Genomic DNA, 57,671 nt, shown 5'->3' with positions numbered 1-57,671 from the left:
CGCGTTACAGATACCTGCATACCGGAAGAAGAAGCTTTCCGCCGCATACAGGCACATATTTACAAAATATGGAAAGATGCGGAAACCAAAGGTGAACGTTACTTCCCGCATGAATACATGTACAAGCTGCTGCTGAGCGGTGTAATGAAAGAGCATTACGAGATTGATCCCAAACATAGCTGGATGCTGGCCGCCGCAGAAAAGAATATTCCCATTGTAGTACCGGGCTGGGAAGATAGTACCATGGGTAACATCTTTGCCTCTTACTGCATTAAGGGCGAGCTGAAAGCCGCTACCATGAAAAGCGGTATAGAGTACATGGTGTGGCTGTCTGACTGGTACCGTAATAACTCTGCCGGTAAAGGCGTGGGCTTTTTCCAGATCGGTGGCGGTATTGCGGGCGACTTCCCCATTTGCGTAGTGCCCATGATGTACCAGGATCTGGAATGGCATGATGTTCCTTTCTGGAGCTACTTCTGCCAGATCTCTGATTCCACTACCTCTTATGGTTCTTACTCCGGCGCCGTGCCGAATGAAAAGATCACCTGGGGTAAGCTGGACATCAATACGCCTAAATTTATTGTTGAATCAGATGCTACCATCGTAGCGCCGTTAATATTTGCCTACCTGCTGGGCTGGTAAGTTTAAGGTGCAGATGTGCTAATATGTAAATGTGCAAATGGAGTTAATCCATTTGCACATTTTTGCTTTTTGAAAAAGCGCTTGCCATCATTTGCACATTTACTCATCCGCATATCTTCGACGATCCCCTGATCTCCAGCGTTCCTTCCAGCACCAGCTCCTCTGTTTCCGTGAACTTTTCTTCAATATGGCGGATCAGCATTTTCAGCGCTTCCTTGCCTACCTCATAGCCCGGTTGTACAATAGTGCTCAGGGCCGGTTCTACTACTTCTGCCACCGGGTCGCCGTTAAAGCCTACTACGGCAATATCCTGCGGTACACGGTATCCCAGGCTTTGCAGGTATTTAATGGCAATTACGCCGGAAGGATCGTTAACGGTAAAAATGCCATCAGGCTGTAAGTGCATTACTTCCTTTACTGCTTCCAGCGCATTCAGCTGGAATTTTTCGCAATGCACAATATGTTGGGGGCTGTACTGCAGGCCATGTTGTTGCATGGCATCTTCATAACCCCGCAACCGCTCGTCCGATACAGATAATCCTTTGGGGCCGGCCAGGTGCGCAATGTTGCGGCATCCCTGCTGTATCATATGCTCTACTGCCTTGAATGCGGTTTTGTACTGCTCCACCTTTACGCGGGAAGCGTTTACATGCGGCAGATCGCGGTCAAAGAATATAAAGGGAATGCCTTTCTGGCGCAGCTTCAGGAAGGGCTCCGCATCCTGTGTTTCTTTGGATACTGATATCAGTAACCCATCTATACGGCAGCTGGCCAGCTGCTGTATAGCGTCAGCCTCCTGGTGCGCGCATTCGTTGCTCTGGCAAAACATCAGGTGATAGCCATGCTGATTGGCTACCTCGTTCATACCGCTAAGGGCATGTGAAAAGAAGTGCGTAGCAATAAGGGGCACAATCACCCCTATGGTACGGGTTTGTTTATTAATAAGGCTTTGAGCAATGTAGTTAGGCTCATAGTTCAACCCCTCCGCCAGCTCCAGCACTTTGCGCCTGGTATCTTCATTAATGTCGGGCAGGTTACGTAATGCCCTGGATACGGTAGACACAGAGAGGCGCAGCTTCCTCGCCAGGTCTTTGATGGTTACCTGCTTGTTCTTCATGCTCCTAGTTGGATAGTTATATTCAGTGATCGGTACCGGTTATACACGGGTTTTTCTATATGGATACATGGCCGGCGTTTTAAACAGCCTGTCAATTGTTTCCGTTCGTCCTAAAAAATCGGAGCTCCCCCAGTTATACTCCACAAATAAAACAAAAACCGGTTAAGTACGTGCATCGTATTTCACAAACGGTACAGCAACAGGGATGAACTGCAAAAACAGGGCTTTTTTAGCCTAAACACATATTTTTTTTATTAATGCAAACGTTACCGGTAACGTTATTTTCCGGTGCCCCATGTTTATCTGATCTGCAGCTTATATTTTGCAACCAATACTACACGTGCATTACCACTCCAAAAGCGTAATGCAATTTTAATGGATAAAGGCCAAAATTACGGCCGGGAAAATCATTTCCCGGCTTTTTTATATCCGGAATATATTTCACACATTAAACGTATATTGGACCCTTATAAATTACTGCGATTATGAAACGTATACTTCCACTGCTAACGGTAGCCACGGCCCTCAGTATGGGCGCCTGCCAGCAATCCGGTACTAACACAAATAATAATTCTGTTGATAGTATGAGTACAAATCATGACAGCATCACTAGCGTTGAAAGCCTGATTCCCGCCACAAATTTCGACACCACTATCGATGGGAACCAGGTGAAATTGTTTTATCTGAAAAGCAAAGGCGGCGTACAAATGGCCGTTACCAACTACGGTGCAAAAGTAGTAGCCCTGCTGGCGCCGGACAAAGAAGGTAAGCTGGAAGATGTGGAGCTGGGATACGATAAGATAAGCCAGTATGTAAGCACCAAAGACCGTTATTATGGCGGCATTGTAGGCCGTTACGGCAACCGTATTGCCAAAGGCAAGTTTAAGCTGGATGGTAAGGAATACAAGCTGGCGGTGAATAATAACGCCAACCACCTGCATGGCGGTTTAAAAGGGTTTAATGATGTGGTTTGGGAAGCCAAACAACCCAATGAGCATACGCTGGAATTCCACTACCTGTCTAAAGACGGAGAAGAAGGATACCCCGGCAACCTGGATGTTACGCTTACCTACGAGCTTACAGACAGCAATGAATTTAAGATCAGCTATAAAGCCACTACCGATAAACCAACGATCGTGAACTTAACGCACCACTCCTTCTGGAACCTGCATGGCGCCGGCAATGGAGATATTAATGATCATGTGTTAATGCTGAATGCCGATAAATTTACACCGGTAGATAGCAGCCTGATACCCTTTGGCAAGCTGGAACCTGTAAAAGGCACTCCCATGGACTTCACTACTCCTACGCCTATAGGTGAAAGAGTAGGGGCTGATTTTGAGCAGCTCAAATTTGGTAAAGGTTATGATCATAACTGGGTGCTGAATAAAAAAGGAAATGAGCTGTCATTAGCCGCTACTGTGCTGGAACCTAAGAGCGGCCGCTATATGGAGGTATGGACCACAGAGCCGGGCGTACAATTCTACGGCGGCAACTTTATGGGAGCCGATACCGGTAAAGGCGGTAAAGCTTATGTACACCGTGGCGCACTTGCCCTGGAAACACAGCACTACCCGGATTCTCCGAACCAGCCTGCTTTTCCTTCCGTGGTGTTAAAGCCCGGGCAAACTTACCAGCAAACCTGCGTGTATAAGTTTGGTGTGAAATAAACTTTTCCAGCTCTAAATATTACGAAACGAATTATGCGATTGCACTATGCTTCGTGTAATTCGTTTTGTAATTTGTACTCCTAACATTATTGATCCACGTTATAAATTATCACTCATGGTGCGGAACCTACTTACACTTTGCTGTGCAGTACTTGTAGCTAACATGCTGTATGCACAACAGCAGCAGCCTTTTAACGGGCTTAATATGAACATGGGTAACCTGTTCCAGCTCTCCAACGCAAAAACAAGAAGTATCAGCCCGGAAAATTTTACCGGTGAAAAAGGTAAGGCCGGTATGGCTACACTGGAGCAGGGCCAGGCCCGTGAGGCCGCGCGTGACCTGGGACAGGGTTGGAAAGTGAGCCCCTTCATTCACATAGAAGCCGGCAAAACCATTACCCTGGCGGAAATTGAAGGCCCCGGCGCTATTCAGCATATTTGGATGACGCCCACCGGTAACTGGCGTTTTTCTATTATCCGTTTTTATTGGGATGATGAAACCACACCATCAGTAGAGGTGCCCGTAGGTGATTTCTTTGGCATGGGCTGGGGGCAATATGCGCAGCTGACCTCTTTGCCCATTTGCGTGAATCCCGGCAGCGCCTTTAACTGTTACTGGGCCATGCCTTTCCGCAAAAAGTGTAAGATCACTATGGAGAATATTAATACAGAACGTATGACGCTGTATTACCAGGTGGACTATACGTTAACAGAAGTACCTTCCGATGCCGGTTATTTTCATGCACAGTTCCGCCGCAATAACCCTACTAAAGGCGGTAGCTATACGCTGGTAGATGGTATTAAGGGTAAAGGCCAGTACGTGGGCACTTACCTGGCCTGGGGCGTGAATAATAATGGCTGGTGGGGCGAAGGGGAGATCAAGTTCTTTATGGATGGCGATACTAAGTTCCCCACCATCTGCGGCACCGGTACAGAAGATTATTTTTGCGGATCTTATAACTTTGAGAACCGCAACACCCGTCAATACCAGGAGTTTTGTACGCCTTACACCGGCTTGCCGCAGGTAATACGGCCTAATGGTGTGTATGATTCACAGCAGCGTTTTGGCCTGTACCGCTGGCATATTATGGATCCGGTACGTTTTGATAAAGATCTGAAAGTTACCATCCAGGATCTGGGCTGGCGCAGCGGCGGCCGTTATTTGCAGCAGCAGTCAGATATCAGCTCTGTAGTGTACTGGTACCAGGCAGAGCCTCATACCGCTTTCCCGGCCCTCCCATCTAAAAACGACTTAGAGGTGAACTGATGATCGTAAATCAGTTTATAATCCTTTAAACAGGGCCTCCATGGCATCAGCGACATTGCGTTGCAGGCGGGCGGGTTTATCCGGCACCACGCCTTCCACCACCCCCCGCCATACCAGCTTATTCTGGGCACGGTCTACCAGGTGAACGGTAACCGTGCCCTCGTTATAATGCTGCCCTTTTTCCAACCGCTCACTTTCCCAGGTATAACGCCGCTGCCCCATATAACGCGGATCTTCTGACTCCGTTTTGTGGGTATGCACTTTTCCCCTGATCACAATACCAATATTCACCAGCAGGTCGGGATCATGCTCCCCCGGCTGCAGGCCGCGTTTTTGCAGCTGTTGCGTGATTTCTGTTTTCAGCGCATCAAGGCCGGTGTAGTACGTACGGCTGTTTACGGGGTTACCGCTGGCGTCTATCTCATAAAAGTTAAACGTACGGTAGTTGTTAAGCGCAAAGTTTTCTACATTTTCCTGGTCCAGCACCTGTATGGGGCTGCAGGCATAAGGAAGCAAAAAGAGGGTAAGTAAAAGGAGTAGATAGGGCTTCATTGACTAACATATTTACGTTAATTGAAGATACCTGTTTTCAAGCTTTACTTTAACATGAATATCTGTATTCCCTCCCACAATAAGTTAATCCCAGGTTAAGCTGGGATTAATAATTTATGAGCTTCCCAACAAACTAACTTTGACCTTCCCAACAAACCTGTGCGCGTATGGATTATAGACCTTTGTAAAAAATAAAACACTATGGCAAATGTTTGGTTTATAACAGGAAGCAGCAGGGGCTTAGGCCGCAGCTTAACCGCCGCCCTGCTGGAAAAAGGAGAATTCGTAGCTGCAACGGCCCGCAAACCCGAACAGCTGGATGACCTGGTAGCACAATACCCGGATCAGATCTATCCCATAAAGCTGGATGTATCAGATGAAGCAGCGGTGAACAGCGCGGTAAAAGACGCAGTGGCACGCTTTGGAAAAATAGATGTAGTGGTGAACAATGCCGGTTTTGGTATTACCGGCGCAGCAGAAGCTTACACACATGAGCAGATCAGCAGCCAGATCAACACAAACCTGTACGGGCCTATTTATGTAACCCGTGCGGTACTGCCCTATATGCGTAAACAACGTTCCGGACACATTTTGCAGATCAGCTCTTTAGGCGGCCGTATGGGCACACCAGGTCTTTCTATTTACCAGGCTACCAAGTTTGCGCTGGCCGGTTTTTCAGAAGCAGTATCCAAAGAAATAGCGCCGCTGGGCATTAAGCTCACCATTATTGAGCCCGGAGGTTTCCGTACCAATTGGGCCGGCGATTCTATGGGCTTTGCAAAGGATATACCTGATTACGAGCAAACAGTAGGCGTGCGCGTTAAACGGTTTAAAGATCCTACCCAGCAAATGACAGGCGATCCGGATAAGGCAGCGCAGGTGATGATAGCGGTGGTGGCCCACCCGGAACCGCCACTGCACCTGATCCTGGGCAGTGATGCTGCAGGCATCTTAAAACAGGTAGAAGCAGGCCGGCAGGCGGAGTTTGAGAAATGGCTGCCCGTGAGTTTGTCCACTGATCATGAGGATGCAGAGAATTTCCTGGAATCAGATCTCGGCAGGCTCATTGTTGGTAACAAATAAGCATAAGAACGTTGAGTAAACATATTCAACTAGCAACGTAATGCGTCCGGCATGGGAAACAGACCCTCATGCCGGACGCTTCCTATCCTGGTATCTGAGTAGCTTATTAGACAAAGTGTATTTGCAAATGATTAAACATATAAGCGTTACCGTTAGTGCGGATTAACTACCGTAATCGTGTGCGGGGCATCTCCCGCCTGTGCACAGCTTCCTGCTCCGCCATCATCAGCTCGCCATTACCCTACACAAACAATCCCGCCGCAATCCCATCTGCAAACAGCTTGCCCTCCGGCGTAAGCACCAGCGTATCCTGCTGCAGCACCATTTTGCCGGCCAGTATAAATTCCCGGCTGGCGGTTTCCAGCTGCCGGCGTTTACCGGCCCCAAACCGCTCTTCTACCAGGTACAGGTGGCAGCCTTCTGAAGTGCGCAGGGAGGTCATAATATATTCATTCAGCATCATCTCCGGCGTCAGGTTTTCTAGTTCAAAAGGCACTTTTCCTTCCTTAATAGCGTTTATATAGCTGCTGTTATTAGCCACATTCCACTGGCGGGAGTGCCCGTTAAAAGAATGGGCGGATGGACCCAGCCCCAGGTAGGCCTGGCCCTGCCAGTAGCTGCTGTTATGGCAGGAGCGGCAGCCGGGCAGTGCAAAGTTGCTGATCTCGTAGTGCTCATACCCGGCAGCAGCCAGCCACTGTACCAGCATTTCAAAATGCCGGGCAGCTTTGTCAGGGTCCACAGCAGCTACTTTATGCTGTTTAATGAAGTGGTCCAGCGCGGTGCCTGGTTCCACCGTAAGCGCATAACACGAAAGGTGTGGTATTTGTAATGCAATGGCCTGCTGTACGTTCTGCGCCCAGCCCTCATCACTCAGGGTAGGGCCGCCGTAAATAAGGTCAATGCTCAGGTTATGAAAGCCCGCCGCCTGTGCGTCCTGTATGCATTGTAAGGCCTGGGTGCTGTTATGGGCACGGTTCATCCAGCGCAGGTCTTCCTCGTGAAAAGATTGTACGCCTATGCTTAGCCGGTTTACGCCAATAGCCTTCAGGGCCTGTAGCTTTTCCGGCTGCAGGTCGTCCGGGTTGGCCTCAAGGGTAATTTCAGCCTGGCCGGAGATGGGAAACAGCTGGCGCAGTTTTTCCATGATCCGCTGCAGGTCTGCATCATCCAGCAGGCTGGGGGTGCCGCCGCCAAAATAAACGGTATCTACCTGCTGCCCTTGCAGGTAAGGCTGCTGTAGCATCATTTCCTGTAAAAGACTATCCACCAGCGCATCTTTTTGCCCCAGGGAGGTAGAAAAATGAAAGTTGCAGTAGTAACAGGCACGCCTGCAAAAGGGAATATGTAAATAGATACCGGCCATAATTTTTTCAGGTCAACAGTCCGTGAACCGTCGTCAAAAAGATCATATGAACATCAGGCAACCCTTGTTCTGTGAGCAGTAGACTGTGGACAATTATATTATATTTGCAAATATAAAAATATGCTGGTGCGAAACGGGTTATTCTTACTTTGGTTATTCATATTCAGTAGTTTAGGGTTATATGCGCAGGACAGTACAAATAACAGCGCACCAAAAGTTAGTAGTGTACAACAGGACACCGCAAAACGCCGCCCTGCAACCCCTAAGAAAAAGCCGGTAGCTGATACCGGCAGGGTAGCCGTAAAACCACGGGTGGATAATCGCGCGCTGACCACCACTGCCGCTGCTCCCAAACCTGCAGACACGGCTAAAACCGCTGCAACTGACACCCTGTTGCAGCAACCCAAAGTACCTTTGCACCAGGAAACAGCCTACGATATTTTTATGCGTAACCTGGCAGCCAAAAATAGGTACCTGCACCCGGGAAAGCCGCGTTATTTTGACCTGAACGTAGTGCGGCCCTTTAAGGACCTGGACTGGCTGGTGTACCTTATAGGCGGGGTAGTAATGTTGCTGGGAGTAATACGCCTGGCCTATCTCAAATATTTTTCAGACCTGTTCCGCGCATTCCTGAACCCTACCCTTAGCCAGCGCCAGTTAAAAGACCAGTTATCCCAGTCACCCTTTCCCAACTTTTTACTGAATGTTTTTTTTGCCGTAAGCCTGGGCGTGTACCTGTACCTGCTTATGTACCGGCAGCAATATATTTTTAATGCAGATGCCTGGCTGCTGATACCCGGCCTTATACTGCTGGTAGCCCTGATCTATGGTATTAAACATGTGGTATTACGTTTTTGCGGATGGCTGTTTGGCAATAACGACCTGGCAGATGCCTACATTTTTATCCTGAACCTGATCAACAAAGTGCTGGGTATACTGCTGGTGCCTTTTCTGGTGATTTTGGCCTTTTGCCAGCCGGAAATAGCCCGCGCTTTCCTATATATATCATTATTTTTTATCGTTTTATTGATTGGGTACAGATACGTTAGGTCTTATTCCGTGATAAAGCAGTATCTATCTTTCAGTAGATTGCATTTTTTTCTTTACCTTTGCGCATTCGAAGTAGCGCCTGTGTTGCTTTTAACAAAGGTGCTGCTGATTTGGTTAACGGGTAATTAACTAAAATTACTTTACTGCAATTGTTAACACAAGAGCAAATTTAAGTATGATAAAAGGCGGGCAAAAAACAGATTTGCAAGTAAAACATCACGTACAGTCGATCCTCATTTCCCAGCCAAAGCCTGAAACTGAGAAGTCCCCTTATTTTGACCTGGCTAAGAAATTCAATGTAAAATTGGATTTTTATCCGTTTATAAGGGTTGAAGGCTTATCTGCAAAGGACTTTAGGAAACAGAAGATCGATATCCTGAACTTTACAGCCGTGATCTTTACCAGCCGTAACTCGGTGGATCACTTTTTCAGGATCTGTGAAGAGATGAAGATCAAGGTGTCGCAGGATTGCAAATACTTTTGCATCACAGAAGCCGTAGCGCTCTATCTGCAGAAATTTATCCTGTACCGGAAAAGAAAGGTGTTCTATGGGGCGGATGGCTCTACTAAAAGCCTGCTGGAAGTAATGAACAAACACCGGGACAATGAAAAGTTTCTGTTCCCCAGCTCCGATAGTCAGAAGAAAGACATTGAAGAATGGCTGAAAACCAATAAGTGCGAGTATGCCACCGCTACCTTGTACAAAACGGTGTCAAACGATGTGAAGGAGATCCTGTCCGGTAAAGAGTATGACATGATCGTTTTCTTCAGCCCCTCCGGTGTAAGATCCTTGTTTGAAAACTTACCGGAGTTTCAGCAGAACGGTACCCGCATAGGTGCATTTGGCCCTACTACCTCCGCAGCAGTGGAAGAAGCAGGCTTACGGCTGGATGTAAAGGCTCCGGCGCCCCAGGCACCCTCTATGGTGGCAGCGCTGGAACAATACCTTTCTGAGCTGAACAAAAAATAATCTCCAAAGAGTAAAAAAATAACTTACTTGCAAGGACGGCGAAAGCCGTCCTTTTTTTTGCCTGGAAATTAACCGTTTGTGTGATAGGAGATGTAAGATTATTCGCTATTTTAGCTATATTAGAAGAAGCCAACAGCATCATTTAACAAACCATAACCTGTGTGAACATGAATGAACCATGCTTTCATGCGCACCGCCGAAATTAAGTTGTGAATAAATTAGCCGGGGAGACAAGTCCTTATCTGTTACAACACGCACATAATCCCGTGGATTGGTATCCCTGGGGGGAGGAGGCTTTGCAACGCGCGTTGCAGGAAAATAAGCCTATCCTGGTAAGCATTGGTTATGCTGCCTGTCACTGGCGCCATGTAATGGAGCGGGAAAGCTTTGAGGATGCCAGCACCGCCGGCATCATGAATAAACACTTCATTAACATTAAGATAGACCGGGAAGAACGCCCGGACCTGGATCATATTTATATGGATGCCGTGCAGGCTATGACCGGCGCAGGTGGCTGGCCCCTGAACGTTTTTTTAACGCCTGATAAAAGGCCTTTTTACGGCGGCACTTATTTTCCCCCTGTAAAAGCCTTTAACCGGCCCTCCTGGAAAGATGTGCTGCTGTCACTGGCCCAGGCATTTAAAGAGCGCCGGGAAGACATTGAGCAGCAGGCCAATACGCTTACAACACACCTGGCACAGGCCAACCAGTTTGGCACCCAAACAGAACTACTACCGGGTATTGCCAAAGAAGAGCTGTTTACCCGGGAGCAATGCGATATTATTTTCAACAACATACTTACCCAGGCGGATAAAACCTGGGGTGGTTTTGGCCGGGCGCCCAAGTTCCCCGGCACCTTTACCATTCAATACCTGCTGCGCTACCACTTTAGCTTTCAGGCACCGGCAGCGCTGGAGCAGGCCCTTCTTTCGCTGGACAAAATGTTGCAGGGCGGCATTTACGACCAGCCGGGCGGCGGTTTTGCGCGTTACAGTACCGATGAAAAGTGGCTGGCCCCGCATTTTGAGAAAATGCTGTATGACAATGCCTTACTGATAGATACCCTTTGTGAAGCCTACCAGCTTACCCGCAATAAAACATATGCAAACACCATTACCCATACCCTGGAATTTATAGAAAGGGAGATGACAGATGCGCAGGGCGGCTTCTATGCGGCCCTGGATGCAGATTCAGAAGGGGTGGAAGGCAAGTTTTATGTATGGAGTAAGGCGGAGATAGAAAGCATCCTGGGGGAAAAAGCCCCCCTGTTCTGCGAATTTTATGACGTAACGGAAGAAGGTAACTGGGAAGAGCAGAATATTTTATGGATCCGCCAGCCCCTGGCCGCTTTTGCAGCAGAAAAGGGTATGGAGGAGGCGGCCTTGCAGGCCTCACTGGCAGAAAGCCGCCGGCAATTAATGGCGGTACGTGACCGCAGGATCCGTCCCGGGCTGGACGATAAGGTGCTGCTGGGATGGAATGCGCTCATGATCAACGCTTATTGTAAAGCCTATGCCACCTTAGGCAATGCTCATTACCTGGAAGTGGCTACCCGGGCGGTGGATTTTTTGTGGAAAAATATGCGCCAACCGGATCATGATACGGCATTTTACCATACCTATAAAGCCGGTACGGCCAAATATCCTGCTTTCCTGGACGATTATGCCTGCCTTATAAGGGCGCTCATCGCCTTACAGGAGGTAAGCGGTAACCTGGAATGGCTGAACCGCGCGCGGCAGCTAACGGAATTTGTGATCGCACATTTTTCAGATGAAACCGGCACTTATTTTTACTATACCATTCAGGATCAGCAGGATGTGATTGTGCGTAAGAAGGAGATCTACGACGGGGCAGTGCCCAGCGGCAATGCCCTGATGGCTGCCAACCTGCGCTACCTGGCCCTGGTATTTGACCACCGGGACTGGACCAACCGGGCAGTGGATATGCTGGGCCGCCTGGCGCAAACCGTGGTACGCTACCCCACTTCTTTTGGAATTTGGGCATCGGAGTTATTACAGTGGGTAAAAGGCACCAAAGAGCTGGCAATTGTAGGCCCGGAATTCAGGGCCAGAATGCAGGAGGTACATGAGCATTATATTCCGTTCAAAGTGTTGCTGGGCGCGGAAAGTAACCAGCCGGGCATGCCCCTGTTACAGGAGCGGGAACAGCCGGGTAAAACGCTGGTGTATTTGTGTGAAGATTATCATTGCATTAAACCCGTGTTTTATATAAAAGAAATCATTAATTTAATAAAATAATTAATTAACTTGCAGTACAATTAAAACATAAGGGGTGAACAATTGAAGAAATGGTGGCGAGTTCATATAATAAAATGTTAAAAATTGCGTTTAATGTAAGTGCCGTAGGCTTGTATGTAGAATTGAAAAAGTTGTGCGAAAAGTAACTACGGATTAAAAATAATTATTACATTTGCTATCTTGCACCAATTTCGGATGTGGAAAACTATATGTCAATAAGTTTTTTTAGAGATATATAGGCGACCGTCTGACCCTGGAAAAAATTGAATTAATTACCGGATGAAACGAGCATATTTTGTTGAATTTACAAGAGGAGAACGCCGCGAGTTCCATCTTACCTTTGAAAAAGACCTAAATGTTTCAGATGAAAGCTACCCTTATGAAGCTTAATTATTCAAGTGGTCTGTTCGCTGTATTGCTGGTAAGCCTGCTGGCGGCCAGCTGTGGTGGTAGTAAAACCCCCAAGAATGCACAAGGGCAACTCATTGGAGTTAGCCCCAGACCGAGGTATTTTCCTCCTGTACCTTATGGAATGGTGTATGTACCTTCCGGAACCTTTCACATGGGACCCAGTGACGAGGATGTGAACTACGCGTTCACAGCCCGTAACAAGTCTATATCCGTTTCAGGGTTCTATATGGATGCTACGGAAATCACGAATAACGAATATCGCCAGTTTGTGAACTGGGTGCGTGACTCTATAGCCCATATACTCATGGGACATGTGAAAAAAGATGGCGACCAGGATATTATCGACTGGAAACAGAAGATCAACTGGAAGGATAAGGCAACCTATGAAAAGATAGATGCCATGATCTACTCTCCGGAAGACCGCCTGTATAACAAAAAGGAGATTGACGTGTACAAGCTCCTTTATCACCAGGAATCCTTTAACTGGGATGCCGCCAAGCTGCGCGAGAACAAGGGTAAGCCCCGTTCTACGTTCATTGTAAAGAAAGATGTTCAGATCTATCCCGACACATTGTGCTGGATCAGGGACTTCTCTTACGCTTACAATGAGCCCATGACGCGTATGTACTTCTGGCATCCTGCCTTTGACAACTACCCGGTAGTAGGCGTAACCTGGCACCAGGCCAGCGCATTCTGCGAATGGCGTAGTAAGTTCTGGGATGACTACCGTAGCTCTAAGAACCTGTTCACGGAAGATAAGTTCCAGCTGCCTTCAGAAGCCCAATGGGAATATGCAGCGCGCGGCGGCAGGGAACAAACACCGTACCCCTGGGGTGGTTATTATATCCGCAATAAAAAAGGCTGTTTGCTGGCTAACTTTAAGCCGGGCCGCGGTAACTATCCGGAAGACGGTGGTTTCTACACAGTGCGTGCAGATGCTTACTGGCCTAATGACTACGGTCTGTACAACATGGCAGGTAACGTAGCAGAATGGACACAGGACATTTTTTACGAGAACTCATATTCTTTCACCTCTGATATGAACCCTTACCTCAGAATGGACGTGCCGGATGATGCCGCACCCAAAATGAAGCGTAAGTCAGTAAGAGGTGGTTCCTGGAAAGATATCGGTTATTTCCTGCAAACAGGTACCCGCTCTTTCGAATACCAGGACAGTGCTAAGTCTTATATTGGTTTCAGGTGTACCATAGCATTCCTGAGCCGTTCTAAGAATGACTTCAATAAGAAGAAGTAAAATTATTAGCCATGTATAGATTGAGAGACCTGACGATGATGTACACAGAAAGCAAATCTTTGAGCAATAACTATTCCTTAACAACTTTAACCTTTAACCAGATTAAATTTTAACCTATGGCTATGAATCCTAACAAGGCGAAATGGTTGAACTTTTTTGTATGTATTGCAGCCTCCGTGGTGATCATTGGAGCATTATTTAAGCTGCAACACTGGAAGGGCGCCGATATAGCCCTGATCATGGGATTGAGTGTAGAAGCACTGATCTTCTTTGTGTATGCTTTTGTACCGGACAGCTCTGCGTCTCACGCACCTGCTGAAGGAATGGCTTATGCTGGTCATCCCGCAGTATCCGGATTAGACAAGATGTTACAGGAGGCCGACATTACGCCTGCTAACCTGCAACGCCTGAGTGAGAATTTCCAGAAACTGGGAACCACTGTGGACAAGATGAGAGATATCAGCGACGTGGTAGCAGCCACCGGTGATTACACTCAGAAAACAAGAGAAGCTGCCAGCGCAATTGGTAGTGTAGCTGTTGCTTACACCACCGCTGCATCTGCAGTATCTTCCTTCAACAGCGCATCTGAATCCACCAGGCATTTCCATGAGCAAATGCAGGGCATGACCAAAAACCTGGCTTCCCTGAATGCTATCTACGAACTGGAACTGCAGGATACCAATAACCACCTGAAGGCCATGAACAATTTCTACAGAAATCTGTTAACGACTTCTCAGGCTATGAGCGCCAGCGTTGATGATGCTAAGAAAACACAGGAACAGATCACTCTGTTAGCTAAAAATCTGAGCAACCTCAATACCATCTATGGTAACATGTTGAGCGCAATGCATGGAAGATAAGGTAGACCATAATTAGTTTTCACACACAATCTAAGACAATCATTAAATCGAAAACGAGCTATGTCACTACCAAAAGATCCAAGGCAGAAGATGATCAACTTCATGTACCTGGTCTTAACAGCCATGCTAGCATTGAACGTTTCTGCTGAAATATTAAACGCATTCAATATCGTAAATAACTCTATCAACACCTCCAATAAATCAATCACTGATAAGAACAATATTACTTACGACCAGTTTGAAAAGCAAATGGCGGAGAATGCTGCAAAAGTAGGCCCGCTGCGTGCTAAAGCACAAGAAGTAAAGAAGCTTTCCAGTGATATGTTTACGTATATCGAGACTTTGAAAGAAACGATTATACGGGAAAGTGGTGGACGTGATGAAGAAGGGAATATCAAAGCAAAAGATAACCTGGACGCACCCACCCGTGTGATGGATAATCAGAAGAAAGGTCCTGAAATGGAAAAAGCGCTGAAAGAGCTGCGCGAGAAGTTCCTGACCTTCGTGGATCCTAAGCTTAAAGCCCAGTTTGAAAAAACTTTGCCTTTAAGAATAGAAGTAGGTAAATCATCCGGCGGACATGACGCTGGTGTACCTAAAACCTGGACCACTTACCACTTTAACATGGTGCCTACCATTGCGGCAGTAACCATCCTGGGTAAGTTCCAGAACGATGTGAAGAACTCTGAGTCTCTGATCATCGACGACCTGTTCCGCCAGATAGACGCACAGAACTTTAAATTTGATAAAGTACGTCCGTTCATCTCTCTGAACTCTAAGAACCTGATGGAAGGCCAGACACTGACTGCACAAATCGCCGTAGGCGCTTACAGCAGCACTGTAAATCCTACCATCGTGGTAAATGGTCAAACCATAACCGCTTCTGAAGGCCTGGGTACTTTTACTATGCCGGTATCCGGCATCGGTGAAAAAACAATCGCCGGTACTATTACCCTGCCTAAACCGAACGGTGAACTGGAATCTTATAACTTTAATGAGACCTATAATGTAGGAGCTTCTACTACTTCAATTTCTGCTGATAAAATGAACGTGCTGTATATAGGGTTACCGAATCCTATATCCATCTCTGCCGCCGGTGTACCTGCTGAAAGCGTAAATGCTTCCATCAATGTAGGTAACATCCGCAAACAGGGTGCAGGTAATTATATCGTAACAGTAGCCAACCCCGGCCGCGCCATCATCAATGTGATAGCTAACGTGGATGGTAAATCCAAAAGCCTGGGCAGCAAAGAGTTCCGTGTAAAAATGATCCCTGATCCGGTATTGAAGGTAGGGGTGAATAAAAGCGGTATCATGAAAGCAGCCGACTTTAAAGTACAGGGCGGTTTAAGAGCTGACCTGGAGAACTTTGAATTTGAAGGTGTGAAGTATGATGTAGTGAGCTACCGTGTGGGTATTGAGGCCCGTGGCCGCGACTATGTAGAAGGTGAAGCTAACTCTGCTTACTTCCCCAGCAACGTAGTAAGTGCAGTACGTACCTTACGCGCCGGTGACCAGGTTTACTTTGATAACGTAAAAGTAAAAGGTCCGGATGGTATTGTACGAAACATGGGTAACACTTCGTTTAAATTAAACTAGACATAATTTTAGATTTACGATTTACGATCCTAGATTTAATGGAAGAGCGGTGCACAACCGGCTTTATTGAAATCTAAGATCGTAAATTCAGGATCACAAGTCCCTCCTGGAAATCTAAAATCGTAAATCTGAGATCGTAAATTTTAATTGCTTATGCGAGCAGTAATATTTAAAAGAATAACCTGGTGTGCCTTGTTAATGGTTATTATAGGTACAGAAGCGCAAGCGCAGCGCAGAGGTGGCAGCACCCGTCGCCGCACAGCTACTGATGCCTCCCAGCCAGCAACCACCACCCCTGACCCTAATGCAGTAGTGAACCCCGCTACCGGCAATTCAGTTGCACCGCCTGCAGCTCCGGCTACATCCGATGCAACACCTTTACGCCCGGATGGTGTGGGTAGCCCGGTGGTAGATACCCCGCGCAAATCACTGCGTGTGGATGGTGTAACTGCCAAAAACTCTGTAAGGGACCGTACGCCTATTGCTTATGACAACATCCGTGAGGATGATAAGTTCTGGGAAAAACGTATCTGGCAGGTGATCGACATCCGTGAAAAGATGAACCTTCCCTTCCAGTATAATGTGGAAGATGAGCAGGGTGTAAACCAGTTGTTCATTAACATATTACTGAACTCAATTAAGAATAACGAAGTACAGGCCTTTAACCCGATCGATGACCGCTTTAGCACACTGATGACTTACGCTGAAATTCAAACAAAAACCAGCGGTGAGGAAAGAACGGTGCGTAGCATAGACCCGGTTACCGGCGAAGAGAAAATGGTAACTACCCGCGATGAATTTGATCCGCGTACTATTGTACAGTACAAGGTCAAAGAAGTATGGGTGTTCGATAAGGAAGCCTCTGCTTTAAAGGTACGTATCCTGGGTATTGCACCGATGGTATCCCGTATCAATGAAGATGGCTCCCTGCGCGCTTCTATACCGCTGTTCTGGGTGTACTACCCGGATCTGCGCCCGGTGCTGGCAAAGTATGATGTGTATAACCAGAATAACGATGCCGCATCCATGAGCTGGGAAGACCTGTTTGAAATGCGCTTTTTCACCAGCTTTGTTATAAAAGAGAACAACGCGTACAACCGCGAGATCAAAGATTATATCAAAGACGGTACCATGCGCCTGCTGGAAGGACAAGCTGTTAAAGACAAGATCTTTAACAAGGAACAAGACCTCTGGCAATATTAATAGCATAGCCTACATCATTATAAAAGACTGCAAAGGTCGCAAGGGTTGATAACACAGACCTTGTGACCTTTGCAATTTTAAACCTGTATATTTGCCGCATAAACCCCAAATTTCCTCAACATGCCAGCCATATTTAACAGTACGGAGCTGCTGGATCAATTGCAGTTTAAGGTAAGCCGGTTATTAACACAGGTAGCAGAAGATCTGGCGCATTTACCAGCACCCGTTTTACAATTACCGCCCGACCAGCATAAATGGAGCGCCATTCAATGCCTGGAACACCTTAACATCTATAGCCGTTATTACCTGCCACAGCTGGCCAAAGCCATGGAAACCGCACAATTGCACCAGCAGGCAGCTACCCCGCAGTTTAAAAGCGGATGGCTGGGCAACTGGTTCACAGGTATTATGCAGCCCAAAGCCAATGGCAGCCTGCCTATGCGCATGCAGTCCCCTAAAAGTGCACGGCCAGCCGCCACCCCGGATGTAAGCAGCGTTATGAATGAATTTATAAGCGGGCAGCAGCAATTATTATTGCTGTTACAGCAGGCGCACTCCGTAAACCTGGCAAAACCCAGGGTGCCTACCACTTTAAGCAAGCTCGTAAAACTTTCCTTAGGAGATACCTTCCGTTTTTTTATAGCGCATGAGGAGCGCCACGTATTACAGGCACTGCGCGCGGTGGGACCCTGCTAATTATTAATTAAGATTCTCCTGGGTGGAAGTGCTCCCAGATCAGCTGGGCTTTAGCTACGCCAACCTCTTTTACCAGCTCGTCTTTGGGCAGCTGTTTAATGCGGTTAACGGAGCGGAAGGTTAGCAGCAGCTGTGTGGCGGTATTTTCGCCAATCCCTTTAATGCTTTCCAGCTCATTCTTAAAGGTGCCTTTGCTGCGCTTTTGCCGGTGAAAGGTAATACCAAAGCGGTGTACCTCATCGCGTACGCGGCGTATCAGCTTCAGGCTTTCACTGTTAAAAGGCAGCTTAATGCTTTCTTTATCGCCGGGGAAAAATATTTCTTCTTCATTCTTGGCCAGGCCTACTACCGTCATGGAGCCAATAAGGTCCAGCTCACGAATGCTTTCCATAGCAGAGCCCAGCTGCCCTTTACCACCGTCTATGATCACCAGCTGGGGCAAGGGTTGCTGCTCGGTTAACAGGCGCTTATAACGCCGGAAAACCACCTCTTTCATGGAGGCAAAATCATCAATACCTTCTACGGTTTTTACGTTAAAATGCCGGTAGTCTTTTTTAGAGGCTATCCCATCCTTAAACACCACACAGGCGCTTACAGGATAGCTGCCCTGGAAGTTGGAGTTATCAAAACACTCAATATGCGTAGGCAGTACCGGCAGCTCCAGGTCGGCCTGCAGCTGGTACAGCACTTTCTTCTTTTCCTCATCTGTTTTGCCTTCCAGGTGCAGGATCTTTTTCTTATACAGCTCTTCCTTAAAGTAGTTCACATTCTTTTCAGAAAGGTCCAGCAGCTTCTTTTTATCACCGCCTTTGGGTACGGTAAGGGTTACATTTTCTTCCGGGAAATCAATGGCAAAAGGCACAATGATCTCGGCCGTCTGGCTTTTAAAAGCATCGCGCAGGTAGGCCATAGCGTATACCAGCACTTCCTCATCAGTTTCTTCCAGCTTCTTTTCCAGCGTAACGGTTTTAGTATCTGCAATGCTGCCGTTCAGCACCCGCAGATAGTTTACATAAGCATGGTTACCATCGCTCAGGATAGAAAATACATCGGCATGGCCCATACGGTCGTTTACGATGGTAGAGCGGGACTGGTAGGCCTGCAGGCTGGCTATTTTCTTGCGCAGTATTTCTGCCTGCTCAAACTCCATATTACCGGCGCATTGCTGCATTTGAGCACGGAACATGTTCAGCACCGGGGTAAGGTTACCTTTCAGAATGTCCTTTACCTGCTGCAGCCCGGCGCGGTAATCCTCCTCTGTTTGCAGGCCTTCACAGGGGCCTTTGCAGTTGCCCAGGTGATATTCCAGGCATACTTTGTATTTGCCTTTCCGTACGTTCTGTTCTGACAGGTTCAGGTTGCAGGTGCGCAGGGGAATGTTATAACGTATTACTTCCAGCAGCTCCCGCACCCGTCCTACGGATGTAAAGGGGCCCAGGTATTCAGAGCCATCGCGGATAATGTTGCGGGTAAGGAATACACGGGGAAAAGCTTCATGCTTTATAACAATGTAAGGATAGGTTTTATCATCCTTCAGGTTAATGTTGAACTTGGGCTGGAACTGTTTAATGAGCGAGTTTTCCAGCAAAAAAGCATCCTGCTCTGAATTTACTATGGTAAACTCAATATGGTGAATGCTTTGTACCAGCTTGCGGGTCTTAAAGCTGTCGTGGTTCTTTACAAAATAAGAGCTTACGCGCTTGCGCAGGCTTTTGGCCTTACCTACATACAGCAATTCCCCGCCTTCATCATAATACTTGTAAATGCCGGCCTGTATGGGTATGGTATGTGATATTTGCGAAAACTCCGCTGCTGTCATTTTCCGGTTCAGTTTTTTGGTGCCATCAGCACTTTAACATCCAGCTCACGGGGCTGCAGAAAAGCTATTTTCTGCAAGGTGGTGATGCGGATGCTTTTAAGGTGCTGGTAAAACAGGTTTTGCTGGTATTCATACACCAGGTTGCGGGTACTTTTATGGATGTTTACGGTGGCAATACGGCCTTCCCTGTCCAGGTTCAGGATAATCTGCTGCGGGCTGGTGCCGGGCTCACGGGCCGTATACATAACAGAGCTGCTGCCGTTTATCAGGTCCGGGATGGTATCTGTACGGTAGGCATCCTGTAAGGAGGGTTTGTTAATATCCACATCCATAAATGGTTTTAACAGGTGATGCAGCTGTGTGCTGTCCGGCGCCAGGGTGGTACTGTCCCGCTGCCCGTTCAGGGCTACTGTTTTATGCAGCTGCAGACCGCTTTGCTGCAACTGGCTGGCCTCCTTTTCAAAATATGCTTTCAGATCACTGTGCGTGCTGTTATGGATAGCCGGCTGTTGGCGGCCGGTGTTACAGGCCAGCAGGGTTATAGCTGTAAGGGCTATATACAGGCGCCTGTATGGGTTTATTTTCATGCCGCAAAATTACTAAGAAACCAAGTATCATACGTTTTTTAAACAAGCGCCTTTGCCTGTGGAGGCTTACAAAACAAATACTTATCAATGGCAGGGGCCTAAAAAAAGTAATGCGCCGTGAAAACGGCGCATCTGATGCATGAGCAAATCTGTCGAGAGCACTAAAAAACATAAAACGGATCACCCGATAAAAGAGTTACTCTTTTTCATAAATAATTATTAATTATATGCGTTGCCACACCGCTATGGTGCTTATTCTTATCAAGTATTCGTATTAATGTTGGGTGGTCATGTTAATCCGGCTCAGGAACTTAGGCGCTGCCATGCTGCTGTAATCATACTGGTACAACCCGTCTTTTGCCGTTACCAGCAATATTTTTCCGGTAGGTATTACATCATACGCCTCAATATTTTCCAGCTTCCTTAAGGTCCTGATATTCTGCGGATCGCTGGCATCCATGAAGCGCAGGCCGTTAGTGCCTTCGCATATGAACAGCCTTTTACCATCTATTCCCAGGCCATAAGGGCTGCTCATGGGATAGGTTTTAATGAGGGTGGGGTTGGTCATATCCTTTATATCCAGCACATCCAGCTGGTTGGTAAAACTCCCGCAGGGAGTGCCGCCGCGCAGGGTTACATAAGCAGTTGTATTTTCTGCTACCACGGGATCGCAGCTGTTTATGTGGCCAAAAGCGCCTTTCCTTTTGAGGTTCGTAGGTTCGCTGGCGTCATAAATGAACATGCCGCTGGTGGAGCCTATCAGCAGGGAGCCGTTAAAAGGGAAAATGGTTTCCAGGCCGCCGGTTACCGGCACTTCCACCTGTTTTACAGGGGCCGCTGCATTCTGGATGCCAAACACTTGCAGGCTCCAGGTACCTACGGTGTACAGGTAATTGTTCACGAGCGCAAACCGTGCGGTAGAGCCGCCTTTGCCCAAAGCCACTACGGAAGATTTACCGGCAGAGCTGGCGTTTAGTGCAAACGACATGGCATCGTTCAGGAAAATAGGCCCGCTACCCACTGTGCAGGGTGCTTTTACTACCGTATCCCTGGTTTTGAAATCCACTATCATGCTATCCAGGTGGTGGGTACTATCTACCTGGAAGGCGTAGTAGTTATATACCCGTTGCGGAAATACATCCTGCACACGGTTACTTTCCTTTGCTGCCAGCGGGTTGCTGATGTCTACTGCCAGCAGGTCCATATAACTGTCGGCATACAGTATGTTGCCGTTCACAGCCATATCCACATTGCCCGGGATGTTGATAAAGGCTACATTATTAGGGGCAGACGGGTTGCTGTTATCAATAATGTGGATGCCTTTATTCAACTCATTCAGGAAAATGTATTTACCATACAGATATATTTTTCCGGCAGTTTCAATGGGCTGTGGTCCTTCACTTTTGAAGGAGGCCCGCACGTTCTTCAGGGACTCATATACCGGGGTATAGATGGTATAGCGGTAAGTGGTATTGCAATAGTCGTCCTTTTGACAACCGGCTATAGTGAGCATAGCTGCAACCAGGCAAGCTGCCATCAGCAGTTTGTAGAGTACAGATCTCATAGGGGTAAATGTTTTTGTAAAAGTAAAACGGGGGGAAGGAGGGAATGTTACAGGGAGATATGCAAATAAGGGAATGTGCAGACGATAAACAAAAAATGTGCAGATGAACACAGCGTATTGAACCGCTTTAATTCATCTGCACATTTGCATATTTTATACCAGCAGGTTGCCGGTCATTTCCTTGGGTACGGGCAGGCCCATGAAATGCAGGATGGTGGGGGCCATATCGCCCAGCTTGCCATCTTTCATAGTACCTTTAAAATCATTGCTGATAATGAACAAGGGCACCAGGTTCAGGGAATGCGCCGTATTGGGCGAGCCATCGGAGTTTACCATGAAATCAGCGTTGCCATGATCAGCGGTCAGGAACACGGTATAACCATTGTTCAGCGCAGCGGTTACCACCCGCTCTACACAGGTATCTACCGTTTCCACCGCTTTAATAACAGCTTCCCATACACCTGTATGGCCCACCATATCGGCATTGGCAAAGTTCAGGCAAATAAAGTCGGCCGATTTTTGATCAATCTCTTTCACAATGGTATCCGCTATCTGGAAAGCGCTCATCTCCGGCTGCAGATCGTAGGTGGCTACTTTCGGAGAGGGGATAATGAGGCGGCGCTCGCCGTTAAATTCTTTTTCCCGTCCGCCGGAAAAGAAGAAGGTCACATGCGGATATTTCTCCGTTTCTGCTATACGGATCTGGGTACGGTTATTTTGTTCCAGCACCTCGCCCAGCGTCATATTCAGGTTATCGTTCTCAAATATTACATACACCCCTCTGTAGGTTTTATCGTACTCCGTCATGGTGGTGTAGTGCAGGTGCAGCGGGTGCATATCCTGCTCAGGAATGGCCTGCTGGCTAAGCACCTGGGTTATTTCGCGGCAGCGGTCTGTACGGAAGTTAAAGCACAGCACTGCATCCCCTTCCTGTATAGTGGCCAGGGGTGCTAATTGCGCATTGGTAACAATAATGGGTTTAATAAACTCATCGGTCACCCCTTCTGCATAAGATGCTTTTACGGCTGTCAGCGGGTCCTGCGTAGGTGTGCCGGTGCCGTGCACCATGGCATCATAGGCCAGCTTTACCCGCTCCCAGCGCTTATCGCGGTCCATAGCGTAATAACGGCCGGTAATGGAGGCCAGCTGCCCGGTGGTATTGGTCAGGTGTACCATCAGGTCTTCCAGGAAACCTAAACCGCTTTTAGGGTCCGTATCACGCCCGTCTGTAAAGGCATGAATGAATACATTGGTAAGGCCCTGCTGTTTGGCTATTTGGGTTAATGCTTTTATATGGTTAATGTGGGAGTGCACGCCGCCATCGCTCACCAGGCCTATCAGGTGTAATGCCTTGTTGTTGGATTTGGCATAGTTAATTGTATCCAGCAGCACTTTATTCTGCGCCAGCTCTCCATTGCGGGCAGCTACGTTAATGCGCTGCAGCTCCTGGTACACGATACGGCCTGCGCCTAAGTTCAGGTGGCCTACTTCTGAGTTGCCCATTTGCCCTTCCGGCAGGCCTACATCTTCCCCGCAGGTTATGAGCCTGCTATGCGGGTATTTATTATATAAGCTGCTTACAAAAGGCGTTTTTGCGTGAGATATGGCATCTGCTGCGGGTACCTGCCCCAGGCCCCATCCATCCATAATAACCAGAATGGCTTTTTTATTTTCCATGATTCTTTGAATTAGGTTTTATCCAACAAGGGGGTGAAAATACTCATAATGACTTGAATCCCCGCATATTTTCTGCAAAATTAACGTTCACTAAAAGCGGCCGGCTTTTCCTGAAAGTGCAACATATTAAAAACGTAGTTAAATCTTACTAAAACGTTATATATTAATATATTTGCAATGGTTATTAATTGTATGCTACAACGATAATTGTATTTTAACAACCCGTTAGCAATCTGGCATAGTTTTGGCACAGCTGGGGTTGTCGATAATTCTTATTGAAATAACCATGAATCCGGCATGGCAAATAAACAGAAACATTTTCTTATGAAACCGAGCATGATAAAGACAGAGGGAGGGGTACAGCGAGGTTCCATTTTACTGTCACCAGATGCATATACGATTGGGCAGGCGCCTGCTGAAAAGGCCGGGCAGCACTGGACCAGGTTCATGTATGTATTGGCCATACTTTTACTGGGAGGCATTGTTACAATGTTCTCCTTATCCGCACGTCCGTTAAAAGGCCAGGTAGCTGGTCCTTTTGAAGATGTGGTAAGCGCTATTAAGCAGGGTGATGCGGGAAACCTTTCCCGTTACCTGGATAATACCGTAGAGATCAATATTGCCGGCCGTTCTACTTCTTACAGTAAAGCGCAGGCAGAGATCATTTTAAAGGACTTTTTTTCCAAGAACCAGGTAAAATCTTTTGAACTGCTGCACCAGGGCGAGGCCGGTGGCGGCTCCCGCTATGGTATTGGGAATATGGTTACCGGGGGCGGTAGCTTCAGAACTTCCTTTTTTCTACAGAAAAAGGGCAGCTCGCTGGTGTTGAATGAGCTGCGGTTCGAGAGTAAATAGCCCCATTCATCTTAATATATTTGAAAAACCTTGGGTGCCTCCGTACAAATTACGGAGGCACTCTTTATTTTTGGGGCCGCAAACACCAGGAAATACTGACGGTATGATACAAGAGACAGCGTTAAATAACCTGATAAGAAATGCTTTAGCTGAAGATATTGGCAACGGGGACCATAGCACTATGGCCTGTATACCCCCTACCGCTAAGGGTAAGTCAAGGCTCAAAATAAAGGAGCAAGGCGTGCTGGCCGGTATGGAGGTGGCGGAAGCCATTTTCCGCCAGCTGGATATGTTCACTGTTTTTACTCCCTATAAAAAGGATGGCGACCCTATGCAGCCCGGCGAAACTGCTTTTGAAGTGGAAGCAGCCGTACATACCCTGCTGATGGGCGAACGCCTGGTATTGAACTGCATGCAGCGCATGAGCGGCATTGCCACCCTTACCAGACAGTATGTTGATAAGCTGCAGGGCTACCATACCCGCCTGCTGGATACGCGTAAAACCACCCCCAACTTCCGCCTGCTGGAAAAAGAAGCTGTGCGCATTGGCGGTGGCGTAAACCACCGCATGGGCCTGTATGATATGGTAATGCTGAAAGATAACCATATTGACTTTGCAGGCGGTATTACCGCTGCTGTAAATAAAACCATTACCTACCTGAAGGAGAAAAAGCTAAACCTGCAGATAGAAGTGGAAACACGTAGCCTGGATGATGTGAAGGAAGTGCTGGCCGTAGGCGGCATACACCGTATTATGCTGGACAATTTCAGCCCGGAGCAGATACCGGCCGCGCTGGACCTGATACAGGGGCGTTATGAAACAGAAGCCTCCGGCGGTATTAGCCTTGCTAACGTGGAAGCCTATGCGAAAACAGGCGTTGATTTTGTTTCTGTGGGCGCTGTGATACACCATGCAGTTAGCCTGGATCTGAGCCTGAAGGCTGTAGAGTAGGTGTGCATTTGCACACGTTTTTGACTGGTAAAAAATAACATTTGAGAAAGATCCTTTTCATTATTAACCGTAAAGCAGGTACTGACCGGGAAAAACGCCTGGAAGATGTGATACACCAACACCTGCCGGCGGCGGAATTTTCAGTAAGTATTACCCACCTGGCTTACCTGGGGCATGGTACGCACCTGGCACAGGAAGCCGTACAACAGGGCGTGGATACGGTGGTGGCCGTAGGAGGTGATGGATCTATTAACGAGATTGCGCAGGGCCTTATTGGCAGCCAGACCGCGCTGGCGGTAATACCGCTGGGCAGCGGCAACGGGCTGGCCCGGGCATTAAAAATACCGCTGAATGTACATAAGGCGCTGCAGGTAATAGTACAGAACAAGCGCGGCCCTATTGATGCCGGTTATGCCAATGAACACCTGTTCCTGAGCAATGCCGGTGTAGGTTTTGATGCAGTGGTGGCCGATAAGTTCCGCCATACCAAGAAACGCGGCTTGCAGGGTTATGCAAAGCTGGTAATAAAAACCTTCAGAGAATATAAAGGAGATAATTATACCATTAACATAGACGGAAAAACCCTGGACCGGCCTGCATTTTTGCTGAGCGTGGCCAATGGCAACCAGTTTGGCTATGAGTTTAAGCTGGCCCCTGATGCCAGCGTATTTGACGGCCTGCTGGATGTATGTATTGTGCCGCCGGTAAGCTTTTTAGGACTGTTGCCTTTAAGCATTTACTCCCTGCTGGGTACTGTGCACAAAACAAAATATATGCAGCATTACACGGGGGAATATATTACCGTAAACAGCCCGCAGCTGGCTTACCTGCAGGTAGACGGAGATGCCGTACCTTTGACCAGTAAGGGAGAAGTGCAGTTTAAGGTAGTAAAAGCTGCGCTGCAGGTTATACTGAATAATTAATTTTAACGCTATGTCAAAGAAGAAGCATAACCCCGGCGGGATCGTATATTCCACCAACCCGGATTTTTCTTTTGAGCCGGATCAGCCTTCTGAAGAAACCACCCTGCCGCCTGCGCAGCAAAAGCTGAAAGTGAAGCTGGATACCAAACAACGCGCCGGTAAAGTAGTAACCCTGGTAGATGGTTTTATTGGTACGCCTGCTGACCTGGAGCAGCTGGGCAAAGACCTGAAAACCAAATGCGGTACCGGTGGCAGCGCCAAAGACGGGCAAATACTAATACAAGGCGATTATAAAGATAAAGTGCTGAAGTGGCTGAAAGACTGGGGATATAAGGCCGTGTAATGCTAAACGCTGAAAGCATAACGCCTGCAACAAAACATAATCAGCGTTCAGCATTAGGCATTCAGCGTTTAGCCTACTTCTAGTGGTTAACCATTTTCATCATATACTCCGGATACCTTGCGCCTGCAATGGCAGTGGATTGCAGGATGTTGCGCAGCTCTTCCAGCTCGGAGGCGCTGAGCGTAATATCTGCTGCAGCGGCATTTTCCTGTAAATATTTTCTGCGTTTAGTACCGGGAATGGGAATAATATCCTGCCCCTGCGCCAGCAGCCAGGCCAGTGATAGCTGTGCGGTGGTGCTGTTCTTTTCTTTAGCCAGTGTTTCCAGTTTTTGTACCAATTGCATATTCTGCTGCAGCTCCTTTTCCTGGAAGCGCGGCAGTGAGCGGCGGAAATCACCTTCCGGCAGCTGGGAAAGATCTGTAGTACCTGCGCTTAATCCCCTGCCCAGGGGGCTGAAAGCAATGAGGGATATGCCCAGCTCGCGGGTGGCGGCTAAAATATCCTGTTCTACTTCGCGGGTCCAGATGGAGTATTCATTTTGCAGCGCTGAAATAGGGTGTACGCTGTGCGCTTTGCGGATGGAGGCTACGGATGCTTCTGACAGGCCCAGGTACCGCACCTTGCCTTCCTTTACCAGGTTGGCCATAGCGCCTACAGTTTCCTCTACCGGTACATTCGGGTCTATACGGTGTGCGTAATACAGGTCTATTACATCTGTTTTCAGGCGCTGCAGGCTGGCTTCACAAGCCTGCTTTACATAGGCGGGCGAGCCGTCAAAAATGGTATTGCCATCCTTATCCAGCTTAAAGCCAAATTTAGTGGCCAGGAATACCTGTTTGCGTTTGGTGGTTAATACTTTTGATAACAGCGCTTCATTCTCCCCCTGCCCGTAAAAATCAGCCGTATCCCAAAAGTTCACCCCCAGCTCCAGGGCATATTCCAGGGTGGCTATAGACTCGCCCTCATTCCGCTCTTCGGCAGCGCCATAGGCATGTGACATACCCATACAACCCAGGCCAATGGCGGATACCTGCTCTCCTGTTTTTCCTAATATTCTGTATTGCATAACATTGAAATTTTTGAGATCATAAAATTAGAACAGCGCCCCTTTCCAAAATTGTGGAACGCAAAGGAATTATTGCAGGCAGCAAAGAAAGGGCCATGATCAGCTGATCCGGAACAGGTGGGGCGACTGTCCGGCCTGGCTCTTGAAGAAATGGGTAAAGTTGCCCGGCTCTTCAAAGCCCAGGCTCCAGGCAATGGCTGCAATGTGCCAGTCGGTATGCAGCAGCAACAGCTTTGCTTCCAGCAATACGCGGTGGCGTATATGCTCACTTACGGTACGGCCCGTAACCTGCTTTACAGTAGCGTTGAGGTGGTTGGGATGTACGTTCAGCAATTGCGCATATTCACGGGCAGTACGTATGGTAAGCTGCTGCGCCGGTGTTTCTATGGGAAACTGTTTTTCCAGCATATCTGTAAAGCGCTGCGCCAGCATTTGGCCGGCGTTTAAGGGGATATGCGTTTCACTCGCCTGCATGCCTATACGTTTTGCTTCCAGCAGTAATAGCTGCAGGTATATCAGGATGGCTTCTTCCCGGTAGGCAGCCGTATCATTATACTCCCGCATCAGCTGCTGGAAAATGGTTTGCAGGGTATTTACCTGCGCAGCTGTTAAAGGCAGCACGGCATCTGCGCCTACCTGGAACAGCGGGTGGCGCGTTACCTCTTCCCGGTAATGACGGTGTTTTTCAAACAGCTGCTGTGTAAATAAACAGTTATAACCCTCCTGCGGTGTATCCGTTTCCCAGATCTTGGTTTCTACAGGATTGGTGAAGATGAGCACCGGGCCGTTAATAACATATTGTTTTGCGCCCAGCATTAAACGGCCGGTGCCTGCAGTTACCAGCGTTATCTTGTAATAATCGCGCCGGCTGGAGGCATAATGTGTTTTGCAGGGCATATCATGGCGGGAGTGTACCACTACATTGCCCCGCTCAGGTATAAGCGGCATATTTGGATATTGCACCAGCATATCGCCTCTGAAATTTTCCAGCTTTTCTGTTTTATTTATTGTTGCATTTTTTTGTGCAGGCATATACCAAAGTTAAGCATATGAAAAATGGTAGAAATGTTTTTCGGGCCAGGTGGCTACTATATTTTTAGATAGGATGTTTATGTTTCATATCAGGTTTTATAAAGAACCGTGTAAAGCAAGATTTGAAATATCGTTGCAATTTTATTTTTGATTATTTAACAAAGAATTCACAAATTGATTTACCGTTATCAACCAAAATCTTGTTTTAAACAAGGTTAATCTTACCTGGAAAAAGCGTCCCGGGCATACTCCGCCGGGACGTTTTTTTATTTAGCCAACTTTCCCTGATACGCGCTGCTTTTCTACAGTTCCCAGCACGGGATGCGGGTAAAAAACGGGTTATTGTGATTATATTGGGTACTACCGTATATTCATTGCCTTTATGAACACAACCCATGTAAACCGCCGCACACCGCTTTATTTATTAGCCGGTTTTATTGTGCTGAAAATGGTATTGCATTACTGCATTATCAACCCCGTGTATGAGCTGCACCGGGATGAGTACCTGCACCTGGATATGGCCAATCATTTAACGGCAGGTTATTTATCGGTACCGCCTTTTACGGCCTTTACATCACTGCTTATTAAATGGCTGGGTAATTCCGTGTTTTGGATAAAATTCTTTCCGGCGCTGTATGGCGCGCTAACACTGGCGCTTATATGGCGGGTGGTGGCGTTGCTGGAAGGGGGCTGGTATGCGCAGGTATTAGCGGCTACGGTGTTCATTTTCTCCGCTTTTTTGCGGTTAAATATGCTGTACCAGCCCAACTCTTTAGATGTGCTTTGCTGGACCTGGATCTTTTACCTGCTGATCCGTTACCGGCAAACGGAAAAACACAGTTACCTGTTATGGCTGGGAGTGGCCATAGGCCTGGGTTTCCTGAATAAGTACAACATTCTTTTCCTGGTAGTGGGGTTGGTGCCGGCATTATTATTATCGCCACAGCGCAAAATATTTTTGAACAAGTACCTGTACATAAGCGCCGGTATTGCGCTGCTGATAGCCCTGCCCAACATTATCTGGCAAATACAAAACGGCATGCCGGTGCTGCACCATATGACGGAGCTTTCGCAAACGCAGCTGGTGCATGTGCACCGCATGGATTTTATAAAAACGCAGTTCATTTTCTTTTTTACAGGCGCTTTCCTGTTTGTGGCGGGCCTACTGGGATTGGTGTTTTACCGGGCTTTCAGTCCTTACCGTTTTGTGGCGCTTACTTACCTGTTTGTGATGCTGTTGTTCACCTATCTGCGGGCCAAGGATTATTATGCGCTGGGCTTATACCCGGTGTTGCTGGCTTTTGGGGCTGTGTACTGGGAGCAGCTGTTCAGGGCCAAATGGCTAAAATATATGCGGGCTGTTTGGATATTGCTGGTGATAGTGCCTTTCCTGTACATTCTTAACATTGCGTTCCCGGTGCTGAAACCGGCTGCTATTGAGCAAAAGGCAGCCAAATTCCAGGCAGCAGGTTTATTGCGCTGGGAAGATGGTAAGAACCATGCCCTGCCCCAGGATTTTGCAGATATGCTGGGCTGGCAGGAGATGGCAGCCCTTTCCCGCAAGGCCTATGCACAGGTGCCGGACAGTGATAAACCTTATACGCTGATCATGTGCGGTAATTACGGGCAGGCCGGCGCTTTGAATTACTACAACCGGGGCCGCATACCGCTGGCATGTACTTTTAACGCAGATTATGTTTTCTGGTTTCCGCATATGGACACCATCCGCTGTATTGTGCTGCTGGATGATGAGCCGGATGAGCGTGCGCACCAGGTATCCAAACAGATCATTGAGGTGGGTAAGGTACAAAACCCTTTCGCCCGCGAATATGGCACAGGCGTGTTTTTACTGAAAGGCGTTTCGCCGGAGCTGTCAGTGAAGTTTTGGGAATGGCGGCAGGCGGCGGTGAAAAAGTTCAGGAGTTATTAAAACCGGCCATTCTAAACTTCAAACAGGATTATTTTACAAGGTGTAAACCTAAATTAGGACGAGGTCGGAATAGCGCCTTTTACAGCGTCTGAAAATAGTTGCGGCAGATTGTGTAAAACAGCTCCGCAATGCGGCTGATATTCGGGCGCAATTCGGGCGCAACCCGTGCGCAATTCGGGTCAGGGTTTTGCGCTAAACCTTACAGGAATAAAACCGGGTGGTGAACGGGTAGGGTTTTATGTAGGGGGGAGGGATGTCACTAGGGTTGCATAGCAATAAAAGGGCTGTTTCAGGAGGGAAGCACACCAATAGCACCCGAATAGAACTACCATTAACCAGCGCTCTACTCAACTACGCAAACCGCCATGGACTATGGACCATCAACCCTGGGCTATTTAGCAATCACAAATTCTACTTCGCCAAAATCAAACTGCAGCAGGGCGCCGTCTTTTTCCAGGCATAACTTACCGTCGGGCAGCACATCGCGGATAATGCCCTGGAAATACTCATCTTTTACGGGATCTAAGGCCTGGTTACCATCACGCGGAATTTTAGCATTAAAATACTCTTCCCTTATGCGGTATAAACCAGGTTCATTGAGCCGGAACAGGCGGCTTTTGTACGTTGCCAGGAGCTCATTGTAATGGGCCGGGTGCAGCTGTTTTAACCAGGGCTGCAGGCAGGCGCACAGCTCCTTTGCCAGCTCTACAGCATCCCAGCTTTTACCGGTTATTTGCCGCAGGGATACGGGGTTGGGTAAATGCTCGGGGAATTTGGTTTGGTTAATGTTAATGCCCATGCCTGTTATGGCATATTGCCATGTATTGCCACGCAGCACATTTTCGATGAGTATGCCTCCTGCCTTTCTGTCACGCCAGTAAATGTCATTGCTCCACTTGATACAAGTTTCATCGCCGGCATATTTAGCAAAGAAATCCGCCGCGCCCAGGGCTACTGCCACGCTGAGCATAAATTGCCTGGAAAGCGGCAGCCCATTGGGTTGCAGGGCCAGGGTAAGCATTATATTCTCTCCCGGAGGTGATAACCATTGTTTACCACGCTGCCCTTTTCCCGCAGTTTGCTCCATGGCAAACCAGGCTGTACCAGGCGTTATATGCCCTGTATTTACCCGCTCCATGGCATAGTTATTGGTGCTGTCTATTCTGTCTAAAACGTAAAATGGCTGTCCAATCACAGGAAATTCTTATTTGAATATCTTCAGCAAACAAGGCACAAAGCAAGGTTGCAGCTGATTTCTCAAAAATGAAACAATTACGGCCGAAAAGTAGTGCATTTTATTGTTTTCTTAACATTTGGACAGGGCCAGCGGGTTACTTATAAGCGTGAATTTCCCGCTTCTTTAGTAATTTTGATAATTAAAGTTTATTTTTAACAAAAACAAGAATTTATTGGCACCCTTAACCGTTCTGAGTACGAGAAAAAAAGCGCCAACGCGCTTGAGCAGAGACAGTGAGATTTTTACCACCATCATTAAGGCCATACAGGATAAAAAGGGGGAGAATGTAGTATCTCTGGACCTTCGCCAGATCCCGGAAGCTGTGGCCGATTTCTTTATCATATGCGAAGCAAATTCCAACACACAGGTAAGGGCGATTGCAGACTTTGTGGAAGAGCAGGTGCAGCTGGCAACCGCTGAGCAACCTTATAAACATGAAGGGTTTACCGCCCAGCAGTGGATCCTGGTAGACTATGTGAATGTGGTGGTGCATGTTTTTCAGCCGGAAACCCGCAAGTTCTATAACCTGGAAGAAATGTGGAGTGATGCGGAGAGGCTGGAACACCTCGATTAAACTAGAAATGTATTGGGCTAAGTCCTGTCGAAAAGTTAGCTATTAAGAAATAATAGTTGACGATAAAAAAAATACGAAATACATTGCAATAAACATCCGTCAAGGAGCGACTAGATTATTATGGAAAGAGGCAACAATTTTATGAAAGGTTCGGACAAATCGCCTAAGAAAGGACCCAAGTTCAATATATACTGGGTATATGCCTTTATTGGCATAGCCCTGCTGGCTATGAACTTCCTCGATTTTCGTTCACAGCCGCAAGAGATCAGCTTTCAGCAGTTCCAGCTGGATTATTTACAGCCGGGAGATGTGGACAAGCTGGTTGTAGTGAACAAGAAATATGTAGAGGTATACATCAAGAAAGAAAAGCTGAACGAACCCAAATACGAAAAAGTATCAAAAGGCCGTTTTGGAGCATCCAATCCCGGCCCGCATTTTCAGTTTAGCATAGGTAGCGAGGAAAGCTTTAAAGCCGACCTGGATAAAGCGCAAACAGCCGTGAAAACAGAAGACCGGGTAAACGTGTATTACGTGGACCGGCAAAGCTGGTTTGAACCGGTGTTCCAGCTGCTGTTACCTATTATCCTGATCATTGGTCTGTGGATACTGCTGATGCGTAAAATGGGCGGCCCTGCAGGCAGCAGCGGCGGCCCCGGCGGAATCTTCAACATCGGTAAATCCAAAGCTACCCTGTTTGATAAAGGTACCCGCGTAAATATCACCTTCAATGATGTGGCAGGACTGGATGAGGCAAAGGTAGAGGTGATGGAGATCGTGGACTTCCTGAAACAGCCAAAAAAATATACTGCCCTGGGTGGTAAAATACCTAAGGGCGCTTTGCTGGTAGGCCCTCCGGGCACCGGTAAAACCCTGCTGGCCAAAGCCATGGCAGGTGAGGCGCAGGTGCCTTTCTTCTCTATGTCCGGCTCTGACTTTGTGGAGCTGTTTGTAGGGGTAGGCGCCAGCCGAGTACGCGACCTGTTTAAGCAAGCCCGTGAAAAAGCACCCTGTATTATTTTCATAGATGAAATTGATGCTATTGGCCGTGCAAGGGGTAAGAATGTGATGATGAGCAATGACGAGCGCGAGAACACCCTGAACCAGCTGCTGGTGGAAATGGATGGTTTTGGTACAGACAGCGGTATCATTATCCTGGCAGCTACCAACCGCCCGGATGTGCTGGACAGCGCCCTGCTGCGCCCCGGCCGCTTTGACCGCCAGATCTCCATTGACAAACCGGACCTGGTAGGCCGCGAAGCCATTTTTGAGGTGCATCTGAAACCCATCAAAAAATCTCCCAATTTAGATATCAGAAGGTTAGCCGCCCAAACCCCCGGTTTTGCCGGCGCCGATATTGCCAACGTATGTAACGAGGCTGCATTGATAGCTGCCCGTAAAGGCAAGAATGAAGTGGAAATGGAAGATTTTAACGATGCAGTAGACCGTGTAATAGGTGGTTTGGAGAAGAAGAACAAGATCATTTCCCCGGAAGAAAAAGAAGTAATTGCCTACCACGAAGCCGGCCACGCTATTTGCGGCTGGTACCTGGAGCATGCCAACCCGCTGGTAAAAGTTACCATTGTACCGCGTGGTGTAGCTGCGTTGGGTTATGCGCAATACCTGCCTAAAGAACAATACCTGTACAATACCGAGCAGCTGATGGACGATATTTGCATGACCCTGGGCGGCCGTGCAGTGGAAGACCTTGTTTTCGGCAAAGTATCTACCGGCGCGCAGAATGACCTGCAGGTAATTACCCGCATGGCCTACGCAATGGTAACCGTGTATGGTATGAACGATAAGGTGGGCAACGTTTCCTTCTACGATCCTAACAGTGACCAGGCTTTTACCAAGCCTTACTCTGAGGAAACGGCCAAAATGATCGACGAAGAAGTACGTCAGCTGATAGATAAAGCATATCAAAGAACCAAAGCCCTGCTTACAGAGCGCATCGAAAATGTGAAAGTGCTGGCGCAGGAGCTGTTGAAGAAAGAGGTGTTATACCAGGCAGACCTGGAAAGGCTGATCGGTAAACGCCCTTATGATACGCATAAAGAGCATATCATCAACAAGGAAGGTATGACTACAGACGGGGTACATCCTGCAGATATCATCAACCCTTCTCCCACACCTGTTAATGCGTAATGGGATATGAAGATCTCCCCTGCTAAAGAGAATATTCTTAAACGGGTACGGAATGCATTAAGTCAATCGGTACAGTTGCCTTTCCCTAATTCGGAAGGCAACAATTCCGTTTTTAAAACGGAGAACGAAGGCCTGGAGCTGAAGTTTGCAGAAGAATTTGCCCGTTTGCAGGGTAAGTTTATTTACTGCACCAGCAAACAGGAGCTGGTGGAGAACCTGCAGGCGCTGGCCGAACATAAAGAGTGGAGCCAGGTATATTGCCAGACACCGGCTTTACTAAAAGCCTTTAAGCTGGGGCAGCTGCCCTTTATTAATAAGGGCGATATGCATACCGCCGAAGCAGCCATTACCGACTGTGAATATTTAATAGCCCGCACCGGTACCATGGTACTGAGCGCGGCACAGCCATCAGGCCGGGCATTGCCGGTATATACGCCGGTACACCTGGTAATAGCTTATACACACCAGCTGGTGTTTGATCTGAAAGATGCCATTAACCGCTTAAAGGACCGTTATAATGGGGAGCTGCCTTCGGCCATTTCCTTTGCAACAGGTCCCAGCCGTACGGCAGATATTGAAAAAACACTGGTAGTGGGGGTACATGGCCCCAAGGAAGTATACGTGTTCCTGGTGGATGAATAGGATAGAACATATTTAAGTAATCATACAACAGCGTCCTGGTAGCTTATCGGGACGCTGTTCTGTTAAGCATATTATCGATCTATGACGAAGGTCCTCATTGCGGCAGCCATCCTTTTTTCCCTGTTTTCCTGTAATGCAGGCGGTGGCGCTGACAGCAGCGAAACCGGCATGCTGGAAATTAAAGAACGCTGTGCAGTATTTTATACGCCCGGCCCGGGCAAGCTGCGCCAGCTGAAAGTTGATTTTGGCGCTAAGGATTTTGATGGTATTGTAGCCACCAACCAGCAGTACATGAACGAGGCCAGGCAGTTCATTACCCAACAGAAAGTAAAGATCATACCCACCAGCCAGTATAAGCTGCACTTTATAAAACGCAATGGCGAAATATTTTCCATTGACCTGAACAAATCCAAGTATGCGTGGGAAGTATTTTTATTTAATGGTTTTGATGACCCGGTGAAGATTGATGTTACCAACGTTCGGGAGGAGTATCAAAACGCGAACATGGGTGAGGGGAATTAAGATTATTAACTATTAATTATTCATTTTTTCGTGCATCACATACTACTGCCTGTTAATAAAAAGATCTACTTCGCGTCCGACTTTCACCTGGGAGCGCCCAATATGGCTGCCAGCCGGGAGAGAGAGAAGATCATTATAAAATGGCTGGATGAAATAGCGGAAGATGCACAGCATATTTTTTTAGTAGGCGACCTGTTTGATTTCTGGTTTGAATATAAGCAGGTGATCCCTAAAGGATATACACGGCTGTTAGGCAAGCTGGCGGAATTATCTGATAAAGGCATTGGTATTTCCGTATTCATTGGTAACCATGATATGTGGATGAATGGTTACTTTGAAGATGAGCTGAGCATTCCCGTATACTTTGAGCCGCAAACCTATACCTTAGGCAGTAAACGTTTTTATATTGGCCATGGTGATGGCTTAGGCCCTGGCGACCATGGTTATAAATTTCTGAAAAAAGTATTCCGTAACCCCGTATGCCGCTGGCTGTTTTCCGTGCTGCACCCTTCCTGGGGTATTGGGCTGGCCAATTACTTTAGCCGCAAAAGCCGCGCTGCTACCGGCGGAGAGCTGGAAAAATTCTTAGGCGAGGAAAATGAATGGCTGGCCATTTACAGCAAAGAGATCTTACAAAAAGAGCATTTTGATTACTTCATTTATGGGCACCGCCACCTGCCGCTGGACCTGAAGGTAGGCCCTGACAGCCGCTATATTAACCTGGGCGACTGGATCAACTACTTTACCTACGCCGTGTTTGACGGGGAAACAACAGCGCTAAAGAAATATGAGAGATAACTATTAGCTTTCCTCACGCATCCAGGATCTCGTGCAGTATAGACGGAGAATGCAGCTCTGTAAAATCAGGCATGTGCAGCTTTAGAAAATCCAGGTAGGAATACAATAACTTTCTTCTCCGCTCCTTGGTCATAGCTATGGCGCCCAGCGCCTGCAGCTCCTGGCAGTGGAACAGCATGTCTGTAAGCTCACTGCTGGCATGGTCTAAGTGGTTAACATGGTGCGGGGGCAGATCTACAAACGTACCTTCCTGCAGATCCAAGTAAGGCGTATATTCCGTACAGCGGCCATTAAGCCGGAACCCCAGCATTTCCGCCAGCTTCAGCGTAAAAAATAAAGGCAGGTTAGCTGCAACAGGCGGCTCGCTGCTGTCTAACAGCTGTAAGGCATGTTCTGCCAAATAATAAAGCTCCAGCTGTTGTTCCGGTTGTTTAAGGCAGCGCTGCAGCAGCTCTATCATGTACAATGCTACCGTGTTCTTTACCACGTTAAAATGCAGGGCGGTATAAATGTAGCCGGATTTAAATTCTGAAATGCGCTGCAGGTTCTTTTGCTCCTGGTGGTATACCACCAGCTCCAGTATATTACCGGGCTGCAGCAGGTTGCCTTTGGCTGCCTGGGGTTTGGAGCTGCGCACGCCATTCACCATATAGGATTGAATGCCGAAAAGCTCTGTGAAAATATTTGCGATCACGCTGGTATCACCATACTTCACCACTCTTAATACTATGCCGCGTGTTTTGTGTAACATGATTTAAGCGCTTAGCTCTTAGCCATTAGCTTTTAGCTGCAGGCAACAAGAGCGCTAAATTTAATATAAATATACATAGCTAACAGCCAAAGGCTAACAGCTAAAAGCTAATTAATAAACGCAATCTTTGTTACCAGGTGTTCAACACCAGTATCGTCTGTTGCAAATACCAGGTAAATGCCGCTTTGCGGGCGGTGGCCCGTGTAGTCCTGCCCATTCCATACTGCCTGCCCGCCCTGGGCACGGGTTTCAAATACCAGCCTGCCACTGATGTCTGTGATCTTTACCCGGGCGTTTTGTACCAGTCCACGAATGGCAACGGTGCCGCTGTACTGGCTGGGCACAGGGTTGGGAAATACCAGCACACTGTCTTTTTGCATACCGGGCGCACCTTCTGTAGCATTGGCCCGGTAAGATACCAGGCCTAAGCGGGTGGCAAAAAATACTTCGCCGGTAGTGGGGTTAATGGCAATTTTATTTACCGCATTATCCGGCAGGGGACTGTTATCCGTACTAAAATGCAGCAGTATTTTTTCACCGGCAGGGTTAATCAGCCATACGCCGTTCTGCGTGGCTACCCATTTCTGGTTAGCGCCATCAACAGCAATGGCGTTCACCTGCTCATCGCGGAACAGGTAACCGGCAAAATTATCCTGCTGTACAATGGGCAGGTAAGCGCTGCAACCGCTGCTGAATACATTTTGTGCGCAGGGAAAAATGGCAATGCCTTGTGAGGTGCCTGCCCATATCCAGCCATCTTTATCTTTTGCCAGGCAGCGTACGTCATTCGTGGGCAGGTTGCCCTGGGCCGCACCGCTGCGGTAAAACATCCAGTGGTCATCAGCCGTATTTGCCAGGTCGCTGCCGTGATTAAATACAAACAGCCCATTCTCCCGCGGGGAAATGATCCACTTCTGGTCGTAATCATCTATCAGTATATCACTTACTGCATTGGCGGTATGCGCATAGGGAATGCGGAAGCTGCTCCAGGTGTTATCGGGTTTTTTTACCAGCACATCATTATACGCACCGTAAATGGTTGCCCAAAGGTTACCGTTCAGATCCGTTGCCAGCCCGCTTACACGGCAGGCCAGCGGATCGTCCAGCGCACCTGGTAAGGTGGGCTGTTGAATAATGGAATGGCTGCCGGCCGCATCCAGCGCCAGCAGGCCTTTGCCAAAGGAGCCTATGTAACGGTTGCCGGCAGCATCGGCCGCAACGGGCAGCAGGTCAGTAAGGGCATCCAGGTAAGGCTGTGTGCTGTAATTATAGTTATGCCACTCCTCATTTTCAAATACAAAATAACCGTTACGGTTACCCGTAGCGGTCCAGCTGCTGTTTACCGCGCCGGCAGTTGCCCACAGGCTGTTGTTAATGAATAACAGGTTGCCGCCGGCAATAGCTGCGGGGGCATTGGGCGTAAGGCGGGTAAAACTATTCCCATCATATAACAGCAGCCCGTTTTGCGCATCTGCTATCCAGATGTCCATACCAAGCGCGGTAGCCTGTGCCGGCGTTTTGATCAGCTCATTTTGTAAGGTGGCGGTAATGGCGGCATTGCCATCCAGGCTTAGTACGCGGGCAGCCTGGGTGGCAGGCTGTAATTCGCAGAGCAGCAGCTGGTTGCCGTTCAGGCTCAGGTTATTCAGCTGCCATCCGTCTGTATACCAGGGCGCCCAGGTGTTTTGCTGCCATTGGAAAAGGCTATCGCCCTGCCGGCAAATAAGGCGGTTTTGCAGGTACACTACCTCCTGCACGGCTGTGCTGCGCAGGCCCTGCATCAGGGGTTCCCAGTTTTGGTAATTGGCTAAATTGCTGCCGCTAACCGGTGCACGTTTAATACCGCTGGCAGTGGCTGCGTAAAAATAAGCGCCGTCTGTGGTAACGGCATAGGTAGCGGTATAGGCGCCGTTGTCGCCAATAATGTAGGTATCTGCAATTTCCTGTTTAGCAGTATTTACCAGTACTATTCCAAAGCCGGTGCATAACCAGGCCAGGCCTTTGTTAAAGAAAACACGGTGAATGGTTTTATCGCCCTGTATGTTCTTGCGCAAAATGTCGGGGATGTTAACGATCTGCTCGTTTTGAAGCAGGTCTACATTACCATTTTCATAAGCAATGATCACCAGGCCCTCATTAGCGCCAAGGGCGCTGATCCCTGCATCGTGCAGGCCATTCAGTTTGGTATAGCGGGTAATGTCATGATCTTCAGCGCTTACGGAAAACAGGGCGTAGGGGGTGGCGCAAAATACCTTATCAGTACCGCTTACCACCATTTGTGCCTGCATATAGGGCAAATGTTCCCGCCAATGCCCTATAGGCACGGGTTGTGCCTGGCAAGGGTGCAGGCATAGCAATAAGAGAATGAGTAAAAGAACAGGGCGCATTATACGGTGCGGATTTGCAAATGTGCGAATGTGCAAATGTAAGCCTGCTGACGTTATCATTAGCCAATTTGCAGCACGGTCACACCAACAAATTAGTAAATTATTTATTTACCTTTACGCCATTTACAAAAATGAAAAATTCCTTATGTGGCAACGCTTAGCAGGTTGGGTGTTAAAGTTCCGCTTACCTTTATTGTTATTATTATTTGCCGGCACCGCAGTTATGGCGTATTATGCCAGTAAAGTACAGCTATCCTATGAATACGGCAGCGCCATACCAAGGGATAATCCTGAATTTATTACTTACCAGCATTTTCATGAGCAGTTTGGCGAAGATGGTAACATGATGGTATTGGGCGTGCAGAACAAAGACTTTTTTACACCGCAGTTCTTTAATGATTATGTGCAGCTGAATAAGGATATTAAAAAGGTTACAGCAGTAGAGAACATACTGAGTGTACCCGCTGCCGTGAACCTGGTGAAGAATGACAGTACGCACAAGCTAATGGTGGTGCAGGCGTTCCCGGATCATGTGGCTGCTGCTGATATGGATAGCCTGGCAAACGTGTTCCGGTCCTTGCCTTTTTACCAGGGGCTGTTATATAATCCCGATACGCATGCCTACCTGATGGCCATCCGCATTAATAAGGATGTGATGAACTCCGCCAAACGTATAGGCGTGGTAAGTGAGATCATGAGCATAGCCGATGGATTTGGCAAAAAGCATAACACGCAGGTACGCCTGAGCGGCTTACCGCTTATCCGCACCATTATGGCCACCAAGGTGGCCGATGAAATGCGGCTGTTCCTGAAGCTTTCCTTTATACTAACGGCGCTGATATTACTGGCATTCTTCCGCTCTTTCAGCGCAGTGGTAATGTCCATGATAGTAGTGGCTATTGGCGTAATATGGTCTGTAGCTACCATTGAACTATGCGGTTATAAGATCACGCTGCTAACAGCCTTGATCCCGCCCCTGATCGTGGTAATCGGGATTCCTAACTGTGTGTACTTTTTGAATAAGTACCATACGGAGTACGCAAAGAATAATAATAAAACAGAGGCACTGGTGCGCATGATCCAGCGCATGGGTATTGTAACCTTGTTCACCAACATTACGGCGGCTATTGGCTTTGGCGTGTTTTATTTTACCAAAAGCCCGCTGCTGAAAGAGTTTGGTGTGGTAGCAGGATCGAACATTATGTTCATTTTCCTGATCTCCTTTATTTTCCTGCCGGCAGTACTCAGCTATTTACCACCGCCTAAAACCAAACATACCAGCTACCTGGAGAACCGCTCCTTTAAAGCGGTGCTGAACCTGTTAAATACCCTGGTGTTCAAATACCGCCCCTGGGTGTACCTGGTAACCCTGGTAATGGTGGTAATGGCGGTATTGGGCATGCTGCGCCTGCGGCCGGAAGCCTATATGCTGGATGATATTCCCAAGAGCGACCGTTTATATACTGACCTGAAATTCTTTGAGCAGAACTTCCGCGGGGTAATGCCGCTGGAGATCACTGTAGATACCAAAAAGAAGAACGGCGTAATAGGGCTGCAAACGCTGAACAAGCTGGATGAATTGACGCAGCTGATTGCCGCCCAGCCGGATTTTGCCCGCCCCCTGAGTGTGGCGGAAGGCATTAAATTTGCCAAGCAGGCCTATTACAACGGGGATAGCACCAATTACCGGATCCCCAACCAGTTTGACATTGGTTTCCTGGCCCCTTACCTGCGCATGAAAGGCGGTAATGGCAGCAACAGCAACTTTACCAAGCTGGTAGCCTCTTTTATGGACAGTACCCGGCAGGTGGCCCGCCTGAGCGTAAGCATGGCGGATGTAGGCTCCCGCAGGCTGCCTATACTGCTGGATTCCCTGAAACCGAAAGTGAACCAGATCTTTGACACTGCACAATACAAAGTATCCTTTACCGGCACCAGCGTAATATTCCTGGAAGGCAGCCGCTTTATCATTAACGGGTTAATGGAAAGCGTGGTGCTGGCTTTTATACTTATTATCGGGTGTATGCTGTACCTGTTCCGCAGCTGGCGTATGCTGCTGATCTCCCTTATCCCCAATATTATTCCGCTGGCGGTAACAGCCGGTGTAATGGGCTGGGCGGGCATTGCGCTAAAACCATCTACCGTACTGGTATTCAGTATAGCGCTGGGTATAGCCATTGATGTTACCATCCGTTTCCTGGTGAACTTTAAGCAGGAGCTGCCGCACCATGGTACAGATATATCTGCCACGGTAAAGCAAACCATAAATGAAACTGGGTTAAGCATTATTTACACGTCACTGATCCTGTTTGCAGGGTTCATGATCTTTAGCTTCAGTGAGTTTGGGGGCACCAAATCACTGGGCTGGCTTACTTCCCTGACGCTGATCATGGCTATGATCACTAATCTTACCATTTTACCCGCTTTGTTATTGTGGATGGAAAAAGCGCTGGTAAAACAGGCACAGCGAAAAGGAACCGCTGATCCGCTGGAAGAAGAAAAAGACGTTGAAATTTCCAAGCTGGGATTAAATGATGCTAAAAAATAATTAGCAGGTAGCTAAACAAGGGCGGCTTGCTAAATCAAACACGTCCCGGGCTTGAGGGTCCGGGACGTGCGCATTTTAGCACTTGTTGCAACGAATGAAGCCCTTTCAGGATAACCTATTTACCTAAAATAATCTAGTATGCCACATTCATCACACCCATTTAACCACTTGTATAAAAGGAGGCAACATACTTATTAAAAAGTAGGAGGTTTAGAGTGCCATTCTAACCTTCTTGTTCAATGAAAAACAGGTACTTAAAGGGCGCTCACTTGTCCGAGCGAAAATTTAAGGAGATCCTAAAGCTTTTCTCTGAAGATCTCACCGCTACCCAAATTGCCAACATCAGTGGGGTAAGCAGGGTAACTGTAAACAGTTACCTAAAGAAAATCCGTCAGCAAATAGCCAGGTACTGCGAGCAGCAACAGCCCGCAGAGCACGTGGTGAAACCGGTTATTAGTCCGCCGGAGCGTCGTGACCATTATGACTATCGTAATGGAAGCGATACTGCCGTAGCTGCCAAACCGGAAGTAAGCCGTGCTATCAAGCCTATTGTATTCGGTATTTATCGGCATGCAGACCGTCTGCATACGGAAATCTTACCGGATGTAAGCCGTGCTATGATCCATGCTATTGTAAGGGGCCGTTCTGTGCTGGAAACCTTCGGGACCGCAGAACGGTTGCGCCATTTCAATAATGTGGTGGATTTGGGCCATTACCGGCTTTACCGCCTGGAGCATACAACCATTGGGGACAGCAGCAACGGAATTGCTGCAGAGGATATTGATGCTTTCTGGGGGCTAACCAAGCATCGTTTAGCTAAATTCAAAGGTTTGAACCGTAATACGGTGTACCTGCATTTGAAAGAATGCGAGTTCCGGTATAATCACCGGAACGAGGAGCTGTATGAGGTTTTATTGAACCTGTTGAAAACGCATACGCTGAATCTATCCTGATAAGGTAAGCTTTTTAAGACGGAGTGTCATGGAATAACCGTTGGTCGTTTGTGCCTGCACTACATTAGTGTGCCCGCGCTTTAGCAATTGACCCGGAGGACCGGTATGCCCCGTTAAAACATATGAAGATTTTTTAAATCTGGATTATCTAGATTTAGATTTTGGTTGATGAGCGCAGGCGGTATTCCTATCGCTTGCTTATTTTTTCTTAGCTTGATAAGAAAAGTCAATATAATTATCTAGTATGCTTTTGAATCTTTTATATTTTATATCATTTATATACAGATATAATTTAGGTTAATGTATTCATTTTTGCCGTTTGCACGTTATAACATCTAAACCATTTTTCTAAATCCGCTTACCTTTGGGCTGTTAAAGAAATATTAAAACGGAAACAAGGAAACTTTGCTTATTGGAACGGGTAGTAAACCGTCGTTTTGCCACGCAAAACTGATACTGTTATTATTGTATATGCCCTCGTCAAAGCAACCAAAAGAGAATTGTTATTAAAGGAAGCCATTTTACACTAACGGGCGCCGTAAGGGCCCGGGGGACTAACATTTTTTACTTGACAAAATCACCAACAAACTAAACAATGCTTATGAGGAAAAGTCTATTTCTTCTGCTGGCAGTGCTGTTCCTTGCCGGGCAGGCTTTTACACAAAGCCGTACCGTAACGGGCAAGGTCACCTCAGCAGATGATGGTCAGCCGGTAATTGGCGCCGCTGTAATTGTAAAGGGCACCAGCACAGGTGCTGTAACTAACCCCGATGGTATCTATACCATTCAGGCGCCCGAAGGCGCTACACTTGTATTCCGGTCTATAGGTATGAAAGACCAGGAAGTAGCGCTAAAAACATCCAACACAATAAATGTGGTATTGCAGGCGGATGTAACCCACCTTACAGAAACCGTGGTTACCGCCAACGCAATCCGCAGGGATAAGCGTTCATTAGGTTACGCTGCGCCTACGGTGAATGCAGAGGAAATTTCACAGGCGCACAGCCCCAGCGCATTAAACGCATTGTCCGGTAAGGTAGCCGGTGTGAATATTACCAGCACAGCCTCCGCACCGGGCAGCTCCTCCAGGATCGTGCTCAGGGGCGGTTCTTCCATTTCCGGTAACAACCAGGCGCTGATCGTTATTGATGGGGTGCCCATTGATAACTCCAGCATTACCGGTAATAACGATTCCCGTACCGGCGGTACCGATGCGCGCAGCTCTGTGGACTTTGGTAACCGTGGTAACGACATCAACCCGGATGACATTGCCTCTATTTCAGTGCTGAAAGGCCCGGCAGCAGCAGCATTATACGGTTCCCGCGCATCCAACGGCGCTTTGATCATTACCACTAAAACCGGTAAAAAGGGACAAAAGAAGAATGAAGTTACCTTCAACTCCAATGTTACTTTTTCCAACGTATTAAAGCTGCCTGATTTCCAGAATGACTACGGACAAGGCGGTAACGGTAAAGGTGATTTCCGCGAAAACTTTAGCTGGGGGCCTAAGTTCGATGGCACCAACAAGGAATGGGGTCAGATGATAGGCGGCAAGCGCTTAAGCAAACCCTATGTTGCACAAACGGATAACGTAAAGAATTTCTTTAAGCTGGGTAAAGCCGCTGATAATAACATTGCACTTTCCGGCGGTGGTGATAAAACCACCTATTACTTATCACTAAACAGCCTTAACTCCGACGGAGTAATGCCAGGTGATAACGATACCTATAACCGTTACGGTGTACGTTTTAACGGAAGCGCAGAGCTGAGCAACAAGTTCTACACCAGCATTTCCATTAACTATAACAAGATCAAGAGTAATATGATACAGGGCGGCCAGGGCGCCGGTTCTGTATTTAATAACGTGCTGCAAACACCCCGTGATATTCCTTTGGATAAAATGGGTGATCTCAGCAACCCTTACTACAGCTTTGGCGGCCTGTTTAACGAACGCCAGCAGGAAACTTACGGTTATTATGGCGCCTATACGGTAAGCCCCTATTTTCTGTTGCAGAAATACCGCAACGAAAACGATGTGGACCGTATTACCGGTAACATAACCTTAGGCTATAAGCCCCTGCCCTGGCTGGATGTAGTGGAAAGAATAGGTGCGGATGTATATGCTGACCGCAGAAGATTAAAATATCCTAAATACAGCTTTGTACCGGCCGATGAATCCGGTTTTTACACAGAGCGTGACAACACACAGTCAGATGTAGGTAAGTATGAAGAAGATAACTACAACCTGAGCGAGATTGTACATGACCTGATGATCACCGCCAAAAAAGAGTTCAGCAAAGACTTTACTGCCTCTTTAATGGTAGGTAACAACATTCGCCAGCGTACGCTCACCACTTCTGAAGTAAGCACCAACCGCTCTGCCGGCATGGTAGTACCGGGATGGTACAACCTGGATAACAGTAACGGTCCGGTATATACGTTTAACGAATACAGCAGCCGCCGCTTGGTGGGCCTGTACTCCCAGTTAAACCTGGCTTACCGGAATATGCTGTTCCTGGATGCAACGGCACGTAATGACTGGTCATCCACCTTACCCAAAGCCAACAGATCTTTCTTTTACCCCAGCGTAAGCGGTTCATGGATATTCACAGAGCTGCTGAACGGTACTGCTATCGACAGGATCTTAAATTATGGTAAGCTGCGCGCCAGCTGGGCACAGGTAGGTAATGACGCCAACCCGTACCTGCTGAACACTTACTTTGTTAAAACCGATATTGCAGGCGGTTTTGGTAACACTACTTTCCCCTTCAATGGCATTCCCGGCTTAACCCAGGATATCCGTATCGGCAATCCGAACCTGAAACCGGAAATCACCACTGCATCCGAAATAGGTACAGAGCTGAACTTCCTGGATAACCGCATCTCTGTAGACTTTTCTTACTATCAGAACAAGTCCAAGAACCAGATCTTAAGCATTCCTATTTCCGAAGTTACCGGCTTCAGAAGCAAGGTAATTAACGCCGGTGTGGTAGAGAACAAGGGTATTGAGCTGAGCCTGCGTGGCACGCCCATCCGTACATCCAGCGGTTTAACCGTAGAGCTGTATGGTACGTATACCCGTAACCGTAATAAAGTAGTTGATCTGAACCTGGAAGGCGTTTCCCAGGTATCATTAGGTGGTTTCGGCGGTATGGCGGTAGTAGCTGCAGAAGGCTTGCCTTACGGTACCTTTTATACGCAGGACCTGCAACGTGATGACCAGGGCCATGTGATCGTAAGCAAAACAAACGGCCAGCCGCTGTTAACACCGGGCAGCGTGTACCTGGGTTCTTATAACCCCAAGTACCAGGCATCCTGGGGCACTAACATTAACTACAAAGGGTTTTCACTGAACGTGCTGTTTGATACCAAGCAGGGTGGTTACTTCTATTCCAGGACCAAAGACATTACCACGTTTGTAGGTACTGCTGCGGAAACCGCAGAAGGCGGCCGTGACCCGCGCGTATGGGAGAACAGTGTGTATGATGATGGTACCGGCAAGCTGGTGCCCAACACTTCTGTGAAATACAACCCGCAAACCTACTACACCAGCATTCTGCCTGCAGGCCAGGATGTAATAAGCGCCTCTTACGTAAAACTGCGCCAGGCCAGCCTGAGCTACCGTATTAACAAGGGTACGCTGAACAAAACGCCGTTTGGTGATATTACCGTTGGCATATTCGGTAACAACCTGTTCCTCTGGACTCCGAAGGAAAACAAGTATGCAGACCCTGAGGTGAATTCTGCCGGATCCGGCAACCTGCAAGGGTTTGACTATACGGCCCAGCCTTCCTTAAGGAACTTTGGCTTTAATGTGCGTGCTAGTTTTTAACGTTGCTTAAATGATGATAATTATGAAAAAATTCAGTATAAAAATAGTAGCACTGGTGTTGGCACTGGGAGCTGTTAGTTTTACAGGATGTAAAAAGTTCCTGGACATAAATGATAATCCGAACGCGCCTTCAGATGCAAGCGTTGCGCTGCTGCTGCCTTCAGCGCAGGCAGCCATCGGGCATGTGGTAGGCAGCCCGTTCCAGATATATGGCGGCATCTGGTCGCAGTACTGGACACAGTCGCCCAGCGCTTCTCAGTACAAAACCATTGATCAGTATTCCATCAATGCCTCTTCTTTTGACCGGCCCTGGCGTATGCTGTACACCAATGCGCTGCAGGATCTGCAGGTGATCATAAACAAGGCTAAAACAGCGCCGCAGTATCAGCAATCTGCCGCTATCTCCTACATTTTAAAAGGTTATACTTTCCAGCTGCTGGCCGATGCATTTGGCGATGTACCGGTAAAAGAAGCTAACAATGTAGATATTACCAACCCGCATTACGACGCGCAGCAGGTAGTTTATGACAGTGTATTCTATTTCATAAATACAGGCCTGGCTATGATCGATGTGAACACAGAAGCAGTGCCGGGTAGTGAAGACCTGGTTTTTGCAGGTAATATGACCAAGTGGAAACAGTTTGCCTATACCTTAAAGCTGCGTGCAGCCCTGCGTTTATCACAGGTATTGCCGGCAGCAGCTGAGGATACGGTGAAGGCTTTACAGGCAGCTGGTGCTACCTTCCTTACAGAAGATGGGGCTATTCAATACAGCACTACCGGTGGTAACCAGAACCCGCTGTTTGCGGAAATACTGGGCCTGGGCAGGACCCAGAACCTGGTGGCCAGCAGCTCTGCAGTAGACCAGATGAACGCCAACCAGGATCCCCGTGTAGATGTATTTTATGAAAAGGTGAAGGACCTGGATAAAGTAGTTGGTATTACGCAGGGTGCATTTGATACAATTGTAGAAACAATTCCTTTCTCTATTCCTACCGCTGTTGTAGGTGCAAAGGGTTTGGATGACCAGTCGGCCCTGGCCCCCGTGAAGCTGATCTCCGGTGAGGAAAGCTATTTCCTGCAGTCAGAAGCAGCAGCCCGTGGCTGGTGGGCAGGCGCTAATGCGCAGCAGCTTTTCGTGAACGGTATTAATGCCAGCTTTGCGGCTTATGACCTGGGTCCTGAAGCTGCCGCCTACATTGCCAATGCACCGGCAGCCAAATGGCCCGCCACTGGTTTGGATGCCCAGGTAAAAGCCATTATTACGCAAAAGTACTTTGCGATGTGTGGTAACCAGGGTTTTGAAGCCTGGTCAGAATGGCGCCGTACCGGTTACCCCACTTTCCTGGTGGTATCACTGGCAACGGCATTAGGTCCTGATCAAATGCCAGCCCGGTTACTGTACCCGAATACAGAGGTTACGCAAAATGCTAACTTCCCCGGTTTGAAAGTAGTAACTGAAAAGGTGTGGTGGGATAAATAACCACAGTCACCCCTTAAATAAAAAAAGGAAGCCACCCGGCTTCCTTTTTTTATTTAAGGGGTGATCAAGATAAGAAAACAGTCCCTTTATTGATTATTTTTTTAATCCATTTTTAGCCCTGACAGGCCCCGTATATTTATCCAGGTCGTTAAAGCTATGTTAATGATTTACATAGTTGCTACAGCAATTAATGCCTTATGTGATAATTTAGGAATATTTATAATATTAAAATTTGAACAAACTTTTCGTCGGCAGACTTTGACTTTTTAAAGGCTGAATTACATTTTTTTACGTAAATTATTCTTGTTAATCGCTTTAATCAACCAAAATCTAACTCATCTATGAAAAAAGAGCTACTCGTATGGCTTCTCACAGTCATTAGCGCTCTCCACGTTTCTGCCCAATCACGAACAGTCACAGGAAAAGTTACGGATATAAAGGATGGTTCCCCTTTACCCGGCGTGACCGTACAAGTTAAAGGAACAAACAAGGGGGTTTATACCAGTGGGGAAGGGACTTACAAAATTTCTGTAGACCAGGGCGCTACCCTGGTGTTTTCTTTTATCGGTTATTTAAGTAAGGAAATGACAGTTGGTAACGAAGCTACCATCAGCACTGCCTTATCAGCTGATAACAAACAGCTGGGGGAAATTGTGGTAACGGCCGTAGGCATCCGCCGTACCGAAAAATCGATCGGTTATTCTGCCACCACCGTAAAGCCGGACATACTGGTGCAGAAATCAGAGCCGGATATGTTAAAGGGCCTGCAGGGTAAAGTTGCCGGGGTGGATATCAGAACCTCCCAGGGTACGCCCGGCGCGGCCACCAGGATCAGCATCCGCGGTAATACTTCTTTTTACGGCAATAATGAGCCGTTGATAGTAGTAGATGGTATTCCGTACAATAACGACCAGGTAGCTACTTCCAGCCAAACATCCGGCGGGGGCGCCTATTCCAGCGGTTTATCTTCCCTGGATCCGAATGACATTGCCAGCATGACGGTGCTGAAAGGCGCGGCAGCAGCAGCATTGTACGGTTCCCGTGCATCTAACGGCGCGTTGGTGATCACTACCAAATCCGGTAGCGCAAGCCGTTCCAAGAAAGGATTAGAGCTCACCTACTCTACCGGTCTTGCATTTGAAACGGTATCCAACCTGCCGGTATACCAGAATAAATACGGCGCCGGTACGCTGTTCAACTACGCCAATGCCAACGGTTCCTGGGGCCCTGCCTTTGGAACCCTGGATTCCATTGATGTTTGGACGGATTATAAAAATGCTTTCCCGGACCTGTTTCCTTCCGGTAAAGTAGCTTACCGCGCATATCCCAACAACGTAAAAGACCTGTTTAAAACAGGTACTGTATATGAAAACTCTGTGAGCGTAAATGCCGGTGATGAAAAGACCGCCATGAGCGCCACCGCCTCTTACCTGAAGCAGGATGGTTATGTACCTAACTCCAGCTTTGACCGCGGCAACTTAAGCATAGGCGGCAGCACCCGGCTGGATATGGGACTTACTGTAAGCGGCAACTTTGCCTACTCCCGTAGCAACCAGATAGGCGGTGTGTTTGGTGAGAACCAGGTAGATGGTGCAGCATCGTCCTTTGCACGTAACCTGTTCCTGGCCCGTAACTGGGACCTGAACCTGCCTTATGAAGATGCTAATGGCCTGCCGGTATCAACCAGTAAAGCGCAGTATGATAACCCGCGCTGGTCATGGGCACATAATACCATTACCACTACTACCGACCGTTATGTGGCCGGTATAAAACTGGGCTATGATATACTGCCCTGGTGGAATGTAAGCTACCAGATAGGTACCAATACCAATAACTTCTTCCGCCGGGAAATCACTGATATAGGATCCCGTGCAGCAGAAGGCAAGGGCCGTATTATTGAGGAAAGCTACCAGTTCCAGGAAATAGAATCCAATTTTTTATCAACGTTTACGCCTAAACTAAAAAATGAGGATTTTGATCTGAAAGTTATTGTAGGCCATAACGTGAACCAGCGTACCATGCGGAGTGAAACCTCTACAGGTAATGAGATTGTTGCCCCGGGCATTTACACCATGGCCAATACCAAGAGTGTGCTGCCTTCCACAGATTACTTCCGCCGCCGCTTATGGGGTGTTTTCGGAGATGTGGAATTTGGTTATAAACAATTTGCGTTCTTAACCTTAACCGGCCGTAACGACTGGTCATCTACCCTGCCCAGTAACAACAGGAGCTATTTTTACCCCAGTGTGGCCGGCTCATTTGTGTTTACCCAGGCATTTGGTATTGAAAGCCATGTGCTGAACTTTGGTAAGATCAGAAGCAGCTGGGCAAAGGTAGGCCGCGATGCGGACCCTTACCTGCTGACCAACCTGTTTAGCATTAACGCACCTTTCCAGGGCCAGTCCGGTTTAATACAAAACCCTTCAGGTGCCAATCCTAACCTGAAACCAGAGTTCACCAAGGACTTTGAAATAGGTGCTACATTAGACTTCCTGGATAGCAGGATCACCCTGGATGCTGCCTGGTACAGCCGCACGTCTACTAACCTGATCGCTAATGTTACACTGCCTGCATCTTCCGGTTTTACAGAAGTGATAGACAACTTTGGGAAGCTAACCAACAAAGGGATTGAATTAGACCTGAACATTATACCGGTTAAAACAAAAGACCTCACCTGGTCATTACACGGCGTATTCACCAAGAACAGGAGCATAGTAAGGGAATTGCTGCCTGGCCTGGAACGTGTACCGCTGTTCAATGTGTTAACGGATATTTCTCCCTACCTGGAGCCCGGTAAACCTTATGGTTACCTACGGGGTTCCAAAGATTACAGGGATGATCAGGGCAACCTGCTGATAGACCCGTCTACCGGGTTATTGATCCGCTCTACAGAGCAAGGTATGATCGGCGATCCGAACCCTGACTTTAAAGCAGGTTTCAGCACCTCGCTTAACTATAAGGGCTTTTTCCTGAATGCCCTGTTTGACTGGACGCAGCATGGCGATATGTACTCTGTAACCACCAGCTCCCTGCTGGGCCGCGGTGTTACCAGGGATACAGAAGACCGTGAAACGGCCCGCATTATTCCGGGTTATTACGGAGATGCCAATACCGGCAAACCCCTGTTAGATGATAAAGGAGAGAAGATCAGGAATACAACTGCAGTAAGTATGAATGAGCTGTACTTCGGTGAATCTTACGCTATTAATGCTGCAACGGAATGGAATGTATATGATGCTACTTTGTATACACTCCGTGAAGTAACGCTGGGATATGATTTTCCGAAAAGCCTTTTTAAGAAAACACCTATTGGTGGTGTTACCTTAACACTCTCCGGCCGTAACCTCTGGTACCTGGCGCCTAACTTTCCCAAGTACACCCGGTTTAACCCCGAAGCTAACAGCTTTGGTAATACCAATGTACAGGGTATTGAATTATCCGCTGCGCCTACTACCCGCCGCTTTGGTGTGAATCTGAAGGTTACGTTCTAAAATTTATGAAACTGTAAAAACGGAAAAAATGAAAAGATTAATCTATAGTTCTTTGGTAACGCTGGTGATAATGACCGGTTGTACTAAAAACTTCCTGGATATAAACAAAGATCCTTACCACCCGGAGGAAACTTCCTTAAACCGCTTATTACCCACAGCAGAACAGGGGTTAGGATATGCACTTGGGTTTACGAATGATAACCGCGGCGCCCGCGGGTTAACGGAAGTACTGGCAGTGTATATGCACCAGGTAACCGTGCGCGAATCCCCTGACCAATATGGGGCAGATGGGAATGAATTTAATATTAACGGCGCCTGGAAAGGTATGTACAGCGCCTCTCCTGCACAGGTAGGATCTGACATATTGGGCAGTTTGCAAAACGTGGAAGTGATCATTAACCAGGCCACGGAAGAAAATAATACCATTTATGCCGGTATTGGCAAAGTGCTGAAAGCATATGCCATTAGCCAGCTGGTGGATGTATTTGCAGATGTGCCTTTTTCTGAAGCCAACAAAATGATATCAGATGGTATCCGTTTTCCTAAGTATGATAAAGGAGCTGACATCTATCCGCAATTATTCACTTTGCTGGATGGAGCCATTGCCGATCTGAATAATGCGGATGCCGCCAATACGGCCGTACCTTCTGCTGATGATATTATTTATGGAGGCGATGCAGAGAAGTGGACCAGAGCAGCCAACAGCATTAAGCTTAAACTCTATAACCAGGTAAGGCTGGTGCAGAACGTATCAACCCAGGTAAATGCGCTCATTGCCTCCGGTGACCTGATCAGTGAAACATCCGAAAGCTTTTTACTGCCTTACGGAAAAGGAACTACACCGGATGACCGTAACCCCGGCTTTAATGATTATTATGCCGGCCAGAAAACGCACTATCAAAGCCCCTGGTTTTATGAAATATTAAAAGGGTATAACAAAACCGTGTTAACCGGTAACCCGGACCCGCGGCTGCCTTATTACATGTATCAGCAGCTGACGCCAAGCCAGGCCCCGCAGAGCCCTTCTGAGTACAGGGATGGCGGTTTCCTGTCTATTGTGTTCGGCTCCGTTGGTCCCAATCGTGACTGGTCACAGGACCAGAGCATGACCGTGTTTGGTATTTACCCGGTAGGCGGCCGTTATGATGATGGCGAAGCAGATAAAGTAGATGGTACCAGCGGTACTGGTGCTGCGCCCTATAAGTTCCTGACGTATGCAGATGTGCTGTATATAGAAGCAGAGCTGATGCATGCCGGTGTTGCCACGGGTGATGCAAGAGCTACTTTCCAAGCGGCCATGGAAGAGTCTTTTAAACAGGTGGATTATGTGGTAGGACTGGTTGGTCCCAGCCAAAGCGTGCCCCAGATAGCCGGTACAGCGGCTGCTACTACTTACATGGATAAAGTGATGACTGAATACAATGCCAAACCTGCTGCCGGCCAGCTGCAGCTGATCATGACAGAAAAATGGATTGCCAGCTTTGGCAGCAGCATAGATCAGTATACAGATTACCGACGCACCGGGTATCCTGTTGTGTTCAATCCTAAAGATCCTGTAATGGCCCCCGGCGGCCGCTTTCAGCCGCCTATTAATGGTGATGTTACACACCCGGGCGCACAACCCACAATACAGGTACAATTACAGCGCGCATATCCGCTATCGCTGCCATGGAGCAATGATGACCTGAATGTAAATGCAAATGCGCCTGACCAGAAACAACCGGCTTCTTACCCGGTATTTTGGGATAAGTAACTGTTAATGCTAAAAACAAAAAGTATGAAGAAGATATTGAGCTTAATAATATTGTTTGCGGGGATTATTACCATTAACGCCTGCCGCAAGGATACTGTGAAGTTACCGGAGGATCTGATCCGTACGGTACTGCCACAGATCACAAAGGATACCAGCACGGATGTATTGATCCAGGACCCCGCTACATTTAAAGGCAGGTTTAATGTGGGCGTGTTCTTTAAAGATGATGTGAAGCCTAAGAAAATGGATGTGGTAGTAGTGCTGAATGGCGACAAAACCAAAGTTAAAACGCTGAAGGCGGACATAACATCGTTCCCAACTGCGGTAGATATTACTGCAGCAAGCCTGGCAACACTTTTTGGCAAAACTGCCGCTGATATTCAAACAGGCGATGTGTTTGAAATAGGTGCGGATGTTACCCTGAACGACGGTACTTTAATAACTGTTTTCAGAACGGATGGTACAGAGCCTTACGGTGGTGATGCACAAAACTACAATGATGCCAGCCTTACTATACAATATAAAAAGGTATGCCCGCTTGACATTAATGACCTGGTAGGCACTTTCACCATGGAAGATCCTGATTTCTGGGAAGGTACTTACAAGGTAACCACTACCCTTGACGGCAATGTGCTTACCCTGCATAACTGGATAGAATTTCCCAGCGGCACACTGAAGCTAACTGTGAATGAAAAAACGCAGTCTGTTACAGTGCCCAAACAGATCACTATTCCTGGAGCTGCGTACGGGTATCATAACTGGACATCTGTAGGTAACGGCGACATTGACGCCTGTGCTACTGCCATTACCCTGAAGCTCACCAATACGGTAGATGAAGGTTCTTTTGGCGCAGCTACGATGACTATGACGAAGGATTAATTTGCCGGTTAATACTAAAAAAAGGAGGAGGCTTTCTTGTAAAGAGCCTCCTCCTTTTTTGCTAAACAAGTTAAAATGCTACTACAAATTTTTACTAGAAAAGTTTAGCAGCCGCTATTATTGAAATAGGATAAGTATATGATTTCCAATATGTAAGACTGACACATTTGTGCTTCGTATAACCATTGCCATAATAATTACATTTTAGTTGTACATGTTAAATTCCTACTAATTTTATATATTGCATCGGAATTATTCACAGAGTAACCGAAATCTAATTTAAACCGGAATCTAAACTTGAAGTCATTATTGTGAGAAAAAGGCTTATCTAAAGCATCCCATTTGAGTTACTGAGAGAACTATTGCCAACAACCTGCTAATAGTATAACGTCAACTGCTTTAAGAAGAGCTGCTATCTATGAAAATTTTGTAACTGTACTTATAATAGCCGTTAAGTTCCCAGGTAAACATCCCAGCTGATATTGATGATACCTTTGAAAACTTTAATAGTTACAACACTACTGTAGTTGGATTCTTCACGTTTTAATTAGGCGAACCAGCTTCGAAGCACGGCGTGCTTTCGGATCAGTAATCTATTGGCATTATCGCAGAATATAAGTGAGAATTTTTTTAATCTAAACCAGCTTATAACGCTTATGAAATGTACTTAGTTACCCAACTAATGCTTGCAGATCGCTTACTGCAAGGTATGAAGCCCGTTTACTATTCACTTTCCTAAAAATCTATCAACTAAAGTCAAGTCAGTTTTTTTATGAAAAAAACATTACAGCTTTTGTTACCCTTGCTGCTCATTATCTTCAGTGTAATGGCACAAGACCGCACCGTTAGCGGTACTGTAACATCAAAAGAAGGGAACACGCCTTTGCCGGGTGTTACCGTTCGTATTAAGGGATCTTCAACCGGTACCAGTACGGACATTAACGGTAAATATTCACTCAGCGCGGGCAATGGCCAGGTGCTGGTGTTTAGTTTTGTTGGATACACAGAGCAACAGATCTCTGTTGGCAGCCGTACTAACATTACAATTGCATTACAACCAGACCGCCGCGCTTTGGATGAAGTAGTGGTAGTAGGGTATGGTACCAAACAGATAAAGGACATTACCGGTTCTTTTGCAACGGTAAAAGGTAACAAGGTGGCTGCTGAGCCCATTCCCAGCTTTGATCAGGCTCTGTCCGGTAAAGTGGCTGGTGTACAGATCACTTCTGCAGGTGGTGTGCTGGGTGATGGTGTTTCCATCCGTGTACGTGGTGTGAATTCTATTTCTGCAAGCTCCTTGCCGCTGATCGTAATGGATGGCATTCCCCTGAACAACACAGAAAACGTAAACCTTTTTAACAGCGGTAACGGAACACGTTTTAATCCGTTAGCACTGGTGAATCCTAACGATATTGAATCTATTGAAGTATTGAAAGATGCAGGTGCATCTATAATGTACGGTTCGAGGGCTGCCAATGGTGTAATACTGATCACTACCAAAAAAGGTAAAGCCGGTACTGCCCGTATTTCTTTTGATTCAAAAGTAAGCTGGAGCCAGGCTTCGAGGTTGCCTAAACTGTTAAATGCAGATCAGTTCACCACCATCAACAATGAGAAAATGGCGAATGCTGCCAACAGGTTTGGTGCTGGTGTAGTGATTGCAAAAGACAGTGATATTGATGGTGATGGTAAACCGGATCGTACTAACTGGCTGGATGAATTATACCGTACTGGTTTTACGCATGATAATTCAGTGGCTATCTCTGGCGGTGCTGAAAAAGTATCTTACTATGGTTCTGTACGTTATATAGATCAGCAGGGTATCAGCTTTGGTAACGAATTAAAAACAGGCCAGGCGCGTTTGAACCTGGATGTAACACCTAAAAAATGGTTGAAAGCGGGTATCAACATTGCTTATACCAAATCGCTGAACAAAGGTATTTTAACCGACCGTTACCTGGCAGGTGCTACCGTATCCGGTATTAATGCATTCCCGAACGTAGCGGTGCATAATCCGAATAATGCTACCGGTTTTAACTTAAGCGCAAACGGTTTAATGGGTTTTGGTAATAACATTAATTCTGTAAACGGTACCAACCTGATACAGAATAATATTTATAATGCCATTGCAGCTGCTTCATTACAGAAAAATGATAATACTCCGCAGGACCTTTATGGTAATGCATATGTAGAGATACAGCCTATTCAGGGTTTAAAGGTAACTTCAAAGTTTGGTGTTGATTACTTAAGCAACTTTGAAGATCAGTATAGCAGCCCTTATATTGCCGGTTTAGGTAGTGGGTTTAACGGCCTGGTACAGGATTATTACAGAACCCGTAACCAATGGGTCTGGCAGAACTTTCTCACCTACGATCATACCTTTGCAGAGAAACACCGTGTGTCCTTTACCGGTGGTGCGGAATACCAGTACACCAAAGAACAACAGATCTATACCGGTGCTTCTGACTTTGCAGACCCGTTCTTTAAGAACATTATTGATGGTACCTACTCTGGTAATGATGCAGGTGGCACCCTTCAGCTGCTGTCTGGTGGCGATCTGTTCTCCAACGGCCTGGAATCATATTTTGGCCGCGTAGGGTATACTTATAACGATCGCTATTCCCTGGAAGTAGCATTCCGTACAGATGCATTTTCTGCATTTGGTGAAAGTTCCCGCTGGGGTAAGTTCCCCTCCGTATCGGCAGGTTGGGTAATTAGCCAGGAATCTTTCATGGAAAATGTTCCGGTTATCAGCTATCTGAAACTGCGTGGCAGCTACGGTCAGGTGGGTAACTCCCGCGGTATTGGCTCTTATGCCGCCCGTACGCTGTACGGTGGTGGCTTATATGCCGCACAAAATGGTTTCTCCACCTCTCAGGCTGGTAATGCTAACCTGAAATGGGAAACATCCAGGAAAACGGATATT

General features: G+C 47.4%; 42 protein-coding genes (2 of these 42 cut by a window edge). 30 read left to right on the top strand and 12 right to left on the bottom strand.

Translation table 11 applies throughout. The features are described 5' to 3' along the window. Positions 1-642 carry the 3' portion of a deoxyhypusine synthase family protein gene (locus KVT36_RS13270; RefSeq protein WP_217603981.1) on the top strand. The gene continues 333 nt to the left of window position 1, outside the view, so 642 of the gene's 975 nt are visible here — the last part of the coding sequence; the start codon falls outside the window, past its left edge; the stop codon is at positions 640-642. A gap of 103 nt (positions 643-745) precedes the next feature. Here the strand turns inward: KVT36_RS13270 and KVT36_RS13265 are convergent, their stop codons facing one another. Next, positions 746-1,759, bottom strand: a complete 1,014-nt coding sequence (locus KVT36_RS13265; protein ID WP_217603980.1) for a LacI family DNA-binding transcriptional regulator — start codon at positions 1,757-1,759, stop codon at positions 746-748. A gap of 485 nt (positions 1,760-2,244) precedes the next feature. Here KVT36_RS13265 and KVT36_RS13260 point away from each other — a divergent pair, with 485 nt between their 5' ends. Beyond that, positions 2,245-3,429, top strand: a complete 1,185-nt coding sequence (locus KVT36_RS13260; RefSeq protein WP_217603979.1) for an aldose epimerase family protein — start codon at positions 2,245-2,247, stop codon at positions 3,427-3,429. Positions 3,430-3,544: 115 nt separating this feature from the next. Then, on the top strand, positions 3,545-4,696 hold the full coding sequence (locus tag KVT36_RS13255; RefSeq protein WP_217603978.1) for a glycoside hydrolase family 172 protein: 1,152 nt from the start codon (positions 3,545-3,547) through the stop codon (positions 4,694-4,696). 15 nt (positions 4,697-4,711) lie between these two features. On the opposite strand, the gene KVT36_RS13250 is transcribed toward KVT36_RS13255, so the two are convergent. Then, entirely contained in the window at positions 4,712-5,248 is a 537-nt protein-coding gene (locus KVT36_RS13250) for a DUF4136 domain-containing protein (protein ID WP_217603977.1), read from the bottom strand. A gap of 201 nt (positions 5,249-5,449) precedes the next feature. Between KVT36_RS13250 and KVT36_RS13245 the strand changes: the two genes are divergently transcribed. Beyond that, on the top strand, positions 5,450-6,331 hold the full coding sequence (locus KVT36_RS13245) for an SDR family oxidoreductase (protein WP_217603976.1): 882 nt from the start codon (positions 5,450-5,452) through the stop codon (positions 6,329-6,331). A gap of 241 nt (positions 6,332-6,572) precedes the next feature. Here KVT36_RS13245 and hemW read toward each other — a convergent pair whose 3' ends face one another. Further along, complete coding sequence (gene hemW, locus KVT36_RS13240) at positions 6,573-7,697, bottom strand: radical SAM family heme chaperone HemW (protein WP_217603975.1); 1,125 nt, start codon at positions 7,695-7,697, stop codon at positions 6,573-6,575. Between the two features lie 120 nt (positions 7,698-7,817). On the opposite strand from hemW, the gene KVT36_RS13235 reads away from it, so the two are divergent. From KVT36_RS13235 to KVT36_RS13200, 8 genes are all read left to right on the top strand, one after another. Further along, positions 7,818-8,876 carry a DUF4271 domain-containing protein gene (locus KVT36_RS13235; protein WP_217603974.1) on the top strand — a complete coding sequence of 353 codons (1,059 nt, stop codon included), beginning with the start codon at positions 7,818-7,820 and terminating at the stop codon, positions 8,874-8,876. A 73-nt stretch (positions 8,877-8,949) separates the two neighbouring features. Next, a complete protein-coding gene (locus KVT36_RS13230; RefSeq protein WP_254639976.1) occupies positions 8,950-9,717 on the top strand; it encodes a uroporphyrinogen-III synthase in 768 nt (255 codons plus the stop codon). A 209-nt stretch (positions 9,718-9,926) separates the two neighbouring features. Continuing rightward, positions 9,927-11,975, top strand: coding sequence for a thioredoxin domain-containing protein (locus KVT36_RS13225; RefSeq protein WP_217603972.1), 2,049 nt, complete (start codon positions 9,927-9,929; stop codon positions 11,973-11,975). Positions 11,976-12,339: 364 nt separating this feature from the next. Beyond that, a complete protein-coding gene (locus tag KVT36_RS13220; RefSeq protein ID WP_254639975.1) occupies positions 12,340-13,641 on the top strand; it encodes an SUMF1/EgtB/PvdO family nonheme iron enzyme in 1,302 nt (433 codons plus the stop codon). A 122-nt stretch (positions 13,642-13,763) separates the two neighbouring features. Then, on the top strand, positions 13,764-14,501 hold the full coding sequence (gene gldL / locus KVT36_RS13215) for a gliding motility protein GldL (protein WP_254639974.1): 738 nt from the start codon (positions 13,764-13,766) through the stop codon (positions 14,499-14,501). Positions 14,502-14,561: 60 nt separating this feature from the next. Next, entirely contained in the window at positions 14,562-16,100 is a 1,539-nt protein-coding gene (gene gldM, locus KVT36_RS13210; RefSeq protein WP_217603970.1) for a gliding motility protein GldM, read from the top strand. Between the two features lie 153 nt (positions 16,101-16,253). Next, positions 16,254-17,303 (top strand): gliding motility protein GldN, encoded by a 1,050-nt coding sequence (gene gldN / locus KVT36_RS13205; protein ID WP_217603969.1) that lies wholly within the window; start codon positions 16,254-16,256, stop codon positions 17,301-17,303. Positions 17,304-17,423: 120 nt separating this feature from the next. Then, the gene (locus KVT36_RS13200; protein WP_217603968.1) at positions 17,424-17,999 is read left to right on the top strand and encodes a DinB family protein; all 576 of its coding nucleotides are present in this window, start codon (positions 17,424-17,426) and stop codon (positions 17,997-17,999) included. A gap of 7 nt (positions 18,000-18,006) precedes the next feature. Here the strand turns inward: KVT36_RS13200 and uvrC are convergent, their stop codons facing one another. From uvrC to gpmI, 4 genes are all read right to left on the bottom strand, one after another. Then, a complete protein-coding gene (uvrC, locus tag KVT36_RS13195; RefSeq protein WP_217603967.1) occupies positions 18,007-19,818 on the bottom strand; it encodes an excinuclease ABC subunit UvrC in 1,812 nt (603 codons plus the stop codon). Between the two features lie 8 nt (positions 19,819-19,826). Next, positions 19,827-20,405 carry a hypothetical protein gene (locus KVT36_RS13190; protein ID WP_217603966.1) on the bottom strand — a complete coding sequence of 193 codons (579 nt, stop codon included), beginning with the start codon at positions 20,403-20,405 and terminating at the stop codon, positions 19,827-19,829. A gap of 274 nt (positions 20,406-20,679) precedes the next feature. Then, the gene (locus tag KVT36_RS13185; RefSeq protein WP_217603965.1) at positions 20,680-21,969 is read right to left on the bottom strand and encodes an LVIVD repeat-containing protein; all 1,290 of its coding nucleotides are present in this window, start codon (positions 21,967-21,969) and stop codon (positions 20,680-20,682) included. Between the two features lie 153 nt (positions 21,970-22,122). Then, a complete protein-coding gene (gene gpmI, locus KVT36_RS13180; protein WP_217603964.1) occupies positions 22,123-23,646 on the bottom strand; it encodes a 2,3-bisphosphoglycerate-independent phosphoglycerate mutase in 1,524 nt (507 codons plus the stop codon). Positions 23,647-23,970: 324 nt separating this feature from the next. Here gpmI and KVT36_RS13175 point away from each other — a divergent pair, with 324 nt between their 5' ends. From KVT36_RS13175 to KVT36_RS13160, 4 genes are all read left to right on the top strand, one after another. Further along, entirely contained in the window at positions 23,971-24,501 is a 531-nt protein-coding gene (locus KVT36_RS13175; RefSeq protein WP_217603963.1) for a DUF4783 domain-containing protein, read from the top strand. A gap of 103 nt (positions 24,502-24,604) precedes the next feature. Continuing rightward, a complete protein-coding gene (gene nadC, locus KVT36_RS13170; RefSeq protein WP_217603962.1) occupies positions 24,605-25,453 on the top strand; it encodes a carboxylating nicotinate-nucleotide diphosphorylase in 849 nt (282 codons plus the stop codon). A 41-nt stretch (positions 25,454-25,494) separates the two neighbouring features. Then, positions 25,495-26,376 carry a diacylglycerol kinase family protein gene (locus KVT36_RS13165; RefSeq protein WP_217603961.1) on the top strand — a complete coding sequence of 294 codons (882 nt, stop codon included), beginning with the start codon at positions 25,495-25,497 and terminating at the stop codon, positions 26,374-26,376. 10 nt (positions 26,377-26,386) lie between these two features. Continuing rightward, the gene (locus KVT36_RS13160; protein WP_217603960.1) at positions 26,387-26,719 is read left to right on the top strand and encodes a translation initiation factor; all 333 of its coding nucleotides are present in this window, start codon (positions 26,387-26,389) and stop codon (positions 26,717-26,719) included. 79 nt (positions 26,720-26,798) lie between these two features. Here the strand turns inward: KVT36_RS13160 and KVT36_RS13155 are convergent, their stop codons facing one another. Next, the gene (locus KVT36_RS13155) at positions 26,799-27,788 is read right to left on the bottom strand and encodes an aldo/keto reductase (protein ID WP_217603959.1); all 990 of its coding nucleotides are present in this window, start codon (positions 27,786-27,788) and stop codon (positions 26,799-26,801) included. Between the two features lie 99 nt (positions 27,789-27,887). Further along, positions 27,888-28,820 carry an AraC family transcriptional regulator gene (locus tag KVT36_RS13150; RefSeq protein WP_217603958.1) on the bottom strand — a complete coding sequence of 311 codons (933 nt, stop codon included), beginning with the start codon at positions 28,818-28,820 and terminating at the stop codon, positions 27,888-27,890. Positions 28,821-29,202: 382 nt separating this feature from the next. Here KVT36_RS13150 and KVT36_RS13145 point away from each other — a divergent pair, with 382 nt between their 5' ends. Continuing rightward, positions 29,203-30,750 carry a glycosyltransferase family 39 protein gene (locus KVT36_RS13145; protein WP_217603957.1) on the top strand — a complete coding sequence of 516 codons (1,548 nt, stop codon included), beginning with the start codon at positions 29,203-29,205 and terminating at the stop codon, positions 30,748-30,750. Between the two features lie 391 nt (positions 30,751-31,141). On the opposite strand, the gene KVT36_RS13140 is transcribed toward KVT36_RS13145, so the two are convergent. Then, the gene (locus tag KVT36_RS13140) at positions 31,142-31,945 is read right to left on the bottom strand and encodes a biotin--[acetyl-CoA-carboxylase] ligase (RefSeq protein WP_217603956.1); all 804 of its coding nucleotides are present in this window, start codon (positions 31,943-31,945) and stop codon (positions 31,142-31,144) included. 262 nt (positions 31,946-32,207) lie between these two features. On the opposite strand from KVT36_RS13140, the gene rsfS reads away from it, so the two are divergent. The 5 genes from rsfS to KVT36_RS13115 all read left to right on the top strand — a co-directional run bounded on the left by rsfS (position 32,208) and on the right by KVT36_RS13115 (position 36,668). Continuing rightward, the gene (gene rsfS, locus KVT36_RS13135) at positions 32,208-32,561 is read left to right on the top strand and encodes a ribosome silencing factor (protein WP_238386474.1); all 354 of its coding nucleotides are present in this window, start codon (positions 32,208-32,210) and stop codon (positions 32,559-32,561) included. Positions 32,562-32,702: 141 nt separating this feature from the next. After that, entirely contained in the window at positions 32,703-34,706 is a 2,004-nt protein-coding gene (ftsH, locus tag KVT36_RS13130) for an ATP-dependent zinc metalloprotease FtsH (protein ID WP_254639973.1), read from the top strand. Positions 34,707-34,712: 6 nt separating this feature from the next. Beyond that, positions 34,713-35,348 carry a lactate utilization protein gene (locus KVT36_RS13125; RefSeq protein WP_217603954.1) on the top strand — a complete coding sequence of 212 codons (636 nt, stop codon included), beginning with the start codon at positions 34,713-34,715 and terminating at the stop codon, positions 35,346-35,348. A gap of 81 nt (positions 35,349-35,429) precedes the next feature. Continuing rightward, positions 35,430-35,870, top strand: coding sequence for a hypothetical protein (locus tag KVT36_RS13120; protein WP_217603953.1), 441 nt, complete (start codon positions 35,430-35,432; stop codon positions 35,868-35,870). A 30-nt stretch (positions 35,871-35,900) separates the two neighbouring features. Then, a complete protein-coding gene (locus KVT36_RS13115; protein ID WP_368670022.1) occupies positions 35,901-36,668 on the top strand; it encodes a UDP-2,3-diacylglucosamine diphosphatase in 768 nt (255 codons plus the stop codon). 13 nt (positions 36,669-36,681) lie between these two features. On the opposite strand, the gene recO is transcribed toward KVT36_RS13115, so the two are convergent. Both recO and KVT36_RS13105 read right to left on the bottom strand, forming a co-directional pair. Beyond that, the gene (recO, locus tag KVT36_RS13110; RefSeq protein WP_217603952.1) at positions 36,682-37,419 is read right to left on the bottom strand and encodes a DNA repair protein RecO; all 738 of its coding nucleotides are present in this window, start codon (positions 37,417-37,419) and stop codon (positions 36,682-36,684) included. Between the two features lie 107 nt (positions 37,420-37,526). Beyond that, the gene (locus KVT36_RS13105) at positions 37,527-39,806 is read right to left on the bottom strand and encodes a T9SS type A sorting domain-containing protein (protein WP_217603951.1); all 2,280 of its coding nucleotides are present in this window, start codon (positions 39,804-39,806) and stop codon (positions 37,527-37,529) included. Positions 39,807-39,951: 145 nt separating this feature from the next. Here KVT36_RS13105 and KVT36_RS13100 point away from each other — a divergent pair, with 145 nt between their 5' ends. The 8 genes from KVT36_RS13100 to KVT36_RS13065 all read left to right on the top strand — a co-directional run. Continuing rightward, positions 39,952-42,354, top strand: a complete 2,403-nt coding sequence (locus KVT36_RS13100; protein WP_217603950.1) for an RND family transporter — start codon at positions 39,952-39,954, stop codon at positions 42,352-42,354. Positions 42,355-42,623: 269 nt separating this feature from the next. Further along, positions 42,624-43,307 (top strand): hypothetical protein, encoded by a 684-nt coding sequence (locus KVT36_RS13095; RefSeq protein ID WP_089906659.1) that lies wholly within the window; start codon positions 42,624-42,626, stop codon positions 43,305-43,307. 601 nt (positions 43,308-43,908) lie between these two features. Continuing rightward, positions 43,909-47,139 carry a SusC/RagA family TonB-linked outer membrane protein gene (locus tag KVT36_RS13090; protein ID WP_217603949.1) on the top strand — a complete coding sequence of 1,077 codons (3,231 nt, stop codon included), beginning with the start codon at positions 43,909-43,911 and terminating at the stop codon, positions 47,137-47,139. Between the two features lie 22 nt (positions 47,140-47,161). Then, complete coding sequence (locus KVT36_RS13085; protein WP_217603948.1) at positions 47,162-48,622, top strand: SusD/RagB family nutrient-binding outer membrane lipoprotein; 1,461 nt, start codon at positions 47,162-47,164, stop codon at positions 48,620-48,622. Positions 48,623-48,963: 341 nt separating this feature from the next. Then, positions 48,964-52,113 carry a SusC/RagA family TonB-linked outer membrane protein gene (locus KVT36_RS13080; protein ID WP_217603947.1) on the top strand — a complete coding sequence of 1,050 codons (3,150 nt, stop codon included), beginning with the start codon at positions 48,964-48,966 and terminating at the stop codon, positions 52,111-52,113. A gap of 28 nt (positions 52,114-52,141) precedes the next feature. After that, positions 52,142-53,866 (top strand): SusD/RagB family nutrient-binding outer membrane lipoprotein, encoded by a 1,725-nt coding sequence (locus KVT36_RS13075; RefSeq protein WP_217603946.1) that lies wholly within the window; start codon positions 52,142-52,144, stop codon positions 53,864-53,866. Positions 53,867-53,890: 24 nt separating this feature from the next. Then, positions 53,891-54,745, top strand: a complete 855-nt coding sequence (locus KVT36_RS13070; protein ID WP_217603945.1) for a hypothetical protein — start codon at positions 53,891-53,893, stop codon at positions 54,743-54,745. Between the two features lie 772 nt (positions 54,746-55,517). Beyond that, on the top strand, positions 55,518-57,671 hold the 5' portion of the coding sequence (locus tag KVT36_RS13065) for a TonB-dependent receptor (RefSeq protein ID WP_217603944.1). 1,002 nt of this gene lie beyond the right edge of the window; the window shows 2,154 of its 3,156 coding nt (coding positions 1-2,154); its start codon is at positions 55,518-55,520; its stop codon lies beyond the right edge, outside the window.

It is taken from the genome of Chitinophaga sp. GbtcB8 (assembly GCF_019091455.1).
In the GTDB taxonomy this organism is placed as follows: Bacteria; Bacteroidota; Bacteroidia; order Chitinophagales; family Chitinophagaceae; genus Chitinophaga.
The sequence above is the reverse complement of the archived record's forward strand: the minus strand, read 5'-3'. Positions and strand labels throughout refer to the sequence as shown.

Coding starts and splice junctions, on each gene's coding strand:
- KVT36_RS13265 (WP_217603980.1), bottom strand. CDS start 1,759: ATGAAGAACAAGCAGGTAACCATCAAAGACCTGGCGAGGAAGCTGCGC.
- KVT36_RS13260 (WP_217603979.1), top strand. CDS start 2,245: ATGAAACGTATACTTCCACTGCTAACGGTAGCCACGGCCCTCAGTATG.
- KVT36_RS13255 (WP_217603978.1), top strand. CDS start 3,545: ATGGTGCGGAACCTACTTACACTTTGCTGTGCAGTACTTGTAGCTAAC.
- KVT36_RS13250 (WP_217603977.1), bottom strand. CDS start 5,248: ATGAAGCCCTATCTACTCCTTTTACTTACCCTCTTTTTGCTTCCTTAT.
- KVT36_RS13245 (WP_217603976.1), top strand. CDS start 5,450: ATGGCAAATGTTTGGTTTATAACAGGAAGCAGCAGGGGCTTAGGCCGC.
- hemW (WP_217603975.1), bottom strand. CDS start 7,697: ATGGCCGGTATCTATTTACATATTCCCTTTTGCAGGCGTGCCTGTTAC.
- KVT36_RS13235 (WP_217603974.1), top strand. CDS start 7,818: ATGCTGGTGCGAAACGGGTTATTCTTACTTTGGTTATTCATATTCAGT.
- KVT36_RS13220 (WP_254639975.1), top strand. CDS start 12,340: ATGAAAGCTACCCTTATGAAGCTTAATTATTCAAGTGGTCTGTTCGCT.
- gldL (WP_254639974.1), top strand. CDS start 13,764: ATGAATCCTAACAAGGCGAAATGGTTGAACTTTTTTGTATGTATTGCA.
- gldM (WP_217603970.1), top strand. CDS start 14,562: ATGTCACTACCAAAAGATCCAAGGCAGAAGATGATCAACTTCATGTAC.
- gldN (WP_217603969.1), top strand. CDS start 16,254: ATGCGAGCAGTAATATTTAAAAGAATAACCTGGTGTGCCTTGTTAATG.
- KVT36_RS13200 (WP_217603968.1), top strand. CDS start 17,424: ATGCCAGCCATATTTAACAGTACGGAGCTGCTGGATCAATTGCAGTTT.
- uvrC (WP_217603967.1), bottom strand. CDS start 19,818: ATGACAGCAGCGGAGTTTTCGCAAATATCACATACCATACCCATACAG.
- KVT36_RS13190 (WP_217603966.1), bottom strand. CDS start 20,405: ATGAAAATAAACCCATACAGGCGCCTGTATATAGCCCTTACAGCTATA.
- KVT36_RS13185 (WP_217603965.1), bottom strand. CDS start 21,969: ATGAGATCTGTACTCTACAAACTGCTGATGGCAGCTTGCCTGGTTGCA.
- gpmI (WP_217603964.1), bottom strand. CDS start 23,646: ATGGAAAATAAAAAAGCCATTCTGGTTATTATGGATGGATGGGGCCTG.
- KVT36_RS13175 (WP_217603963.1), top strand. CDS start 23,971: ATGAAACCGAGCATGATAAAGACAGAGGGAGGGGTACAGCGAGGTTCC.
- nadC (WP_217603962.1), top strand. CDS start 24,605: ATGATACAAGAGACAGCGTTAAATAACCTGATAAGAAATGCTTTAGCT.
- KVT36_RS13160 (WP_217603960.1), top strand. CDS start 26,387: ATGTCAAAGAAGAAGCATAACCCCGGCGGGATCGTATATTCCACCAAC.
- KVT36_RS13155 (WP_217603959.1), bottom strand. CDS start 27,788: ATGCAATACAGAATATTAGGAAAAACAGGAGAGCAGGTATCCGCCATT.
- KVT36_RS13150 (WP_217603958.1), bottom strand. CDS start 28,820: ATGCCTGCACAAAAAAATGCAACAATAAATAAAACAGAAAAGCTGGAA.
- KVT36_RS13145 (WP_217603957.1), top strand. CDS start 29,203: ATGAACACAACCCATGTAAACCGCCGCACACCGCTTTATTTATTAGCC.
- ftsH (WP_254639973.1), top strand. CDS start 32,703: ATGAAAGGTTCGGACAAATCGCCTAAGAAAGGACCCAAGTTCAATATA.
- KVT36_RS13125 (WP_217603954.1), top strand. CDS start 34,713: ATGAAGATCTCCCCTGCTAAAGAGAATATTCTTAAACGGGTACGGAAT.
- KVT36_RS13120 (WP_217603953.1), top strand. CDS start 35,430: ATGACGAAGGTCCTCATTGCGGCAGCCATCCTTTTTTCCCTGTTTTCC.
- recO (WP_217603952.1), bottom strand. CDS start 37,419: ATGTTACACAAAACACGCGGCATAGTATTAAGAGTGGTGAAGTATGGT.
- KVT36_RS13105 (WP_217603951.1), bottom strand. CDS start 39,806: ATGCGCCCTGTTCTTTTACTCATTCTCTTATTGCTATGCCTGCACCCT.
- KVT36_RS13100 (WP_217603950.1), top strand. CDS start 39,952: ATGTGGCAACGCTTAGCAGGTTGGGTGTTAAAGTTCCGCTTACCTTTA.
- KVT36_RS13090 (WP_217603949.1), top strand. CDS start 43,909: ATGAGGAAAAGTCTATTTCTTCTGCTGGCAGTGCTGTTCCTTGCCGGG.
- KVT36_RS13085 (WP_217603948.1), top strand. CDS start 47,162: ATGAAAAAATTCAGTATAAAAATAGTAGCACTGGTGTTGGCACTGGGA.
- KVT36_RS13080 (WP_217603947.1), top strand. CDS start 48,964: ATGAAAAAAGAGCTACTCGTATGGCTTCTCACAGTCATTAGCGCTCTC.
- KVT36_RS13075 (WP_217603946.1), top strand. CDS start 52,142: ATGAAAAGATTAATCTATAGTTCTTTGGTAACGCTGGTGATAATGACC.
- KVT36_RS13070 (WP_217603945.1), top strand. CDS start 53,891: ATGAAGAAGATATTGAGCTTAATAATATTGTTTGCGGGGATTATTACC.